Genomic DNA, 44951 nt, shown 5'->3' with positions numbered 1-44951 from the left:
GCCGGAGCAGCCGGTTCGGGCTCGGCGGCAGGCTTGTCGACCCGCGGGCCGGGCTTGGGTGCGGTCGCACCGGTCTCCGGCGCAGCCGTGGTCTCGGGGGCGGGGGCGTCGACGGCCTGGGCCTCCGCCGCCGGGGCTGCCGGCTCGGGCTTCGCCGCCGCCGACTTCGCGGGGGCCTTCTTGGCCGCCTTCTTCTCACCCTGGGCACGCAACGCGTCCCCGTGCTCCTCCTTGAGGCGACGCACCACGGGTGCCTCGACGGTGGAGGACGCGGACTTCACGTACTCCCCCATGTCCTTCAACGTGGACAGGATGGTCTTGCTCTCGACGCCGAGCTCGCGGGCGAGCTCGTGGACTCTGACAGCCACTGTTCTCCTTCAGGGGGTCCACTCCCGGAAGGGGGCGAACCGCTAGTTGACGTGCAGGCTCATTGCGAAGTACTCATCGAGTTCCCATGAGCGAGTGCTCCGATTCGTGTCGGGAACGCAGGTGCGTTCCGGCGGTCATCTGTGCTGGTTCGTGCTGTTCTGACTGGTGCTGCTCCCCGTGCTGCCGGCCTGTCCGGCGATCCAGGCGGTGAGGCGCCCGAGGTCGAGCGGTCCCTCCACCCGGAGGGCCCGACCCAGCGCCTTGCGCCGGACCGCGAGGTCCAGGCACCGGGCCTCGGGGTGCAGGTGCGCCCCTCGTCCCGGCAGCGAGCGACGGGGATCCGGGACGGCGACCCACTGCTGGGTCCCCTGCTCGGCGACGACTCGCACCAACGAGGTGGCCTCCGCGCGCTGCCGACATCCGACGCACGTGCGAACGACCACCGGCAGTCTACCCCGTGCAACGGCCTCGGACGACCGTGGCCCGTCCGACCCCGACGCCTCAGTCACCGGTGTCGGAGCGGATGTCGATGCGCCATCCGGTGAGCTTGGCCGCCAGGCGGGCGTTCTGGCCCTCCTTGCCGATCGCCAACGACAGCTGGAAGTCCGGCACCACGACCCGGGCCGACCGGGTCGCCTCGTCGACGACCGTGACGCTGGTCACCCGGGACGGCGACAGGGCGTAGCCGATGAACTCGGCGGGGTCGTCACTGTGGTCGACGATGTCGATCTTCTCGCCGTGCAGCTCGTGCATGACGTTGCGCACCCGCGCCCCCAGAGGCCCGATGCAGGCGCCCTTCGCGTTGACCCCGGGGACCCGCGCCCGCACCGCGATCTTGGTGCGGTGACCGGCCTCACGGGCCACGGCCACGATCTCGACCGAGTGGTCGGCGATCTCCGGCACCTCCAGCGCGAAGAGCAGGCGGACCAGGTTCGGATGGGTCCGCGAGACCTTGACGCGCGGACCGCGCAGCCCCTTCTCGACCTCGTACACGTAGGCCTTGATGCGCTCGCCGTGGGCGTACTTCTCCTCGGCCACCCGCTCGGCCGAGGGCAGGATCGCCTCGACCCGGCCGAGGTCGATCATGACGTCGCCCGGCGAACGGCCCTGCTGGATCACGCCGGACACGATGTCGCCGACCCGTCCGGAGAACTCGCCGTACTTCTGCTCGTCCTCGGCCTCACGGAGACGCTGCATGATGACCTGGCGGGCGATGGCCGCCGCGAAGCGTCCGAAGTCCTCCGGGGTGTCGTCGAACTCCTCGGACCAGGCGGCAGGAGGGTGTGGCTGCTCCTCGGTCGGCTCGACGGGCAGCCGCTCGGCCGCCCACACCACCACGTGGCCGTTCTTGCGGTCGAGCTCGACCCGCGCGTGGCCGTGGGCGTCGGGCGTCTTGTGGTAGGCCGAGAGCAGCGCCTGCTCGATGGCCTCCACGACGACGTCGAAGGACAGGTCCTTCTCGCGCTCCAGGGCCCGCAGGGCGTTCATGTCGATGTCCATGTCACGCGTCCTTCCTGTTCAGCTCGACCTGCACGAGTGCACGGGCCACCTCGGGATAGGCGATCTCTCGGATGTCCGTCGGTGCGCCACGGCGCTCCTGCTGGGCGAGGGTGGCGTGGGTGTCGGTGCTGCTGGTGATCCGGCCGGTCTCCACGGCGCCGTCGGTCAGCTCGACCTTGACGAGACGACCGTGGTTGCGCCGCCAGTGGCGGGGGCTGGTGAGGGGGCTCGAGACCCCGCGCGATGTGACCTCGAGGGTGTACGGCGTGCCGCCGAGGGCGGCCACCGCCGCCGGGTCGTCGTCGAGCACGGCGTTGAGCGCACGGGTGACGGCGGTGATCTGGTCGATGCCGACACCGTCGTCGGAGTCCAGGGCGACACGGAGCACCCGCTTGCGGCCCGCCGCGCTGATCGTGAGGTCGTCGAGCTCGAGCCCCTCGGGCTCGACGCACGACCGCACGAGAGCGGTGAATCGTTCGTCCATGGCGCCTCCCGGTCGTCGGTGGGTCCAGCTCGGGCGCCGTGTGAAGTTGTCGCCACCTGGGGCTGGTGTCGTCGCCACCCTACCCAATCGTGGTCGGCTAGCCTGCCACCGTGACCTCCCGCCGCACCTTCGTCCTGGGTGGGCTCGCCACGGTGGTCGCCGTCGGCGGCGCCGCCGGCCTCGTGACCACCGGTGTCGCCGGTGATCTCGCCGGCCGGGTCGGGGTCGATCCGGTCGCACTGCCCGACGCCGGCGACGAACGGATCCTGGCCGACGCCCGGGCCGAGCACCAACAGCTGCTCATCCTCGCCGGAGGCTCCCCCGAACCCGTCCGGCGCGCTCTCGACGACCAGCTCAGAGCGCTGGGCGGCGTGCCGGTCGGCAGCGCCGGGACCGGCGGTCAGCCGCTCGACGTCGCCACCGAGCTGACGGCGGCCGCGGTCCGGCGCGCCGACCAGGCAGTCGCAGCGGTGTCCCCCGCCCTCGTCCGCACCTTGCTGTCGGTCTCCGCCGGTCTGTCGGTGCTGGCCGCCGAGGCCGCAGCATGAGCACCGACACGCCGGCACCGGACCTCATGACCGCCTTGGGCCTCGAGCACGAGGCGGTGTGGCTGCACAGCCAGATCGCGGGCCGCTTCCCCGACCTGCGGGAGCGGGCCGAGGCATCGTTCCGAGCCCATCGTGCGCGGCGCGACGAGCTGGTGGCCGAGATCGGCGACCGAGCGACCGGCCCTCAGGTGTCGTACGGCCCGGCCGTCGTGGCCGACCCCGTCGACGCGGCGGCGCGGGCCCAGGACCTCGAGCACCGCATCGCCGCGGTCTGGCTCGAGCTGGCGACCCGCGCGGACGGCGACGCCCGGCGGACGTCGCTCGCCCAGGTGGTGGTCGCTGCGCGGGCGCGCCTCACGTGGGGGGCGGCAGTGGTCGCCCTTCCCGGACTGACGCGCTGAGCAGCTCGACCAGATCGTCCACCGGCACGTCGCTGCGGTCACCCGTGGCGCGGTCCTTGACCTCCACCACGCCGTCCGCGAAGCCCTTGCCGACGACCACGATCGTGGGCATGCCGAGCAGCTCGGCGTCCTTGAACTTGACCCCCAGCGAGATTTTCCCGGGCCTGTCGTCGAACAGCACGTCCAGACCGGCCGCGCGCAGCTCGTCGTAGAGGCGGGCCGCGCCGAGGTGGACCGCCTCGTCCTTGCCCGCCGCGATCAGGTGGACGTCGTACGGCGCGAGGGCACGGGGCCAGACGATGCCGAGGTCGTCGTGCGAGGACTCCACGACCGCGGCCACGGCGCGCGAGACTCCGACGCCGTAGGACCCCATCGTGACCGTGACGAGCTTGCCGTTCTCGTCCAGCACCTTCAGGTCCAGCACCTCGGCGTACTTGCGACCGAGCTGGAAGATGTGTCCCATCTCGATCCCGCGGGCCAGCTCCAGCGGGCCCGACCCGTCCGGCGCCGGGTCTCCCGCGCGGACCTCTGCAGCCTCGATCGTGCCGTCGGCGGTGAAGTCGCGACCGGCGACCAGGTCGATCACGTGGGACCCGGCGACGTTCGCACCGGTGACCCAGCGGGTGCCGTCGACGACGCGCGGGTCGACGAGGTAGCGGATGCCGGTCGGGCCGTCCTCCCCGAGGACCGCCGGCCCGATGTAGCCCTTGACGAGATCGGGGTGAGCGGCGAAGTCGGCCTCGCCGAACGGCTCGACCTCCGCCGGCGACACCTGGGTCTCCAGCCGCTTGGGGTCGACCTCCCGGTCACCGGGGACGCCGACCGCGAGCGGCGAGCGGCTGCCGTCGGGGTGGCGGAGCATCACGAGCACGTTCTTGAGGGTGTCGGCCGCCGTCCAGGCCCGGTCGTCGCGCGGGAAGCGTTCCTGCAGGTGCGCCACCAGGGTGTCGATCGTGGGGGTGTCGGGCGTCTGCTCGGCGTGCGCCGCCGGCAGGCCGTCGAACGGCACCGGGTCCGGTGCCACCGTGGTGACCGCCTCGACGTTCGCGGCGTAGCCCCCCGGCGACCGGACGAAGGTGTCCTCGCCGGTGTCCGACACGGCGAGGAACTCCTCGCTCGCGGAGCCACCCATGGCACCGGAGTCGGCGTGGACGACGACGTACTCGAAGCCCAGCCGGTCGAAGATCCGGACGTACGCGGCGCGGTGCGCCTGGTACGACGCCTCCAGGCCCGCGTCGTCGACGTCGAAGCTGTAGGAGTCCTTCATGATGAACTCGCGGCCGCGCAGGATGCCCGCCCGCGGGCGCGCCTCGTCGCGGTACTTGGTCTGGATCTGGTAGATCGACAGCGGCAGGTCCTTGTACGAGCCGTACAGGTCCTTGACCAGCAGGGTGAACAGCTCCTCGTGGGTCGGCCCCAGGAGCAGGTCCGCGCCCTTGCGGTCGGTGAGACGGAACAGGTTCGGGCCGTACTCGGTCCACCGGTTGCTCGCCTCGTACGGCTCACGCGGCAGCAGGGCCGGGAAGCGGACCTCCTGCGCGCCGATCGCCTCCATCTCCTCGCGGACGATCGCCTCCACCCGGGCCAGGACCTTCAGCCCGAGCGGCAACCACGAGTAGATGCCGGGAGCCACCCGGCGCACGTAGCCGGCGCGCACGAGCAACCGGTGGCTGGGCACCTCCGCGTCGGCGGGGTCGTCACGGAGCGTGCGGAGGAACAACCGGGACATGCGCATGACCCGACCCTATCGACGCCGCGTCAGCCCTTGCTGCGTGCGGCCCTCGCGGCGATCCGGATGAGCGGCAGCTGCAGCGGCAGCCGCAGCACGGTCCCGGCCGTGAACCACCACGGCGCCTTCGAGCTCTGCATCGCCGAGATCGTCATCTGGACATTGGCGGGGAACACCGCGACCAGCAGGAGGGTCGCGAGGCGACCACCCAGCGGGCGGGTGGCGGGCCGCATCAGCATCGCTGCCGACGCGACCTCGACGACACCGGAGGCGTAGACCAGCTCGCGCTTGTAGGGCAGCGGCTTGGGCACGATCTGCTCGTACGGTCCGGGCTTGACGAAGTGCAGCACGCCCGCCGCTCCCAGGATGCCCGCGAGCACCTTCACCTCACGCGTCATTGCGGACCTCTGTTCACTTGCCGGCGCTCGCTCATGGCGCCACCCTAGCCAGCACCGGCCACGGCGTCAGAGCAGGATCGACGCGAACGTGCCGTGGTCGCGGAACCCGGCCCTGGCGTAGGTCCGCCGGGCCGGGAGGTTGTGGTCGTTGACGTACAGGGTGACCGCCGCGGCGATGTCGCGGCGGACGAGCCGCACGACCGACGCGAGGGCGCCTGCGGCGACGCCCGTGCCCCGCAGGTCCGGCCGGACCCAGACCCCCTGCAGCTGGCACGCCGCGGTCGAGGCGGCCCCGACCTCGGCCTTGAACAGCACCTCGTCGTCCTCGATGATCGCGAACGCCCACCCCTGGGTGACCAGCTGGGCCACCCGCGCCCGGTACATGTGGCCGTGGCTGGCCTCCGGGTCGACACCCACCTCCTCGGCGAACATCTGGACGCACGCGGGGTACAGGACGTCGAGCTCGTCCATCACGACCCGCCGCACCCGCGGATCGGGCGTCAGGGGGCTCTCGTGGTCGATGACCAGGAACGGCTGCGCGAGCCGGGGCGACCGGGCCGGACCCCACACGGGCCCGAGCCGTTCCCACATGGTGAGCACCGCGTCACGGGGTCCTGCGATCGACGACGGGCGGACGCCGCTGCGGACGAGACGGTCGGCGAAGGCCTCGGCGGCCGTCCGGTCGGCCTCGCCCGGCACCACGTTCGCCCCGCAGTGGCACACCGAGGTGAGCACTCCGTCGGTGAACCGGCCGAGCATCTGGCCGCCCATCCATCGCGGCTCCAGGCGGGTCGTGTCGGCGCGGTACTGCAGGAAGACGTTGGTCAGCGGGTCCCGGGCGAGCAGCTCACGGAACGCCGGGAGGTCTGCCGGCGAGAGCGCCCGGACGCCGGTGCGGGTGTCGAGCACGTCCCCTCCAGACCGGGGTCGCTCCGCGGACCCACGGTGACAGCCTAGCGAGACACCGGATCGCGGCGGCACGGTCGACCCGGTGCCGCGTAGGCTCCGACCATGTCCTCCGACCCGTTGATCCTCGTCGGCCACGACGGCTCCACCTTCGCCGACGAGGCGCTGCGCTGGGCGCTCGTCCAGGCCGCCCGCACGTCCGGCCGGGTGCGGGTCCTGCGTGCCTGGTCGATCACCACCGCTCCGCGCCCCGACTCCGCGGAGGCCGGGTACGTGCCGCCGCTGGACGACTTCGCTGCGGCCGTGCTCACCCGGCTGGAGTCCGACACCGCCGCCACGAGGGCTGAGCACCCGACCGTCGACGTCGACCTCGAGACCGTCCACGGACCGGCCGCGCCCGCCCTGATCGAGGCCTCCGGGGATGCGGATCTGCTGGTCGTCGGGCCCCGCGGCCTGGGCGGCTTCCGCGGCCTGGTGCTCGGCTCGGTCAGTGAGCAGTGCGTGCGGCACGCCCACTGCCCGGTGGTCGTGATCCGGGCCTGACCTACTCGATCAGGAGACGGTGACCTCGGCGCCGCCGCCGTCGACCGCCTCCATGCCCTCGGCGATCCGCAGGGCCTCCTCGATGAGGGTCTCGACGATCTTGGACTCCGGCACGGTCTTGATGACCTCGCCCTTGACGAAGATCTGGCCCTTGCCGTTGCCGGACGCGACCCCGAGGTCGGCCTCGCGGGCCTCGCCCGGGCCGTTGACGACGCACCCCATGACCGCGACCCGCAACGGCACCTCGAGGCCCTCCAGCCCGGCCGTGACCTGCTCGGCGAGCGTGTACACGTCGACCTGGGCGCGCCCGCACGACGGACACGACACGATCTCGAGCTTGCGCTCGCGCAGGTTGAGCGACTGCAGGATCTGCAGGCCGACCTTGACCTCCTCGACCGGGGGCGCCGACAGCGAGACCCGGATGGTGTCACCGATGCCCCGGCTGAGCAGGGCACCGAAGGCCGTGGCGCTCTTGATCGTGCCCTGGAAGGCCGGACCGGCCTCGGTGACGCCGAGGTGCAGGGGCCAGTCGCCCCGCTCGGAGAGCATCTCGTACGCCTGCACCATGATCACCGGGTCGTTGTGCTTCACCGAGATCTTGAAGTCGTGGAAGTCGTGCTCCTCGAACAGCGAGGCCTCCCAGACGGCCGACTCGACCAGCGCCTCCGGCGTGGCGCGGCCGTACTTCTCCATCAACCGCTTGTCGAGCGAACCGGCGTTGACGCCGATCCGGATCGACACGCCCGCGTCCTTCGCCGCCTTGGCGATGGCGCCCACCTGGTCGTCGAACTGACGGATGTTGCCGGGGTTGACGCGCACGGCCGCGCAGCCGGCGTCGATCGCGGCGTAGACGTACTTGGGCTGGAAGTGGATGTCGGCGATGACCGGGATCTGGCTCTTGCGCGCGATGTCGGGCAGCGCGTCGGCGTCGTCCTGGCTGGGACACGCGACCCGCACGATGTCGCAACCGGCCGCGGTCAGCTCGGCGATCTGCTGCAGGGTCGAGTTGACGTCGGAGGTCAGGGTCGTCGTCATCGACTGGACCGAGATCGGTGCGTCACCCCCGACGTCGACCGTGCCGACCTTGATCTTGCGGGTCGGCCGCCGTGGCGCGAGGACGGGGACGGGCGGGGCCGGCATGCCCAGGTCGATGCTCATGCGGGTCCCTCCGTCGAGAAGCAAGAGTGCGGACGTGCGTGCATGCCGATCTCCTTGGTCACTCGCTGGCGCTCGCTCATGCGAACACGGCTCCGTTCGTCGGGGTCACGTGATGCTGATCGGGTTCACGATGTCGGCGTAGATCAGGATCACGCTCATCACGATCAGGGTAAGGCCCACCGCATAGGCGACCGGCAGCATGCGGGCCACGTCGACCGGGCCCGGCTCCGGCCGGCCGCGCAGACGCGCCCACGCGTTGCGGATCCCCTCCCACAGCGCCCCGGCGATGTGTCCTCCGTCGAGCGGCAGCAGGGGGACGAAGTTGAACAGCGCGAGGAACAGGTTGAGGCTGGCCAGGAGGCTCAGCAGCCGCTGGGCGCGCTCGGCCCACGTGGGCTCGTCGAGCGTGACCAGCTCACCGGCGACCCGGCTGGCTCCCACCACACTGATCGGGCCGTCGTTCTCCCGCTCGCCGCCTACGGCGGCCTTCACCACCCCGACCATCCGCTCGGGGAGCCGCAGGATCGCCTCGACGGTGGCCTGGCTGGTCTCCCACATGACCTCGCCGACGACCAGCGGACCCTGTCGCTCGTTGGCGAAGGTCGGGGAGACCCCGAGGAAGCCGACGTCCTCGACGCGGTCGGGGTCGTCGACGGCGATGCGCTCGATCACCGAGGTCTGCACCGTGACGGTCTGCGGGGCGCCCCCGCGATCGAAGCCGATCGCGGCGGCCCGGTCGCCGTTCGCCCGGATCGAGCGGGTGAGCTCCTCCCACCCGTCGACGGGGTCGCCGTTGAACGAGGTGATGACGTCGCCGGGGAGCAGACCGGCCTCCCGGGCCGGGGTCGGCGGGTCGGCGTCGGTGCACGCCCGGCCGGCCTCGGCGTCGCTGATGGCGCAGTCCGACACCGACTGGACCGTGGTGGTCGGCACCTGTGCGCCGAACCCGATCAGCACCACCGCGAACAGCACCGCCGCGATCGCCACGTTGACCAGCGGCCCGCCCGCCATCACGATGACCTTCTTCCACCACGGCAGGCGGTAGAACAACCGGTCCATGTCCTCGTCGGCCACCAGCTCGTACTCGGCGGCGCGGGCGTCGGACACCAGCTGCGTGAACAGGCCGGTGTTGCTCTGCCGGACCAGGTGAGGATCGGTGTCCTTCGCCGGTGGCAGCATCCCGACGAGCTTGACGTAGCCGCCGAGCGGGACGGCCTTGAAGCCGTACTCGGTCTCACCGCGACGCGTCGACCACACCGTGCGTCCGAAGCCGACGAAGAACTGGGTCACCTTGACCCCGAACCGACGCGCCGGGACCATGTGGCCGCACTCGTGCAGGGCGATCGAGACGACGACGCCGACGATGAAGACCAGCACCCCCAGGGTGTAGATCACGGCGTTCATCGGGACTCCAGGTGGGTGGTGACGCGGCGGCGCGCCCAGGCATCGGCCTCGAGCACGCCGTCGAGCGTCAGCTCGGCGGTGGCGGCATCGCGATCCGCCAGGTGCTCGTCCACGACAGCGGCCACGGTGTCCACGATGCCGAGGAAGTCCAAATCACCGGCCACGAAGGCGTCGACACAGACCTCGTTGGCCGCGTTGTACACCGCCGGTGCGGTGCGGCCGAACGCGCCGGCACGGCGGGCCACGGCCACGGCCGGGAACACCTGCTCGTCGAGCGGGGCGAACTCCCACGTCGCCGCCGTGTCCCACGTGCACGGCCGCGCCACCCCCGGCAGGCGCTCCGGCCAGGCCAGACCCAGGGCGATCGGCAGTCTCATGTCGGGCGGCGAGGCCTGGGCGATGGTGGACCCGTCGACGAACTCCACCATCGAGTGCACCACCGAACCGGGGTGCACCACCACGTCGATGCGGTCGTAGCCGATGCCGAACAGCAGATGGGCCTCGATCACCTCCAGGCCCTTGTTCACGAGGGTGGCGGAGTTGATCGTGATGACCGGGCCCATGTCCCACGTCGGGTGGGCGCTGGCCTGCTCCGGGGTGACGTCGGCCAGGTCTGCGCGGCTGCGACCCCGGAACGGACCGCCGCTGGCGGTCACGACGAGTCGGGCGACGTCCTCGATCCGCTCCCCCCGCAGGGCCTGGGCGAGCGCGGAGTGCTCGGAGTCGACCGGGACCAGCTGACCCGGCCCGGCGGCGGAGGTGACCAGCTCGCCCCCGATGATGAGCGACTCCTTGTTGGCGAGCGCCAGGGTCGCGCCGGACTCCAGCGCGGCGAGTGTCGGCAGCAGTCCGACCGCGCCGGTCATGCCGTTGAGCACGACGTCGGCCGGCTCTGCCGCGACCCGGGTGGCCGCGTCCGGGCCGGCGAGGATCCGCGGGATCCGGTGGTCGCCCTCCGACCAGCCCCGACGTTGCGCCTCGGCGTACAGCGCCAGCTGGACGTCCTGGACGGCGCTGGCCCGGGCCACCGCCACCAGCGGGACGTCGAGGTCGATCGCCTGCCGGGCCAGCAGTCCCGGGTCCGATCCCCCGGCGGCCAGCGCCGTGACACAGAACCGGTCACGGTGCTCGGAGACCACCTCGATCGCCTGGGTCCCGATGGACCCGGTGGACCCGAGAATGGCGACACGCGTACGCATGTCGCCATTCTCGCCCACTGGCGGATCGGCGCCGACCGGACCCGCTCGCCGGACCGCGGCTACTTGACCTCGGACCGCAGGACGGCCATGACGCCCAGCGTGAGCGGGACGACCAGCCAGATCAGGCCCGAGACCCCGAGCTGCGCCCACTCCTCACCGCTGATGGACGTCTCGAACAGCGGCACCTGGGCGTCGCCGAAGTCGATCCACGGCTGGATGCGGTCGAACCAGTCCTGGAAGAACGCGAGGATGCCGAAGATGGTCGGCACGACGAACGCGTAGGCGAAGTAGCCGACGATCGCTCCCGCGGAGTTGCGGATGACCACGCCCAGCATGAATCCGATGAGCAGACCGAGGACGTTGCCGAGCGTGATCAGCAGCATGTCGGTGACGGTCACGTTCCACACCGTGTCGACGCCGTTGACGGCCGCGCCCACCACGTTGCCGAGCGCTCCGACGCCGAAGGAGAACAGCATCGACGCCACCGCCACGATGACGGCAGCGATGCCCTTGGCCGCCACCACCTGGCCCCGGTGCGGCACCAGCGTGAACGTGATCAGTCCGGTGCGCTGGCTCCACTCGCTGGTGACCGAGAGGATCGCCACCACGGGCAGGATGACGCCGAACGGCACCCCGATCGCACTGCCGAAGCTGTTGTAGGTGATGACGCTGTCGGGCGCGAACAGGATGACGCTCGCCGTGGCCAGCAGCGCCGTGATGGCGATGCTCATCATCAGCCAGAAGCCTGACCGGGTGTTGAACATCTTGCGGAGCTCGACCCGGACGATACGACTCAGCGGGACGCCGGGTCGGTCGGTGTGGACGGTGACCGGTGCGTGGGTGGTGCTCATGCGGAGGCTCCTTCGGGGGTCGTGGCTTCGCGCTGGTTCTCGGCCGTCAGCTCGAGGAACATCTCCTCGAGACCGGCGCCGTCGGCGGGGCGGAGCTCGACCAGCGCCACCCCGGCGGCGGCCGCCACTCGCCCGACCTCCTCGGGGGTCGACTCGGTCCGCAGACCGCCGTCGCCCGACGGGCCCGCGGTGATGCCGGCCGCGGTGAGCGCGTGGGCCAGGGCCGACGGGTCCGCGGCCTTGACGAAGGTGCCCGCGGTCTGCAGGAGCTGCTCCTTGGTGCCCTGCGCGACGATCCGGCCGTTGCCGATGACGATGATCTCGTCGGCGATGACCTCGATCTCGTGGAGCAGGTGCGACGACAGCAGCACGGTGCCGCCCCGGTTGGCGTACTCGCGCAGCAGGCTGCGCATCCAGTGGATGCCGGCCGGGTCGAGCCCGTTGGCCGGCTCGTCGAGGATCAGGATCTTGGGGTCACCCAGCAGGGCGTTGGCGATGCCGAGCCGCTGACGCATGCCCAGGGAGTAGTTCTTGACGCGCCGCTTGGACTCCGAGGGCGTCAGGCTCACCAGCTTGAGCATCTCGTCGACCCGGCTGGTCGGCAGGCCCATGGTGGCCGCGCTCAGCGCGAGGATCTCGCGACCGGTCCGGCCGGCGTGCTGCGCGGACGCGTCCAGCAGGACCCCGATCTGCGTACCGGGGTTCGGGATGTCCTGGTAGCGGACGCCGCCGACCCTGGCGTCGCCCGACGTCGCCGGGGTCAGGCCGGCCATGATCCGCATGGTCGTGGACTTGCCGGCGCCGTTGGGCCCCAGGAAGCCGGTGACGGCTCCCGGTCGGCAGGAGAAGGTGACGTCGTCGACGGCGCGGAACCCGCCGTACGTCTTCGTGAGGTGTTCGACAGTGATCATGACCCCACTCTCCCCCATGGCTCCCCCGCCGCGCATCGGCCGTGGGGCGCGTCGAACCTCGCCGAAAGGCGGAGAAGGTCCGGCCGCACGACCGACGCCGGGGCGCCGGACGCCGCCGTAGGCTGAGCGTCGTGAACGCCGTCGCCCCACCCCCGCCGGTCTCGCGGTGGGGCATGGCGTGGCGGATCGGCCTCAGCGTCCTGATCTCGGCTCTCGCCTGGTTCGAGGTGGGCCGGTGGCAGTGGGAGAACGCCCGGTGGTGGTTCTGGCTCGACCTCGCGATCGGCGTGGTGAGCTTCGCGGCCTGCCGTTGGCGCCGTCGCTACCCCTTCGCTGTCGCCATGGGGACGAACGTGGCCTCGGTGGTGTCGATGACCAGCGGTGGTCCGGCCACGTGGGCGTTGTTCTCGATGGCGACCCGCCGGCGCTGGGTCGAGATCCTGCCGGTCGGCGTCACCACGGCGGCCGCCGCGCTGGTGTTCGCCGCCATCGATCCCGCCGAGGTGCAGGACGGCTTCCTGGTCACGGCTCCGATCGTCCTGACGATCGTCGCGGTGACGATCGGCTGGGGCATGTTCATCGGGTCCCGGCGTGAGCTGCTGGCGACCCTGCGCGAGCGGGCCGAGACCTCCGAGGCGGAGCAGGCGGCCCGGGTCGCCCAGGCTCGGGTCGCCGAGCGCAACCGCATCGCCCGTGAGATGCACGACGTGCTCGCGCACCGGATCTCGATGGTCACCATGCACGCCGGGGTGCTCACCTACCGCGACGACCTCACCCCCGAGCAGGTGCGCACGTCGGCGGAGATCATCCAGACCAGCTCCCACCAGGCGCTGGTGGAGCTGCGAGAGGTGCTGGGTGTGCTGCGGGAGGGCCCCGGGGACGCCGGCCCCGAGCGGCCGCAACCGGCTGCCGACGACGTCACCGCGCTGGTCGACGAAGCCCGTGCCGCCGGGACCCGCCTGGTCGCCGTCCTCGACATCGACCTCTCGGCCGTGCCCACCGCCATCGGCCGCACGCTGTACCGGGCGGTGCAGGAGGCGCTCACCAACGCCCGCAAGCACGCCCCGGACACCCGGGTGGTCCTGCACCTGCGCGGCGCCGCGGGCACGGGGATCCATCTCGACGTCTCCAACCCGTACCCGATCGGCTCCGGCGGCGAGTCCCTGCCGAGCTCGGGGCTCGGGCTGGTCGGCCTGTCCGAGCGGATCGCCCTCGCGGGCGGCACGATCCACCGACGCGAGGGCGAGCAGGACTTCGGCCTGCGGGTCTGGCTACCGTGGCCCGCATGAGCGTCCGCGTGCTCGTCGTCGACGACGACGCCCTGGTCCGGGCGGGGCTGACCCTGATCCTCGGCGGTGCAGCCGACCTCGAGGTGGTGGGTGAGTGCCCGGACGGCCGCGAGGCCGTGGCCGCGGTGCGGTCCGGGGGCGTCGACCTGGTCCTCATGGACATCCGGATGCCGGTGCTGGACGGCATCTCGGCCACCGGGCAGATCCGTGGCCTGACCGATCCGCCGCACGTGATCGTCCTCACCACCTTCGACGCCGACGACCTCGTCGTGCGAGCGCTCGCCGCCGGCGCCTCGGGGTTCCTGCTCAAGGACACGCCACCCGCCGAGATCATCTCGGCGATCCACCGTGTCGTCGACGGCGAACCGGCACTCTCGCCGACGGTCACGGCGCAGCTGATCCGCCAGGTCACCGACGCCGCCCCCACCGAGGACAGCACCGCCGCACGGGCCCGGATCGACCTGCTGACCGAGCGGGAGATCGAGGTGGCGGTCGCGATCGGACGGGGTCGGTCGAACGCCGAGATCGCGGCTGACCTGCACATGAGTCTGGCCACGGCGAAGGCCCACATCTCGCACATCTTCAGCAAGCTCGACGTGACCAACCGGGTGCAGGTGGCGATCGCGATGCACGAGGCCGACCTGCTGTGAGGGCCGGGCCCGCCTACCGTGGTGCCATGACCTCATCGACCGGCCCGGTCACCGCAGCGCTCGACACGGCGCTCGACAAGTCCCTCGTCCTCGGCTACTCCCGCATCGGCATGGCGTTGCGCCGCCGGTGGTGGCCGGCCGACCCCGAGCCCGGGTCGCTCGCCGGGCGGCACGTGGTCGTGACCGGTGGCAGCGGCGGGCTGGGGCGGGCCACCGCCACGGGTCTCGCGGCGCTCGGCGCGACCGTCCACCTGGTGGGTCGCTCCGGGCCGCGCCTGGCCGAGTCAGCCGAGGCCATCCGCCGCGAGGTGCCTGCTGCGGACCTGGTGGAGGACGTGTGCGACGTCAGCGACCTGGATGCGGTGCGCAGCTACGCGGCCGACCTCACCGGCCGCCTCGACGGGTTGCACGCGCTGGTCCACAACGCCGGGGTGATGCCCCCGGAACGCACCGTGTCCGCCCAGGGCCACGAGTCGACGCTCGCGACGCATGTCCTCGGCCCGGTGCTGATGACCGAGCTGCTGCGTCCGTTGCTCGTCGCCGAGGAGTCGCCGCGCGTCGTGGTGGTCTCGTCCGGCGGCATGTACTCGGCCCCGTTGGACACCTCGATCAGCGACGACCTGGAGTTCCGCCGCGGGACCTACGAGGGCATCCGTGCCTACGCGCGCACCAAGCGGTTGCAGGTCACCATGGCCGAGGAGCTCGCCGCCCGGTACGACGCTGACGGCATCGCGGTGCACAGCATGCACCCGGGGTGGGCCGACACCCCCGGTGTGAGCGAGTCGATGCCGCGCTTCGCCCGGGTGGCCGGGCCGATCCTGCGCACGGCCGAGCAGGGCGCCGACACCATCGTGTGGTTGGCGGCGTCGGAGCGAGCGACCGACACCACCGGCCAGTTCTGGTGCGACCGCCGGGCCCGCCCGACGTACTACCTGCCCTGGCAGTCCGACGACCCGCAGGCCCGCCGCTCGGCCTGGTCCCAGGTGCTCGACCTCACGACCGACTGACTCCCACCCCAGCGGAATCCCCAGCCCTCGCTGGGCGTGACGATTCTGCCCCGGATCGACCGGATTCAGGGCCGAATCGTCACGCTCAGCGGGGAAGGGAGACGGGGCGGCCGGCCAGCAGGGGTTCGACCAGGTCCGCGTGCTGCTCGGCGACCCGGGCTGCGTAGCCCGGCGGGTCGGTGGGCGCGGCCTCCGCCGGGTCGCCACGTCCGGCCTTCAGCAGGACCGCCCACGACTCGGCGGCGTCGCCGAGCACCACCTGCGCCGGATCGCCCTCGACGACGGCATGCGGCGACACGGCGTCGTCCTCGACGTGCGCACCGAGGCGGATGCACGCGAGCACCGTGACGACACGCACCTGCACCGACGGCGACCGGAGCACCAGGACGTCCTCCGGGCCCAGGCCCATCATCCTCAGGCCTCCCGCCAGGCTGGCCGACTCGTGCAGGAGCTCGGCGAACGACCGGGTGAGGTCGGGGTGCTGCACGGCCCGGTCGTCGGCCCGCCCGTGGATCACGTGGACGTCGAGCAGCCGGAACGCGAGGCTGGGTTCGGCGGACGGCATCAGCGGCCGGTGAAGGTCGGACGGCGCTTCTCGGCCCGGGCAGCGGCGCCCTCACGGACGTCCTCGCTGGCCCACACGGCCGTGAAGGACGCGGCGATCGCGTCGTCGTCGGCAGCGGACCCGTTCAGCACGAGCTTGTTGTGCGCGAGGCTCAGGGGAGCCAGGGTGGCGATGTCGCGGGCCCAGTCGATGGCGACGTCGAGGGTGCCCGAGCGGTCCGCGAGGCCGTGGCCGAGCGCCGCGTCGCGGTCCAGCGACTCCGCGGCCAGCATCAGTCGGCGAGCCGGCCCGGAGCCGGCGAGCTGGGCGAGCGTGCGGATCGTCCAGGCGTCGACCGCCATGCCGTTGCGGCCGGTGGGCACGGCGAACACCGCGCTCTCGTCGGCGACCCGCAGGTCGCACGCCATGGCCAGCTGGGTGCCGGCGCCGATCGCGGGACCGTTGACCGCCGCGACGATCGGCACCGGAACCTTCGCGAGGTGGTGCAGCATCCCGTAGAGCGCGTCGAGGAACTCGTCGCCGTACACCCCCCCGAGATCGGCGCCGGAGCAGAACGCGGTGCCCTCTCCGGTGACGACGAGGACGCGGGCCCCGGCCTCGACCGCCTCGTCGACCGCGGCGTGGATCGCCCGGCACAGCTCGGTGTTGAGCGCGTTGCGGCGCTCGGGGCGGCGCAGGGTCAGCAGGACGACGTCGCCGTCGCGCTCGGACGACAGCACGGGGGCATCGGGCATGAACCCCACGCTACCGAGCGGCCGGCCGGCGTCACCCGCCGGAGTCCACGCACTCCCGGATCACCGCTGCGAGGCGGTCGGGCGCCTCGAGGCTCGGCCAGTGGCCGACGTCCGGCCAGGACACGACCGTGGTGGCGGGACGGAGCTCGCCCAGGCGGTCGACCATGGCGGGGATCGCGATCGGGTCCCGCAGGCCCCACGCGGCGGTCACCGGTCCGGGAAAGTCGACCAGGCCCGCGGTCCAACGCGCCTGGTGGCGACGGCGCTCCTCGAGGTACACGAGCTGCCGGAGCAGCACACGACGACCCCCGCCCCGGCCGATCAGACCGAGCAGGTCCGCGAGATCCTCGGCGCCCACGTCGGTCCCCGGCGCGATGCTCTCCCGCAGGCTGCGGCGGACGAAGGCCCCGGGAAGCGCGACGGCGGGGAGCCACGAGCGGAGGCGCAGGCCGGCGCGTTGCCCCCGCGTCAGTCGGGCCAGGTCGATGAAGATCGACCCGTTGGTGAGGACGACCTGGTCCACGTCGAAGGACAGGCGGCCCTCGTGGTGGCGTGCCAGCAGCTCGGCCGCGACCGTCGTGCCCATGTCGTGGGCCACCAGGACGCATCGCTGCACCCCGACCTCCCGCGCCACCTGTTCCACCAGATCGGCCTGCTCGAACAGCGAGTAGGTGGCGCGGGTCGGCTTGTCCGAGAACCCGTAGCCGAGGAGGTCCGGTGCCACGACCGGCGCCGACAGCCGTCCGACGACCTCCGCGAAGTCGTGGCTCGACCCCGGGTAGCCGTGCAGCACCAGCACCGTGGTGCCGTCACCTGGCTGTTCATGGACGAAGATGCGGTGCCCGCCCAGCTCGAGGTACCGACCGGCATCCCGCCAGGCGGTCACGCGGTCGGACAGTCCGTCACGACCCACAGGGCTCACTCCGCCGCGGCCAGCTGACCGCAGGCCCCGTCGATGTCGCTGCCTCGGGTGTCGCGGACCGTGGTCGAGATGCCCTTGGCCTCGAGCCGGCGCACGAACTCCCGCTCGTCCTCGCGCCGTGAGGCGGTCCACTTCGATCCGGGCGTGGGGTTCAGCGGGATCAGGTTCACGTGCACCCAGCCGATCCCGCCCCGGGCCGTCAGGACGTCGCCCAGCAGGTCCGCACGCCACGCCTGGTCGTTGATGTCACGCATCATCGCGTACTCGATCGAGACCCGACGGCCGGTCGCGTCGAAGTACGCACGCGCGGCGTCGACGACCTCGTCGACCTTCCACCGGGTGTTGATCGGCACCAGGGTGTCGCGCAGCTCGTCGTCCGGGGCGTGCAGCGACACCGCCAGGGTGACCGGGATGCCCTCCTCGGTCAGCTGGCGGATGCGGGGCACCAGGCCCACGGTGCTGAGGGTGATGTTGCGGGCCGAGAGGCCCAGGCCGTCCGGCGCCGGTGCGACCATGCGCCGGATCGCGCCGACGACGGCCCGGTAGTTGGCCATCGGCTCCCCCATGCCCATGAAGACCACGTTCGAGAGGCGGCCCGGGCCGCCGGCGACCTCACCGCGCGCCATGCGGCCGGCGGCGTCGACGACCTGGTCGACGATCTCGGCCGTGCTCATGTTGCGTTGCAGGCCGCCCTGCCCGGTGGCGCAGAACGGACACGCCATGCCGCAGCCGGCCTGGCTCGAGACACAGATGGTCGCCCGGCCCGGACCGTCGGCGGACAGGTACCGCATGAGGACCGACTCGACCAGGGCGCCGTCGAACAGCCGCCAGAGGTTCTTGACCGTGGTGCCGCGGTCGGCCTCCATCGTCCGGACGGGGTCGAGCAGGGTCGGCAGCAGTGCTGCGGCGATGCGGTCCCGGTTCGCCGCGGGCAGATCGGTCATCGCGGCGGGGTCACGCTCGAGCCGGGCGTAGTAGTGGTGGGCGACCTGCTTGACCCGGAAGGCGGGCTCCCCCAGCTCGGCGGCCGCGGCCGTCCGTTCCTCGGTCGAGAGGTCGGCGAGGTGTCGTGGAGGCTTGCCCCGACCACGGGGCGCCTCGAACACCAGCGGGAGCGGCTTGCGCGGTTCATCGGTCACCGGACCATCCTCCCATCGGCGCAATCCTGGTCACGAGTGGCGCAGTTCGGGGCGACACGCCGTCTCGAAACAGCCGATCTGCGCCACTCGCGGAAGGGGGGGGGTGGGGTGGGGTCAGGTGCGGAGGGAGGCGACGAACTCCAGCTTGTCGAGCACCGGCGGCGGGATGACGAACGGGTAGAGGTCGAGCGCACCCATGCTGCGGTTGATCTGGTTCAGTGCCGTCGACAGCGGCACCCAGACGCCCGTGACCAGGTCACGGAACGAGCTGAAGGCCGACGGGTCGATCGCCAGCAGTCCGTAGGAGGCGGCCGTGTCGACGGTGTCGGTGATGTGCAGCACGTGGGCGAACGTCTCGGCGAAGTCCTCGAAGGGGTGCATCGTGGCGTAGGTGCTGATGTACGAGTCCTCCCAGTTCTCCGGAGGACCCTGCTCGTAGTGTCGCTCGATCGCCTCGGGATAGCTGGCCTCCTCGTTGCCGAACAGCTCCCGGGCGGCCGCGATCCGGTCGCCCCGCACGTGCAGGAACTCCATGTAGTGGCCGACCTCGTGCCGCAGGTGGCCCAGCATCGTGCGGTACGGCTCGGCCAGCTCGACCCGCACCTTCACGCGGTGGGCGTCGTCGCCCTCGGCGAGGTCGATCGTGATGACCCCGTCCTCGTGGCCGATGACCACGTTCTCCTCGACGCTGGACAGCATGTCGAAGCACAGCCCGAACTCCGGGTCGTCGTCGCGCGAGACGTACGAGAGCCCCTGCGTGTCCAGCTCGACCAACAGGTGTCGCTTGGCCGCCTCGGCCACCGGGAACTGCGACAGTCCGGTCAGGTCGTCGTCGGAGGGCCGGGTGCGGGTGAGGTCGCACGCGGAGCACGCCCCGCCCTCCAGTGGTGCCAACCAGGTGCAGCCGGACAGGTTGAGGTTGTCGCACACGTGCCAGACCAGGCCGTCGGGATCGATCCACCGTCCGCCCTCGTCGACCGGCACGATCTCGCGACGGTCCCGCGAGAATCCGAGGTTGGTGCCGCACGACACGCACACCGAGTTCTCGAAGTAGAGGGGGCTGTCGCAGATCCCGCAGGTGAAGGCACGCATGTCCCCATTGTGCGGCCCGCGACGGTCACCGTTCGCCACGTGGATCAGCAGGGGGCGACGTCGACCTCCACCGCCAGGTTCGAGGTCTTCGCCTCGGTGAAGATGACCCCCTTCACGGGCGGTACGTCGGCGTAGTCGCGCCCCCAGGCCACGGTGACGTAGCGGTCCCCCACCGGCTGGTCGTTGGTCGGGTCCAGCGCCAGCCAGCCGTCACCGGGCAGCCAGACGGCCGCCCACGCGTGGGACGCGTCGGCGCCGACGATCCGCTCCTTGCCGGGTGGCGGATCGGTGGCGAGGTAGCCGCTGACGTACCGGACGGCCAGCCCGTGCGACCGGAGACAGGCCATCGACAGGTGGGCGAAGTCCTGACACACCCCCGCGCGGGCACCGAACACGTCGTCGATCGTGCTGGAGACGGTCGTGGCGCCCTGCTCGTACTCGAAGTCGGTGTGGATGCGGTGCATGAGCTCGGTCGCCGCCTCCCCGATCGGCCGCCCCGGCAGGAGGGAGCGCGCCGCGTAGGCGAAGGCCTCGTCGGTGTGGTCGACCAGGGGTGAACGCAGCGCGAAGTCGCCGGCCGACCAGGCGTCGAGGACGTCGGGACGCGCAGACGGGCGCGCCTGCTCCCACGGTGCGCCGAGAACGGCCCGGTCGTGCTGCTCGGCGACCACCTCGACCGTGCTGTCAGCCTCGATGCGCAGCCGGGTGTGCGGCTCGTCGACCTGGAAGTAGGTGGCGGTGTTGCCGTAGTAGTCGGTGTCGCTGCCGGTGTCGGCGGGCCGGGGGTCGACCACGACCGCGTGCTGGGTCACCTGCTGCCAGGGCAGCTGACGCGGTGCGAGATAGGCCACCCCGTAGCTGTCGGTCACGTCGTCGTCGTAGGTGTAGGTCGTGGTGTGCCGCACGCGGTACCTCATCGGCCACCCCCGCCACCGAGCAGTCCGAACGAGCGCGGCGCGGGCGCCGACGCCAGGTGCAGGTCGGCGACCGAGTCGGCGAAACGGGACAGCTGCAGCACGACGGCGTCGAGGAAGGCCTCCAGGTTCGGTCGGCGCTCTCCCTCGATCGCCACCAACGCCGCCACCTCGACCCGGGCGACCTCGTCGGCCAGGTCGGCGACGAGACGCTCGGGACGGGTGGACCCCGTCGACGCAGGCAGGTGGGCGAGGTGGACGCCGACCTCCTCGAGGTTGAACGACAGGGACCGCGGGTTGTCGGGGTCGCAGACCAGCAGGTCGAGCACGCTGGCGAGCCGGACGTACCCCCGGTAGCGGCGGCGGTGGGTGACGGCGCTCTCGGCGACGGTCAGCACCGCCTGGTGCACGTCCCGGTCGACGTCGATGCCACGACGCGTCGTCACGGTGGCGCGCAGCAACCGGCTCAGCTGCAGGCTCCGTTCGACGGCCCGACCGACGCCGATCATCCGCCAGCCCTCGTCCCGCACCATGTTGGCCGTGACGCCGTGCAACGCCGAGGCGGCCGTCAGCATCCGGCCGGCGCTCTCGCTGACCTGGTAGCCGTACGGGACCTCCTGCAGCGACCGCGCCGAACGGTCGATCGACCCGAACACGCGCCAGACGTCGGGCGAGAGCTGGTCGCGCACCGCCTGCGCGGTGTCGCGCAGGGCACTCACCGACTGCGCGACCGACGCCGGGCGGTGAGGGTCCAGCAGCAACGACCGGAAGTTCTCGTCCAGCACACCGTCGTCGAACGGGGAGGCGCTCAGCTGCTCGAGCGCCCCGATGAGGACCCGCAACGCCGCGGCGCCCGAGGAGTGGGGGCGCGACCGGAAGTCGTCGGCGGCCCCGTGGGCCGCCAGGACGAGCCGCAGGGTGTCCTCGGCCCGCTCGGCGTACCGACCGAACCAGAACATGTCCTCCAGCACCCGCGGCACCATCGCGGCCGGTGCCCGGACGTTGGTCATCGGCAGGACCTCGGTGAGCCGCTGGTCCGGCTCGTCGGGTCGCTCCTTCAGGACCCAGACGTCCTTGCTCGAGGCGAACCGACTGCCGTCGACGACCGAACCCAACCCTCCCATGAGCGGGCGGTAGGACGACCCGTAGCGGATCGTGAACGTCCGCACCTGGACCGGGCCCGGCACGATCCCGGCTCCGGTCGCGCCCAGCACGGGGGCCTGCGAGAGCACCGGCGCCTCGGTCGCGACGTACCGGTGGGGCTCCCGCTCGACCCTCGCCAGCAGCTCGCTCGGGCCCAGGTCGTGCAGCCCGGGGGTGCGGTCGATGGTGCGGATCGTCACGTCGGCCAGGTGGTCACGCACCCAGGCCAGGTGCTCGGGCTCACCGAGCCAGCGGGTGGGAACCGACGGCAGACGCAACGGCTCGTCGAGCAGCGCCTCGCACATCGAGGCCATGAACGGCAACAGGGCGGGGTTCTCCAGCACTCCCGCCCCCAGGCCGTTGACGACCCGCACGGTGCCTCGACGCACCGCCTCCACGAGCCCGGCGACGCCCAGCTGGGAGTCGCCCCGCAGCTCCAGCGGATCACTCCAGGCGGCGTCGACCCGCCGGAGCACCACGTGGACCCGTTCGAGCCGGCCGTACACCCGCAGCCACACCGCGCCGTCACGCACGACCAGGTCGCTGCCCTGCACCAGCGGGAATCCCAGGCTCGAGGCCACGAACGCCTGGTCGTAGGCGGTCTCGGACTGGCTGCCCGGTGTCAGCACCACGACCCGCGGATCGGGGACGTCACCGGGTGCGGAGTCCATCAGGGTGGACCGGAGAGCCTGGAAGTACGGTGCCATGCGGTGCAGACCCGCGTCTCGGTACAGCTCGGGCACCACCCGCGAGATGACCCGCCGGTTCTCCATCGCGTACCCGATGCCGGAGGGCGCCTGGGCACGGTCGGCCAGCACCTGCCACCCACCCGTGGCGGTGCGCGCCACGTCGGTGGCGGTGACGAGCAGGGGGTGCGACTCAGCGGCCGAAACTCGGGCCATCACCCGGAGGAAGCCGCTGTGCCCGAAGACGACGGCCGGGGGCACGACGCCCGACGTCAGCAGTCGCTGGGGACCGTAGAGGTCGACCAGGACGGCGTTCAACAGCTCGGCCCGTTGGGCCAGGCCGACCTCCAGCGGAGCCCACTCCTCGGCGGTGACGACGAGCGGGAGCGGGTCGAGCAGCCACGGCGAGGACGGCTCACCCGGCCGGGAGTAGCGCACACCGTCGTCGCCGAGGAAGCGGTCGATGTCGCGGCCGACGCGGCGCAGCTCGGTCTCGGTGAGGTCGATGGCGCTGGCAGCGAGCCCTCGCCAGGCCGGTCGCAGGGCACCGTCGGGCGCGACCACCTCGTCGTACCGCGCCGGTTCGTCGGCGAGCGTGGGTTGGGTGACGGCCGCCGTGTAGTCCCGCAGGACCGTCACGGGCGGGGGCCCGCCGGCGGGACGCGCCGCAGGTCCAGGGTGCGCGGGTACTCCGTCGACGACGCCTGGCGCGCCGACTCCAGCATGGCGGCGACGTCGAGGCGTCCCGGCGTGTGGCCGCGGGTCTCGAAGCGCGACGAGCGGCGCGCCTCGGCCGAGGCGGCGTTCACCGGCGGGTGGTCGTAGGACCGGCCGCCGGGATGCACCACGTGGTAGGTGCAGCCGCCGAGGGACACGCCGGCCGCCCGGTCGACGACGTCGAACCGCAACGGGGACTGCACCTCGATCGAGGGGTGCAGCGCCGACCAGGGCTGCCACGCCCGGTACCGGACGCCCGCGTAGTACTCGCCGGGCACGCCGGTCGGGGTCAGCGGGACCGGCACCCCGTTGCACGCGACCAGGTGGGTCGCGAGGTCGATGCCGCCGACGGCGACCTGGAGCCGCTCGACGGACGAGTCGACGTAGCGGGCCGTGCCGCCGGAGGCGGACTCCTCACCCAGCACGTGCCACGGCTCGATGCCCGCGCGCAGCTCCAGGTCGACCGGTCCGGAGGCGGTGTCGACGTGGACCTGGCCGAGCCGAGGGAACCGGAACTCCACGAACGGGTCGAGCCAGGACTGTTCGAAGTCGATGCCGTGGGCCTGCAGGTCGGCCACGACCGCGGCGATGTCGCGCGCGACGCCGCGGGGCAGCAGGAAGTCCTCGTGCAGTCCGGTCCCCCACCGCACCAGCGGGGCGACGAGCGGCTTCTCCCAGAACATCGCGACGAGGGCACGGACCAGCAGCGCCTGCACCATCGCCATCTGCGGGTGCGGGGGCATCTCGAACCCGCGCAGCTCCAGCAGTCCGAGCCGGCCGCGCGAGGAGTCCGGGCTGTACATCTTGTCGATGCAGAACTCGGCGCGGTGGGTGTTGCCGGTGAGGTCGGTCAGCAGGTGCCGCAGGGCGCGGTCGACCAGCCACGGGCGTGGTGACGGAGCAGGCTCGCCCGGCCCATCCTGTCTTGGATGACCCCCCGACCCCTGCGAAAGTCGCCGAATCTCTTGAAACGCAATCTCCATCTCGTAGGTGGCCTCCGGACGACCCTCGTCGAACCGCGGTGCCTGGCTGGTGGGCCCGATGAAGCGTCCCGAGAACAGGTAGGACAGGGACGGGTGGCGTTGCCAGTACGTGAGCAGGCTGACGAGCAGGTCCGGACGACGCAGCAGCGGGGACTGGGCCGGCTCGATGCCGCCGAGGGTGATGTGGTTGCCGCCACCGGTACCGGTGTGCGACCCGTCGAGGTCGAACTTCTCGGTCCCGAGGCGGGTCCGACGAGCGGCGTCGTAGAGCGTGTCGGTCAACGCCCGCATCTCCGCCCACGAGCGGGTCGGCTGCACGTTGACCTCGATGACGCCGGGGTCGGGGGTCACGATCAGCTGCGTCAGGCGGGGGTCCGGCGGCGGGCCGTAGCCCTCCAGAACGACCGGCGTGGAATGCTCGACCGCCGCCGCGCCGACCAGCGCCAGCAGCTCGGCATAGTCCTCCAGTCGTTCGGTCGGCGGGAGGAAGACGTGCACGAAACCGTCCCGTGCCTCGAACGCCAGCGCGGTGGTCGGTTCGTCCTCCGGGTCGACGACCTCCGCCCGGGGCGCACGCACGGTGACGGGGCCCTCCGGCGCCAGGTACGACGGGTCGCCGCTGGGGCGGGGATCGGTCCACGTGATCGAGTCCAGGGGCAGACGCAGTCCCACCGCGGAGTCCCCCGGGGTCAGCACGAGGCGTCCGCGCCGCAGCGACCACGCCGGGCTGCGCCACTGTTCCCCCGTGGCCAGGGGCAGGACCCATCCGGACGGCCCGGTCTCCGCCGCGTCGAGTGCCTCCACCAGGTCACGCCCCGGGTGCATCGGGTCGGTGTCGGGACGATCCCCCTCGGGCCGGCGCACCTCGGCCGCGAGGACCGCCAGCGGGTCCTCCCAGGCTGCGAGCAGCCACTCGTCCGGCACCCCCACCGCTGCGGTCACGGCGCGCGCGAGGCGTTCGGCGCGGTCGGAGGCGTCGGGCAGGGCTGCGGACGGGTCCCACGGATCGGCCAGCAGGTCCGGGTCGGGCCACAGCGGCTCGCCGTCGGTCCGCCACTGCAAGGCGATCTGCCAGCGCGGCAGCGGCTCACCCGGGTACCACTTGCCCTGGCCCCGGTGCACGGCACCGCCGGCCGCGTAGACCGTCCTCAGCCGTTCGGCGAGCTCCCCGGCCAGCCGGCGCTTGTCCTCACCGTCGGCATCGGTCGTCCACTGCTCGGACGTCATGTCGTCGACGGACACGAACGTGGGCTCACCACCCATCGTCAGCCGGACGTCTCCGCTCACGAGGCGGTCGTCGACCGACCGGCCCACGTCGTCGATGCGCTCCCACTGCTGGTCGGTGTAGGGCAGCGTGACCCGCGGGTCCTCGTGGACGCGGCGCACCTCGTTGTGGAACGCGAACGACACCTCGACCGGCTCGGTCACGCCCTCGATGGGGGCGGCCGACGCAGGGTGCGGCGTCGCCGACAGCGGGATGTGGCCCTCCCCGGCGAAGAGGGCGGAGGTCGGGTCGAGGCCGATCCAGCCGGCCCCGGGCACGTACACCTCGGCCCAGGCGTGCAGGTCGGTGAAGTCCTCGGTCGCGCCCGTCGGTCCGTCGAGCGCCTGGGCGGCCACCAGCGGGTCGGTGGCGAGCTGCACGAGGTAGCCGGAGACGAAGCGTGCGGCCAGACCGTACTGGCGCAGGACCGACACGAGCAGCCAGGCGCTGTCGCGGCACGACCCGATCCGCCGGGTCAGCGTCTCGTCGGGCGACTGGACCCCGGCCTCCATCCGGACGGAGTAGGCGACATCGCGGTGGACCGCCTCGTTGACCTGCACGAGGAAGGGGACCATCTCCAGCCCCTCGTCCCCCACCTCCGGCAGTCCGGCGAGCCACGACGTGACCACCGGGCCCGGGCCGTCGGTGCCCGCCTCGGTGACCGGTCGCAGGTACGGAGCGAGGTCGGCCGCCAGCTGGGGCTCGTAGGCGAACGGGAAGCGCTCGGCGTACTCCTCGATGAAGAAGTCGAACGGGTTGATGACCATCAGGTCGGCCACCAGCCCGACCGTGATGTCCAGCGTCGACACCGGCTCGGGGAAGACCAACCGGGCCATCCAGTTGCCGAACGGGTCCTGCTGCCAGTTGAGGAAGTGGTCGGCCGGCTGCACGTCGAGCGAGTACGCCTCGATCGGGGTCCGGGCATGGGGCGCGGGGCGCAGCCGCACGACGTGCGGGCCCAGTCGGACGGGGCGGTCGAAGCGGTAGGTCGTCCGGTGTTCGAGGCTGACCTTGATCGACATGCACCAAGCCTGCCTCACCCGTGTCAGGTCGACGTCACGGGGACCAGGTAGTGCAGGATCAGCCACGCGGCGGGCGCGACCGCGATCAGCGAGTCGAGGCGGTCCATGAGTCCGCCGTGACCGGGCAGGATCGAGCCCATGTCCTTGATGCCGAGGTCGCGCTTGATGAGCGACTCCGACAGGTCGCCCAGCGTGGCGAGGACCACCCCGGCGACCCCGAGCAGCAACCCGACCCACCAGCGGCCGTCGAGAGCCAGTGTCACGGTGAGCACGCCGGCACCGATGCCGGCGACCAGCGACCCGGCGAAACCCTCCCAGGACTTCTTGGGACTGATGGTCGGAGCCATCGGATGCTTGCCGAACAGGACGCCGGCCACGTAGCCGCCGATGTCGGAGGCGACGGTGGCCACGATGAAGGCGACGATCCGGAACGGTCCGTCGTCCTCGGTGAGCATCAGGAGCACGAAGGCGCCCATGAGGAAGAGGTAGGCGAGGCAGAAGATGCCCGCGCTCGCGTCCCGCACGAAACCGTCGGCCCCGTCGGACAACCGCCAGACCAGCGTGCCGATGACGGTGAGGGCCATCGCGACGGCGGCGGTCTCCATGTCGGCGTAGAAGGCCGACACGAGCATCACGGTGCCGCCGACGCCGATGGGGACGATCGGGATCCGGATCTGCGCCGAGCCGAACGCCCGGGACAGCTCCCACAGCCCGACCAGCAGGGCTGCCAGGACGACCAGCAGGAACAGGTCCTTCAGCAGGAAGAGCGAGGCGACGATCGTGACCCCCAGGGTCAGACCGACGCCGATCGCGGCGGGCAGGTCACGGCCCGCGCGACCGTGCGACGGGGCCGGATCGGGACCGGCCGCCGTTCCGGAGCTGTGCGACATCGCCTCAGACCTCGGTGAGCTCGGCCTCTTTGCCCTTGAGCACCTCGTCGATCAGGTCGACGTACTTCTTGGTGAGGGCGTCCAGACGCTTCTCCGCGCCGGTGTTGTCATCCTTGCTGATCTCGGACTCCTTCTCGGCCCGGTCCAGCGCCTGCTTGGCATTGCGCCGCAGGTTGCGGACGGCGATCTTGCCGTCCTCGGCCTTGGTGCGCGCGAGCTTGACGTACTCCTTGCGCCGCTCCTCGGTGAGCTCGGGCAGGCTGACCCGCAGGACCTTGCCGTCGTCGGTGGGATTGACGCCGAGGTCGGAGTCTCGGATGGCGCGCTCGATCGCGCTCTTGGCGCCCGCGTCATAGGGGCTGATGATGACCGTGCGCGGCTCGGGGACCTGGAACCCGGCGAGCTGCTGCAGGGGGGTCGGCGTGCCGTAGTAGTCGGCGGTGATCTGGGCGAACATCGCCGGGTGGGCGCGTCCGGTCCGGATCGCCGCGAACTCCTCACGGGTGTGCTCGACCGCCTTGGCCATCTTGGTGTCGGCCTCGCGCAGTGTCTCGTCGATCACGGTGTGTCCTCCTTGGAGCCGGCACTCACCAGCGTTCCGATCCTCTCACCTCGCAGGGCGCGGGTGATGTTGCCCTCACCCTGCATCGCGAAGACGACCATCGGGAGGTCGTTCTCCATGCAGAGCGCGAAGGCGGCCGCGTCGGCGACCTTGAGTCCGCGGGCCAGCACCTCGGCGAAGCCGATCTCGTCGTACCGGACCGCGTCCGGGTCGGTGCGCGGGTCCGCGCTGTACACGCCGTCGACGCCGTTCTTGCTCATCAGCACCGCGTCGGCCTTGATCTCCAGGGCCCGCTGGGCCGACACGGTGTCGGTCGAGAAGTACGGCATGCCGGCGCCGGCGCCGAAGATCACGACGCGCCCCTTCTCGAGGTGGCGGATGGCTCGGCGCGGGATGTAGGGCTCCGCGACCTGGCCCATCGTGATGGCCGACTGCACGCGGGTGTCGAGGCCCTGCTTCTCGCAGAAGTCCTGCAGGGCCAGACAGTTCATGACGGTGCCGAGCATCCCGATGTAGTCGGCCCGCGACCGCTCCATGCCGCGCTGACTGAGCTCGGCGCCACGGAAGAAGTTGCCACCGCCCACGACGATGGCCACCTGGACGCCCTCGCTGACCGCGGCAGCGATCTCGCGGGCGATGGCGGCCACGACGTCGGGGTCGATCCCGATGCTGCCGCCACCGAAGACCTCGCCGGACAGCTTCAGGAGCACGCGACGCGGCCGCGCCGGGGCGTGCGGGTCACCCACGAACGACGGGAAGGCCGAGGCCCGGGGAGTCGGTGGTGCATCCATGGGCTTCGGCCTTCCGTCGGTTCGAACGTGCGGTGGGTCAGGCGCCGATCTCGATGTGGGCGAAGCCGGTGAGCGTGACACCGGCAGCATCCAGCATGGCCTTGACGGTCTTCTTGTTGTCCTGCACCGACGCCTGCTCGAGCAGCACGGCCTCCTTGAAGAAGCCGTTGAGACGTCCCTCGGTGATCTTCGCGATCGCCTGCTCCGGCTTGCCCTCCTCGCGGGCGGTGGCCTCGGCGATCTCGCGCTCCTTGGCGACGAGCTCGGCGGGGACCTCCTCGCGCGTGAGGAAGCGCGGACGCATGGCGGCGATCTGCATGGCGGCACCGCGGGCGGCGTCGACGTCGTCGCCGGTGAACTCGACCAGCACACCGACCGCGGGCGGCAGGTCGCTGGCACGACGGTGCAGGTACGTGGCGACCTGGCCGTGGAAGCTGGCGACACGGCCGAGCTCGATCTTCTCGCCGATCACCGCGGCCAGACCGCTGACCGTGTCGGCCACGGTGCGGCCGTCGGCCAGGGTCACCTGGGCGAACTCCGCGGCGTCGGCCGGCTTCGCGGCGTCGGCGGCAGCGGCGAGCTGGTCGGCCAGCTCGATGAACTGCTCGTTCTTGGCGACGAAGTCGGTCTCGGAGTTGAGCTCGACCAGCGCCGCGCCGGAGCTCGCGACGAGGCCGGCGGAGGCCTCGCGCTCGGCACCGCGCTTGGCGGCCTTGGCCGCCCCGGTGATGCGCAGGATCTCGACGGCCTTGTCGAAATCACCCTCGGCCTCGGTGAGCGCCTTCTTGGCGTCCATCATCCCGGCGCCCGTGGCATCACGGAGCTTCTTGACGTCAACAGCGGCGATGGCCATGACTACCCTTCTGTTCTGCGTGGTGGGGTGAACGGTGACGCGTCGTCACTCGGCGGGAGCGGCGGCCTTCTCGGCCGGCTCGGCCTCGGCGGCGGGGGCCTCGTCGGCCGGGGCCTCGTCGGTGACGGCCGGGCTGGCCGGCACCTCGGTGGGCTCGGCCTCGGGAGCGGCGGCCTCGGGGGCAGCAGCCTCGGCGGGCGCGGCAGCCTCGGGCGCAGCAGCCTCGGCCTCGGCGGCCTTGCTGGCCAGCAGCTCGGCCTCCCACTCGGCGAGCGGCTCGCCGCCGCCGAGCTCCTCGCCCGCGACCTCGTCGCCGGTCTTGGCGCCACCGCGGGCGATCAGGCCCTCGGCGACGGCGTCGGCGATGACGCGCGTCAGCAGGCTGACCGACCGGATGGCGTCGTCGTTGCCCGGGATCGGGAAGTCGACGTCGTCGGGGTCGCAGTTGGTGTCGAGGATCGCGATGATCGGGATGCCGAGCTTCTTGGCCTCGTCGACCGCCAGGTGCTCCTTCTTGGTGTCGACGATCCACACCGCGGACGGGGTGCGGCCCATCTCACGGATGCCGCCGAGCGTGCGCGAGAGCTTCGCGTACTCGCGACGCATCTGCAGCAGCTCCTTCTTGGTGCGGTTGGAGCCGGCGACGTCGTCGAAGTCGACGGTCTCGAGCTCCTTCATGCGCTGCAGGCGCTGGTGCATCGTCTGGAAGTTGGTGAGCATGCCGCCGAGCCAGCGCTGGTTGACGTACGGCATGCCGACCCGCTTGGCCTGCTCCTCGATCGGCTCCTGCGCCTGGCGCTTGGTGCCGACGAACAGGATCGTGCCGCCGCGGGCGACGGTGGTCTTGACGAACTCGTACCCGGCGTCGATGTAGGCCAGCGACTGCTGCAGGTCGATGATGTAGATGCCGTTGCGCTCAGTGAAGATGAATCGCTTCATCTTGGGGTTCCAGCGACGGGTCTGGTGCCCGAAGTGGACGCCGCTCTCGAGCAGCTGGCGCATGGTGACGACGGCCATGTCGTATCTCCTTGTGGGCACAGGTGTGCCCGGTCCTGGTTGACGCCCCACCGGTCGGTGGAGCCCTGTCGCCCCTGACACGAACCGCCGACTGACGTCGGACCAGGATCGTGACCCGTATTCGGTGCAAGCACGTCATGCGGACCCGGGCGCGCGAATTTCACTTCCGTGGAAGTGATGGCCCCATCGTAGGGCACGCAGCCGCCTGAGGAGAAATCCACAGGCGGGGCCGGTCCGCGCGGTGTCCACCGCCGGCACCGCGGCGGTACCGGCCGAGGCTGCGCACGGGTTCGCTGATGACATGCGCCGCGTGCTCCTGCTGGTCCCCGTCCTGTTCCTGCTGACCAACCCCCTGCCGGCGCCGGCGTCGGAGGCGCCATGGGTGTGGCCGCTCGGCGACCTCCGGGTGGACCGTGACTTCGATCCTCCGGACTCCGACTACGGCCCGGGGCACCGCGGCGTGGATCTTGCGGGGCACCCCGGCGCCACCGTACGGTCCGTGGCCGCGGGCACGGTCAGCTTCGTCGGCCAGGTGGGTGGCACCGACGTCCTCACGATCAGTCACGGTGCCGAGAGGTCCACCTACCAGCCGGTGCGGGCCGACGTCGAGGTGGGCGACGCCGTCGAACCCGGTACGCCCGTCGGGCGACTTCTCGGTGGCCACACGGGGTGCGGCGCCGCGGCGTGCCTGCACCTGGGTCGGGTGCGCGGGGAGGACTACCTCGACCCGTTGGAGCTGTTGAGGACGTCCCGGTTCCGCCTGATCGACCCGGACGGGCCCGTCCCGGCACCTCCGGCGCTCGGCAGCGGCACCGGCGAGTTCCGGCCACCGGTGGACGGCCCGGTGAGCTCCGGTTTCGGCCAGCGGGTCCACCCGATCACCGGCGTGCGCACGCTGCACGACGGCATCGACATCGCGGCGCCCTGCGGCACCCCGGTGGTGGCGGCGGCGGACGGCACCGTCACCGACTCCGCCGTCGCGGGCGCCTACGGTCTGCGGGTCGTGGTCGCTCACCCCGGCTCGACCTCGACCTCGTACAGCCATCTCGGCCGGACCGGCGCACGGCCCGGGAGCTCGGTCACCACCGGCGAGGTCATCGGTCACGTCGGCTCCACCGGCCTCTCGTCCGGGTGCCATCTGCACTTCTCGGTGCATCGGGACGGCTCGCCCGTGGACCCCGCGCCCCTCCTCTGACCTCCCTCCCCGCGGGGCGGGCGGGGTCAGGCGCGGGGGTGGGCCTGTCGGAAGGCCGCCCGGAGCCGCTCGTTGCTGACGTGGGTGTAGATCTGGGTCGTGCCCAACGAGGCGTGACCGAGCACCTCCTGCACCGAGCGAAGATCCGCCCCGCCCTCGAGCAGGTGGGTCGCAGCGGTGTGGCGCAGGCCGTGGGGACCGAGGTCGGCCACCCCGTCGACCGCGCCGAGCCGGTCGTGCACCACCTGCCGGACCGTCCGGGGATCGATCCGACCGCCGCGCACGCCCAGCAGTACCGCGTGTCCGCTGATCGGTGTCGCGACGGCCGGACGTCCCACGGCGAGCCAGGCGTCGAGGGCGTCCTGTGCCGGGAGGCCGAACGGCACCGTGCGCTCCTTGCGCCCCTTGCCGAGCACCCGCACGACCCGCCGCGACCGGTCCACGTCGTCGAGATCCAGTCCGACCAGCTCACCGACCCGCACCCCCGTGGCGTAGAGCAGCTCCAGGATGGCCAGGTCGCGGGTGCCGGTGACCGGGTCGCCGTCGATCATCGCCGTTGCGGCGTCGAGCACCTCCCGCATGTCGGCGGCACTGAGGGTCGCCGGCAACGTGCGCCGCGCGGCCGGACTCGCGAGGAGCGCACCGACGTCCAGGTCGGCCCGCCCGGACCGCTGCAGCCAGGCGGTGAAGACCCGCAGGGCCGTCGCCCGGCGCGAGAGCGTGGCGCGGGCACGGCCGAGCGACTTGAGCGTCGCGAGGTGGCTCCGGAGCGTGCGGATCGTCATGGCCGCCGGATCATGGATGCCCAGCCGTGTCGCGTGCTCGGCCAGGCCCCGCACGTCCACGAGGTACGAGCGGACCGTGTGGGGCGAGAGGTCGCGCTCGCGGGTCAGGTGGTGCTCGTAGTCGGCCAGGATCTGCGCCCAGGCCTCACCGAGATCACCCATGGCCACCACTGTGCCGCACCCGGGACGACCCGGCCGGGCGCCACGCGGCCCCGGGCGGCCGGCATCAGGCGTCGACCCTCCACCCCACCGCGCCGAGCTCGTGCTCGATGTCGTCGACGTCCGTCACCAGCACCCCTTGGCCCTCCCGGATCGCCGCGTGGGTGCCCAGCGACTGCTGCGACACGACCGGTCCCGGCACCGCCATGCTGGTGCGGCCGAGACGGTCCGACCATCGCAAGGTGTTGAGCGAGCCGCTGCGGCGCGCGGCCTCCACCACCACGGTGCCCTGCGACAACGCCGCGATCAACCGGTTCCGGGCCAGGAAGCGGTGTGCCTGGGGTGTGCTCCGCGGCGGCTGCTCGCTGACCACCAGACCCGTCTCGGCGATGCGGCCCAGCAGGACGGCGTGCGCCCGTGGATAGTCCACGTCGGCACCGCCGGCGAGCACGGCGACCGTGGGGCGACCCAGGGCGAGTGCTCCCCGGTGGGCACAGGCGTCGATCCCGAACGCCGCCCCGCTGACGACCGTCCATCCCCGGTCGGCGAGGTCGGCGCCGAGCTCGGCGGCGACCTCGGCCCCGTAGGTCGTGCACTCGCGGGCACCGACCACCGCGACACTGCGCCGGCAGAGCTCGGCCAGCGATCCGCTGCCCCGCACCCACAGGCCCCAGGGCGCACCTCCGGTCAGCCCCGGCTCGTCGACCTGGTCGAGGTCGTCGAGCTGCGCCGGCCACTCGGGGTGACCCGGCGAGATCCACCGCAGGCCCAGCGTGTCCGCCTGGGCCAGCACAGAGGCCTCGTCGACGGCGCGCGCCGCCCGCACCGCGGCAGCCACCGTCGCGAGACCGCGGTCCGCGACCCGTGCCCGTTGGCCGCGGTCACCCGGCTCGGCGGCCAGCGAGAGGACCAGGCGATCGAGGGCGTCGCGCCTCACGACGCCTCCACCAGGCCGCGCAGCGCCGCGTCGAGCGGCTGGCCGCGCCGCAGGGCGATCGCCATCGCCGCGTCGTCGGCATCCGGGCGGACATGGGCGTGCAGGTCGGCGACGCTCCACGCCAGCCGCAGGACCCGGTCGGCCGTCCGTGGGTTGAGGCGATCGGCGCGGAGGTGGTGGTCGACCACCGCGCGGGCCCCGTCGTCGACCGGCCATCGCTTGCGCAGCTCCGCTCCCGGCACGGCAGCGTTCACACGCCACGGGGTGCCGGCGTAGCGGTGCAGCTGCCGGGCCCGTGCGGCCTCCACCAGCGGTGCGAGCTCCTGGGTCGATCGTGCCGACGACATCGCGTGGGCCAGCTCGGGCCGGGTCAACCCCGTGAGCTGTCGCTGGACGTCGATCCGGTCGCGGATCGGCCCGGACAGCTTGTCGCCGTACCGGCGCCGCATCTGCGGGGTGCACCGGCACTGTCCCGACACCGACCCTCCCTGACCGCACGGACAGGGGTTGGCGGCGAGCACGAGCTGGAACCTCGCCGGGTACACGGCGGTCAGCGCTGCTCGCGACACCACCACGTGGCCGCTCTCGAGGGGCTGTCGCAGCGCCTCGATGACGTTGACGGCGAACTCCGGCGCCTCGTCGAGGAACAACACGCCGTGGTGCGCCAGGCTGAGTGCACCGGGCCTGATCACCCGGCTGCCGCCGCCGACCACCGACACCGCGCTCGCGGTGTGGTGCGGGTCGACGAACGGCGGCCGCAGCATCAGCGGGGCGTCACCGGGCAGAACCCCCGCGACGGAGTGCACCGCGCTGACCTCCAGCGCCGCCTGGTGGTCGAGGTCGGGCAGCAGGCCCGGCAGACGCTGGGCCAGCATCGTCTTGCCGATCCCCGGCGGTCCGGTCATGAGCAGGTGGTGACCACCGGCCGCGGCGACCAGCACGGCGAGTCGTGCGTCCTCCTGACCCGCCACGTCGGCGAGATCCAGGTGGGCCACCCGGTCGCCGGAGGTCCAGGCGGCTGCGTCCCCGCCGTCGGCCAGCGGGGGCACCGGCGGATCCTCGGGTTCCTCGGCACCGGTGAGCAGCGCCACGGTCTGGCGCAACGACCTGACGCCGACGACCGTGACGCCGCTGACCAGCTCGGCCTCGGGCACGTTGACCTCCGGGACGAACACCCGCGTGAAGCCGGCCTCCGCCGCGGCGAGCGTGGCCGGCAGGACCCCGCGGATCGCCCGCAACCGGCCGTCGAGCGCGAGCTCGCCGAGGAAGGCGGTGTCCTGCAGTGCGGCGGCCGGCACGAGGGACTTGGCGGCGAAGACCGCCAGCGCGATCGCGAGGTCGTAGTGCGAACCGGACTTGGGCACGCCCGAGGGCGCCAGGTTGATCGTCACCCGTTGATCGGGCCACGAGGTGCCGGAGTTCGACACCGCGGCACGGCACCGGTCGCGCGCCTCGTTGACCGTGGCGTCGGGCAAGCCCACGAGCACCGTGGTGGGGAGGCCGCCGGAGATGTCCACCTCGATCTCGATCGGTCGGCCCGTCAGGCCGTCCAGGGTCACCGACCTGGTCGACGCGGCCATCAGGCCACCCCGGCGATCCGGACGACCTCGGGCGCTCCACGACGTGGGACCACCACCGACACGACGTCGATGCGCAGACTCGGCGGATCGACGTCGTGGGCCTGCAGCCACGCCGCGGCCAGTCGGCGCAGACGGGCCGCCTTGGCACCGGTGACCGCCTCGAAGGGGCCGCCGTAGCGGGTGCTCGTGCGGGTCTTGACCTCGCAGATCACCAGGGTCTGCCCGTCGCGGGCCACCAGGTCGATCTCGCCGTGCCGACAGGTCCAGTTGCGGTCCAGCACCACCATGCCGATCGAGATCAGGTGGGTGGCCGCCACCTGTTCGCCGTAGCGCCCCAGGGCCTGGTTGCGTGCGTAGGTCATGCCCCCAGCGTCGACGCCGGCTCGCCCGACGGACAGGTCGTCGCCGCGGTTGTGGACCGGCAGCGCCCTGTGGACGACGACCAGGTCCGGTCGTCAGGACTCGGTCGGCAGCTTGACCTCGGAGTCCTGCAGCTCCTCGACGTTGACGTCCTTGAAGGTCAGCACCTTGACGTTCTTGGCGAACCGCGCCGGGCGGTAGATGTCCCAGACCCACGCGTCGGTCAGGCTCACCTCGAAGTACGCGTCGCCGGTCTCCGAGCGCACCTTCACGTCGACGGCGTTGCACAGGTAGAACCGGCGATCGGTCTCGACGACGTACTTGAAGATCTTCACGACGTCGCGGTACTCCCGGTACAGCGACAGCTCGGCCTCCGACTCGTAGCGCTCGAGGTCCTCGGCACTCACGCGGTCACCCGCTGGACCATCCTCATGCGTCCTCCTGGATCGGTTCGCGTGCGGCCACGGCCGCGCGCACGTTGGCGTAGGTCGAACGGTGTTCGGCACACGGACCGTGCCGGCGCAGCGCCGCTTCGTGCGCTGCTGTGGCGTAGCCCTTGTGCGTGCCGAAATCGTACGCCGGGAACTGCTCGTGCAGCTCGACCATCAGTCGGTCGCGCGTCACCTTGGCCACGACCGACGCCGCCGCGATCGACGCCGCCACCCGGTCGCCCTTCCACATCGCGAGGCCGGGCGTGCCCAGACCGTCGACGGGAAACCCGTCGGTCAGGACGTACCCGGGCCGCCGCGTGAGGCGGGCCAGGGCTCGCCTGAGGGCTTCGATGTTGGCCCGGTGCAGGCCGAGCCGGTCGCAGTCGGCCGCGCTGACGACCACCACCGACACGTCGACCGCCCGCGTGAGGATCTCGTCGTGGCACGCCTCTCGGCGGGCCGGTGTCAGCAGCTTGGAGTCGGCGAGTCCGGGGACCGGCCGGTCGAGTATGACGGCTGCGGCGACCAACGGTCCGGCGCACGCTCCTCGTCCGGCCTCGTCGACCCCGGCCACAGGGTGAAGTCCACGGCGCTGCAACGCTCGCTCGTACCCGTACAGTCCGGCGTCGCGCCGGACGGTGGAGCCTCGGTCGAACCGGGTCACGGCACGGAGGCGAAGGCGTCCGTGCCGTCCAGGAACCCGGCCCGGCCCAGCGGCCAGACCCGCAACCAGGCCTTGCCCACGACGCTGTCGACGCGGATGAAGCCGCCGCCGGGATCACCCAGGTGAGCGACGGAGTCGGCCGAGTTCGCCCGGTTGTCGCCCATCACCCAGAGGTGGTCGTCGGGCACGATCACGTCGAACTCCCGCTCACGGATGACGGTGGGGTCCAAGACGTACGGTTCGTCGACGGCGACACCGTTGACGGTCAGGCGGCCCGATCCGTCACAGCAGACGACCCGGTCACCCCCCACCCCGACGACCCGCTTGATGAGGTGACCGCCGGTGGGGAACAGACCGATGGCCTCCAGGCCCTTCTGCAACGGGTTGCTCGCCGTCGGGGTCTCCGCCGGACCGAGCCAGCCTCCCGGGTCGTCGAACACCACGATGTCGCCCCGGTCGGGATCGCCCGCCCACAACGACACCTTCTGGACGAGCAGCTTGTCGTCGACCAGCATGGTCGGCTGCATCGACTCCGAGGGGATGTAGAACGCCTGGAGGAAGAACGTCTTGACCACGACAGCCATCACGACCGCGATGACCACCAGCAGGATCGACTCCTGCCAGACCGGTAGTCCACGCTTGGTGTTCTGGCTCTCGGAGGTCACCACGAGAGCCTAGCCCGACCGCACCAGCGTCGCGTGGCAGGCGCGTCAGGCGTCGCGCTTCTCCTTGATCTTGGCTGCCTTGCCGCGCAGGTTGCGCAGGTAGTACAGCTTGGCCCGGCGGACGTCGCCGCGGGTCGCGATCTCGATCTTGTCGATGATCGGGGTGTGCAGCGGGAAGGTGCGCTCGACACCGACGCCGAAGCTGACCTTGCGGACGGTGAACGTGCGCCCGATGCCGGAGCCCTGGACCTTGATGCAGACGCCCTTGAACACCTGGATCCGCGAGCGGCTGCCCTCGATGACCCGGACGTGCACCTCGAGGGTGTCACCGGCGCGGAACTCGGGGAGGTCGTCGCGCTTGGCGGCGTTGGCGATCTGGTCGACGATGTTCGTCATGGTGCGCTCCTCGTCGGTGCCACAGGTCACCGGACGGATGGTGGGGGTGTGTGAGGTTCGTGTCGGCGCACGATGTCGCGTCCCCTGTGGCAGAGGCGTACTGCGCCAAGGGGACATTCTGCCACAGCCGGACGGCGTGTCGTGAATCGGCCGGACGTGCGGGACCCCCGCCGGAGCGTGTCCGACGGGGGTCCCTGGTCCGAGCTGCTGATCAGTCGAGCGCGTAGCCCTCGCCGTGCAGCACGGAGTCGATACCGGCGATCTCGTCCTCCTCGGTGGCGCGGAAGCCGATCGTCTTCTCGATCGCCAGGCCGATGATGTAGGCGACCACGAACGAGAAGGCGATGATCGTGAGCGACGAGAGGATCTGCGCGAACAGCAGGTCGGTCTCGCCACCGAAGATCAGGCTGCCACCGGTGAGGGTCTCCGAGCCGAAGAAGCCGATGTAGACACAGCCGATGAAGCCGGCGACCAGGTGGATGCCGACGACGTCGAGCGTGTCGTCGTAGCCGAGCTTGTACTTCAGGTCGACCGCGAGGGCGCAGACGACGCCCGCGAGGACGCCGAGCACGAGGGCCCAGACCGGCGTGAGGAACGCGCAGGCCGGCGTGATGGCGACCAGGCCGGTGACGACACCCGACGCGGCACCGACCGCGGTGGCCTTGCCGTCGCGGAAGGTCTCGACGACGATCCAGCCGATGAGCGCGGCGGCCGGGGTGATCAGCGTGTTGAAGAAGATCAGCGAGGTCTGACCCTCGTCAGCACCGTAGACGCCGGTGTTGAAGCCGAACCAGCCGAACCACAGGATCGCCGCGCCGATGAGCACCAGCGGCACGTTGTGCGGAACTGCGTCCTCCTTGCTGAAGCCGACCTTGCGCTTGCCGAGCACCAGGGCCAGGGCCAGGGCAGCAGCACCCGCGGACTGGTGGATGATCGTGCCGCCGGCCCAGTCGAGCGCAGCACCGAAGCCGTAGACGTCGTTGGCGAGCCAGCCGTAGAAGTTGCCGTCGGCGTCGACACCGAAGAGCCACCGGAAGGTCGGGAACACGACGAACGTCGCGAACAGACCCGCGAAGAGCATCCAGGGCCAGAAGCGGGCACGGTCGGCGACGGCGCCCGAGACCAGGGCGACCGTGATGATGCAGAACGCGACGAGGAAGGCGTGGCCACCGAAGAGGTTGCCCGCGTCGCCGCTGCCCGCGGTCGTCACGAGATCGGTCATGCCGAAGTCCTCGAACGGATTGCCGAAGTACTCGCTGCCTCCGCTCGTGCCGTTGCCGGCGATGCCGGTTCCGCCGTAGAGGACGTAGAGGACGGTCACGATGGCGATCGAGCCGAAGCTCAGCATCATCATCGACACGACGGACTTGGCCTTGACCAGGCCGCCGTAGAAGAACGCGAGACCTGGTGTCATGAACAGCACGAGCGCCGTGCAGATCAGCAGCCAGGAAAGATCGACTGACATTTCAACCTCATTTGTCTGTTGGGGGCGAGACAGGTCCGGACAGCGTCGTTGCTGCGCCGAATGCGTCGTCAGTCTGGCGACACGAGATTCCCTCAGGCTTGCCTCAGGATCACAGCAGCGTTACGAAATCTCCGGTGGTGTGAACAGGAGGTAAAACGGCCCGGTCCGCGGTCAGGGGAGCAGGTCGGGCCGGCGCTCCGCGGTACGGGCGACGGACTGTTCGCGTCGCCAGGCGGCGATCCGCTCGTGGTGGCCGGAGAGCAGCACCTCCGGGACCTCCCGGCCCCGCCAGGTGGCCGGCTTGGTGTACACCGGGTACTCCAGCAGCCCGTCGACGCCGTGGGACTCCTCGGCGAGCGACGCGGGATTGCCCATGAAACCGGGCACGAGGCGCACCACGGCCTCGATCATCGCCAGGGCGGCGACCTCTCCCCCGTTCAGCACGAAGTCGCCGAGCGACAGCTCGCGCACCGGCCACCGGTCGGCGGCGTCGTCGACCACCCTCTGGTCGATGCCCTCGTACCGACCACACGCGAACACGAGGTGGCCACAGGTCGCGAGCTCGGCCGCGACCGCCTGGGTGAAGACCTCGCCGGCCGGTGTCGGCACGATCACGACGCACTCGGCCGACGTGACGGCGTCGAGCGCGTCACCCCAGGGACCGGGCCGCATGACCATGCCGGCGCCCCCGCCGTACGGGGTGTCGTCGACGCTGCGGTGGCGGTCGGTGGTCCAGTCCCGCAGGTCGTGGGTCACGACCTCGACGAGCCCGGACTCCTGGGCCCTGCCGGCCAGCGAGAGATCGAGCGGCGCGAGGTACTCGGGGAAGATCGTGACGACGTCGATGCGCATCAGTCGGCCCCGTCCTCCGCGGCCCCGTCGTCCACGGCGACGTCCGCCGCGTCGGGGTCGAGCAGACCCGGCACGTCCGCGACGACGAGGTGTCCGGCCCCGAGATCGACCTCGGGCACCAGCTCGACCACGAAGGGCACGAGGACCTCGGCTCCGTCGACGTCGAGCACGAGGGTGTCCTGCGCGGGCAGGTGCAGCAGTCCGGTGACGCGGCCCACCTCGGCACCGCCCTGCCGGACGACGAGGCCGACCAGCTGGTGGTCGTAGTAGGACTCGTCGTCGTCGGGCAGGACGTCGGGGTCGACCTCGGCCTCGACGACCTGACCGTGGAACTGCTCGGCCGCGGTGCGGTCGGTGATCTCGGCGAACGCGACGACGAGCCGGCCACCGTGCGACCGTGCGGTGCGGACGGTGAGGGTGCGCCCGCCGCAGACGACCGACGAGCCCGGCGCAAACCTGCGCTCGGGCTCGTCGGTGCGGGGGTCGACGTTCAGCTCACCGCGGATGCCGTGGGCGCGACCCACCCGTCCGACGACGACCAGCACGACTCAGCTCCGACGGTCGACGTCCACGAAGTCGATCCGGGCACCGCCGGTCCCGGCGACGGCCGCAGCGACCTTGCGGATGGCCGTGGCCGTGCGGCCCTGCCGGCCGATGACCTTGCCCAGGTCGCTGGGGTTGACCCGGACCTCGAACAGGTCGCCACCGCGCGTCTGCTTGGTGCGGACGCTGACGTCGTCGGGATGCTCGACGATACCGGCGACGAGGTGCTCGATGACCTCCTGGGTGGGAGCACCCATGGTCAGGCCTCGGCGCCTTCGGCCGGGGCCTCCGCCTTCGGCTCCTCGGCGACAGGCTCGTCGACCTTCGGCTCCTCGGCCTTGGTCTCCTCGACCTTCGGCTCCTCGGCCTCGTCGGCCTTCTTCTCAGCCTTCTTCGACGCGGCCTTCTTGGTGGTGGCCTCCGCCTTGGGCTCGGCGTGCAGCTCCTTCAGCGCGGCGTCGAACGCGATCGACTTGTCCCGCTTCGGCTCGGGCTGACGCAGGGTGTTGTTGCCCCCGATGTCACCGGTGAGCTTGAGGATCGCGGCGACGGCCTCGGTCGGCTGCGCGCCGACGCCGAGCCAGTACTGGACGCGATCGGAGTCGACCTTGATGGTCGACGGCTCGGTCTTGGGGTTGTACGTCCCGATCTCCTCGATCACGCGACCGTCGCGCTTGGTGCGCGAGTCGGCGATGACGATGCGGTAGAAGGGGGTGCGGATCTTGCCCATCCGCTTGAGGCGAATCTTGACGGCCACGTTTGTGGTGTCTCCTTGGGTGTTCGGGGTGGTGACGGACCGGCGCGGGTGGGGACACGCGACGGCGGAGTCGAGAGCCGGGATCGGTGGGGCTGAGAGGGTCCCCACGTCGTCCGGACGCAAGGCGACATTCTGCCAGACGCCCCGGCGCCGACCAAACCCGGCAACGCACGGGAGCGTCGACGCCGGGCTCAGAAGCTCCCGTGCCGTCCGGCCCCGTCGACGAACCGGCGGGCGCCGTCGACGGCCTCGGCCAGGACGACCGGCACCCCTGCCGCACCTTCGGCCCGCAGGGCGTCCGCCAGCGGGAGGTCCCACTGCGACCGGGCCGAGGCGAGGTCGGCGCGCAAGCACTGCTGCGGGAAGCGGGCCAGCTGCGACGCGAGGTCGTGGGCGACGGTGAGCGCCTGGCCGTGCGGCACGACCCGGTTGGCCAGCCCCATCTGGAGCGCCTCGTCTGCAGCCACGGGCCGTCCGGTGAGGATGAGGTCGAGGGCGCGTCCCTGACCCACGACCCGTGGCAGGCGCACGGTGCCGCCGTCGATCAGCGGCACGCCCCAGCGGCGGCAGAACACCCCGAACACGGCGTCCTCCTCCACGACCCGGAGATCGGCCAGCAACGCCAGCTCCAGCCCGCCGGCCACGGCGTGCCCGGACACCGCCGCGACGAGCGGCTTGGACAGCACCAGCCGGGTCGGCCCCATCGGCCCGGTGCCGTCCGGGTCCAGGTCGTGGCGGCGGTCGGGATCGGCGACCGCGGAGAGATCGGCGCCCGCGCAGAACGTGCCGCCGGCACCGGTCAGGACGGCCACGGCGAGGGAGTCGTCGGCCTCGAACCGCTCGAACGCCTCGCGCAGGAGCAGCGCGGTGGGCCCGTCGACGGCGTTGCGCACCTCGGGTCGGTCGATCGTGATCGTGCAGACGTCGTCGTCGACGTCGAACCGGACGGTCATGGTCCTGCCCTTCCTCTGCGGCGCCGGCCACCTATGCTCGGGCCATGGCTGACGTGACGATCTTCCACCACACCGGCTGCTCGACCTCCCGACACGCCGTCGAGGCAGCGGCCGCGGCCGGGACCGACGTCGAGGTCGCCCCGTACCTCAAGACCCCGCTCGACCGTGACCAGCTGCTGGCGCTGCTGGCGAAGCTGGAGGACGAGCCGGCCGCGCTGGTGCGCAAGGACTCGTTCTTCCGCGACCAGGGACTGGTCGCGGAGGACTTCGTGAGCCCCGAGGAGGTCGCCGACCTGCTCGTGCAGCATCCGCGCCTGATGGAACGCCCCGTCCTCGTGCGCGGCGACCGCGCGATCATCGGCCGCCCCAAGGACCGGGTCGCTCCGTTCCTCGCCGGCTGACCCACCCAGAAGTGCTCCCCTTCCCGCTGGGAGTGACGTTTCTGCCCCGTTTCGGACGATTCGAGGGCAGAATCGTCACTCCCAGCGCGAAGGTGAGGCGGGTAGCGGGGGCCGGAGTCAGCGCAGGGTGATCACGTCGCCGTCGCGACCCGGGCGCGCGCCGCAGCCGGCCAGACGTCGGACCAGCTCGGACTCCGGCGGGTTGTGGTGACTGAGGTGCACCGCGACCACCTCGGTCGCATCGTGCACCGCACCACACTCCCGCAGCGCGGCCACGGTCTCGGCGAACGAGCCCAGGTGCAGGTGCCCCGCCCCGAGGTGGTGGGCGTCGCCGAACGTCTCCTCCAGCAGGACCACGTCGAACCGGGCGCCGGCGACCCGGTCGAACCAGTCCGGCGGCAACGGTCCGGTGTCGCAGCCCCACAGCAGCCGGTGCCCCGACGGCGACGTGACGTCGTAGAGCACGGCGTCGCCGTCGAGGAACACCCGGTGCGCCGCGGGCAGGACCCGGACCGCGTGGCCGCCGAGGTCCAGCTCGTCCCCCGCGACCACCGGCCGGAACCGCACGGCGGCGTCGGGAGCCACCCAGTCGCGGCACGCGTCGACCACGGCCGCCGGGCCGACCACGTCGAGCGGGGCGTCGGCGACCCACGAGCGGAACAGCAGCTGCTCCGGCGCCAGGTGGTCGGCGTGCGCGTGGGTCACCAGCACGTGCCTCAGCCCGGCCAGGGATCGACCGAGCCGGACGGCCGCGTCGCCCACCCCGGGACCGAGGTCCAGCAGCACGGTGCCGTCGACCATCGCCGAGGACTGCCCCCGCACGATCCCCGAGACACGTGCCGTCGTGCAGGCGTCGCACCGGCAGAACGCGTTCGGCCAACCGTCGGCCGACCCGGTGCCGAGCAGGACGACCTCCACTAGAGGAGGTCCTTGAGCTCCTTCGGCAGCTCGAAGCCCTCGGCATCGGGCTTGCCGAATCCGAAGGCGTCGGCGCCGCTCGACGCCGGCGGGGCGCCCTTGGCCTCCGCCGCGCGCTTGGCCGGGTTGCCCGAGACCCGCTTGCCCTTCTTCTTCTGCTGGGGCTTCTGCTTGGCCCCGGCACGCTTGCCGGCCCCGGGCAGGCCCGGCATACCGGGCATGCCGGGCACGCCGCCGCCCTTGGCCATCTGCTGCATCATCTTGCTGGCCTCGAAGAACCGGTCGACCATCTGGTTGACGTCCTTGACCTCCGTGCCCGAGCCCTTGCTGATGCGCGCACGACGGGAGCCGTCGATCATCTTGGGGTTGTCGCGCTCGGCCGGGGTCATCGAGTAGATGATCGCCTTGATCTTGTCGATCTCGCGCTCGTCGAAGTTGGCCAGCTGCTCCTTGTACTGACCCATGCCCGGCATCATGCCCAGGAGCTTGGTCATCGAGCCCATCTTGGCGATGGCCTCCATCTGCGCCAGGAAGTCGGTGAGCGTGAACTTGCCGCCCATCAGCTTCTCGGCCGCAGCGGTGGCCTCCTCGGCGTCCATCGCCTTCTCGGCCTGCTCGATCAGGGTGAGCATGTCGCCCATGTCGAGGATCCGCGACGCCATCCGGTCCGGGTGGAAGACGTCGAAGTCCGTGAGCTTCTCACCGGTCGAGGCGAACATGATCGGCCGGCCCGTGACCTGACGCACCGACAGGGCCGCACCACCGCGGGCGTCACCGTCGAGCTTGGTCAGCACCACACCGGTGAAGTCGACGCCGTCGGCGAAGGCCTGGGCGGTCTGCACCGCGTCCTGGCCGATCATCGCGTCGATCACGAACAGGACCTCGTCGGGATCGACCGCGGCCCGGATGTCGGCCGCCTGACGCATCAGCTCGGCGTCGATGCCCAGGCGTCCGGCGGTGTCGACCACCACCACGTCGTGCAGGGTGCGGCGGGCCTCCTCCATCGCGCGGCGGGCCACCTGGACGGGGTCACCGGTGCCGTTGCCCGGCTCCGGGGCGAACACCGTGACGCCGGCCTGCTGACCGACCACCTGCAGCTGGGTGACCGCGTTGGGGCGCTGCAGGTCCGCAGCGACGAGCATCGGGCTCTTGCCCTGCTCCTTCAGCCACAGGCCGAGCTTGCCGGCGAGCGTCGTCTTGCCCGCGCCCTGGAGCCCGGCGAGCATGATGACCGTCGGGCCGTTCTTGG

49 protein-coding genes (1 of these 49 running past the window's edge) are annotated in these 44951 nt (G+C 71.7%); 8 read left to right on the top strand and 41 right to left on the bottom strand.

Going from position 1 to position 44951, the window contains the following annotated elements; genetic code table 11:
* From HMPREF0063_RS17070 to rimP, 4 genes are all read right to left on the bottom strand, one after another.
* Positions 1-368 (bottom strand): translation initiation factor IF-2 N-terminal domain-containing protein (locus HMPREF0063_RS17070; protein WP_007077487.1); only part of this gene is annotated, 368 nt, incomplete at its 3' end.
* 135 nt (positions 369-503) lie between these two features.
* Positions 504-812, bottom strand: a complete 309-nt coding sequence (locus tag HMPREF0063_RS04590; protein ID WP_007077486.1) for a YlxR family protein — start codon at positions 810-812, stop codon at positions 504-506.
* A gap of 58 nt (positions 813-870) precedes the next feature.
* A complete protein-coding gene (gene nusA, locus HMPREF0063_RS04585; protein ID WP_007077485.1) occupies positions 871-1869 on the bottom strand; it encodes a transcription termination factor NusA in 999 nt (332 codons plus the stop codon).
* Position 1870: 1 nt separating this feature from the next.
* On the bottom strand, positions 1871-2353 hold the full coding sequence (gene rimP / locus HMPREF0063_RS04580) for a ribosome maturation factor RimP (RefSeq protein WP_007077484.1): 483 nt from the start codon (positions 2351-2353) through the stop codon (positions 1871-1873).
* A 110-nt stretch (positions 2354-2463) separates the two neighbouring features.
* Here rimP and HMPREF0063_RS04575 point away from each other — a divergent pair, with 110 nt between their 5' ends.
* Positions 2464-2901 carry a hypothetical protein gene (locus tag HMPREF0063_RS04575; RefSeq protein WP_040320096.1) on the top strand — a complete coding sequence of 146 codons (438 nt, stop codon included), beginning with the start codon at positions 2464-2466 and terminating at the stop codon, positions 2899-2901.
* Positions 2898-3302, top strand: a complete 405-nt coding sequence (locus tag HMPREF0063_RS15655; protein ID WP_007077483.1) for a DUF4439 domain-containing protein — start codon at positions 2898-2900, stop codon at positions 3300-3302. The genes HMPREF0063_RS04575 and HMPREF0063_RS15655 overlap by 4 nt, the downstream gene beginning before the upstream one ends.
* Here the strand turns inward: HMPREF0063_RS15655 and HMPREF0063_RS04565 are convergent.
* The 3 genes from HMPREF0063_RS04565 to HMPREF0063_RS04555 all read right to left on the bottom strand — a co-directional run bounded on the left by HMPREF0063_RS04565 (position 3256) and on the right by HMPREF0063_RS04555 (position 6338).
* Positions 3256-5031 carry a proline--tRNA ligase gene (locus HMPREF0063_RS04565; protein ID WP_156794181.1) on the bottom strand — a complete coding sequence of 592 codons (1776 nt, stop codon included), beginning with the start codon at positions 5029-5031 and terminating at the stop codon, positions 3256-3258. The genes HMPREF0063_RS15655 and HMPREF0063_RS04565 overlap by 47 nt on opposite strands.
* Positions 5032-5060: 29 nt before the next feature.
* The gene (locus HMPREF0063_RS04560) at positions 5061-5429 is read right to left on the bottom strand and encodes a DoxX family protein (protein ID WP_007077481.1); all 369 of its coding nucleotides are present in this window, start codon (positions 5427-5429) and stop codon (positions 5061-5063) included.
* 66 nt (positions 5430-5495) lie between these two features.
* Positions 5496-6338: a GNAT family N-acetyltransferase gene (locus tag HMPREF0063_RS04555; protein ID WP_007077480.1), complete on the bottom strand. Its 843-nt coding sequence runs from the start codon at positions 6336-6338 to the stop codon at positions 5496-5498.
* Between the two features lie 102 nt (positions 6339-6440).
* Here HMPREF0063_RS04555 and HMPREF0063_RS04550 point away from each other — a divergent pair, with 102 nt between their 5' ends.
* Entirely contained in the window at positions 6441-6878 is a 438-nt protein-coding gene (locus HMPREF0063_RS04550; protein ID WP_007077479.1) for a universal stress protein, read from the top strand.
* Between the two features lie 9 nt (positions 6879-6887).
* Here the strand turns inward: HMPREF0063_RS04550 and ispG are convergent, their stop codons facing one another.
* The 5 genes from ispG to HMPREF0063_RS04525 all read right to left on the bottom strand — a co-directional run bounded on the left by ispG (position 6888) and on the right by HMPREF0063_RS04525 (position 12401).
* Entirely contained in the window at positions 6888-8036 is a 1149-nt protein-coding gene (ispG, locus tag HMPREF0063_RS04545; protein ID WP_007077478.1) for a flavodoxin-dependent (E)-4-hydroxy-3-methylbut-2-enyl-diphosphate synthase, read from the bottom strand.
* Positions 8037-8141: 105 nt separating this feature from the next.
* Complete coding sequence (locus HMPREF0063_RS04540; protein WP_007077477.1) at positions 8142-9440, bottom strand: M50 family metallopeptidase; 1299 nt, start codon at positions 9438-9440, stop codon at positions 8142-8144.
* Positions 9437-10639, bottom strand: coding sequence for a 1-deoxy-D-xylulose-5-phosphate reductoisomerase (gene dxr, locus HMPREF0063_RS04535; RefSeq protein ID WP_040320095.1), 1203 nt, complete (start codon positions 10637-10639; stop codon positions 9437-9439). The genes HMPREF0063_RS04540 and dxr overlap by 4 nt, the downstream gene beginning before the upstream one ends.
* A gap of 59 nt (positions 10640-10698) precedes the next feature.
* A complete protein-coding gene (locus HMPREF0063_RS04530; RefSeq protein ID WP_007077475.1) occupies positions 10699-11490 on the bottom strand; it encodes an ABC transporter permease in 792 nt (263 codons plus the stop codon).
* The gene (locus HMPREF0063_RS04525; protein ID WP_040320094.1) at positions 11487-12401 is read right to left on the bottom strand and encodes an ABC transporter ATP-binding protein; all 915 of its coding nucleotides are present in this window, start codon (positions 12399-12401) and stop codon (positions 11487-11489) included. Before HMPREF0063_RS04525 ends, HMPREF0063_RS04530 begins: the two co-directional genes overlap by 4 nt.
* A 131-nt stretch (positions 12402-12532) precedes the next feature.
* Here HMPREF0063_RS04525 and HMPREF0063_RS04520 point away from each other — a divergent pair, with 131 nt between their 5' ends.
* The 3 genes from HMPREF0063_RS04520 to HMPREF0063_RS04510 are packed head-to-tail and all read left to right on the top strand — an operon-like array spanning position 12533 to position 15347.
* Complete coding sequence (locus HMPREF0063_RS04520; RefSeq protein WP_007077473.1) at positions 12533-13690, top strand: sensor histidine kinase; 1158 nt, start codon at positions 12533-12535, stop codon at positions 13688-13690.
* Positions 13687-14340, top strand: a complete 654-nt coding sequence (locus tag HMPREF0063_RS04515) for a response regulator transcription factor (RefSeq protein WP_007077472.1) — start codon at positions 13687-13689, stop codon at positions 14338-14340. The genes HMPREF0063_RS04520 and HMPREF0063_RS04515 overlap by 4 nt, the downstream gene beginning before the upstream one ends.
* A gap of 26 nt (positions 14341-14366) precedes the next feature.
* Complete coding sequence (locus tag HMPREF0063_RS04510; RefSeq protein WP_007077471.1) at positions 14367-15347, top strand: SDR family NAD(P)-dependent oxidoreductase; 981 nt, start codon at positions 14367-14369, stop codon at positions 15345-15347.
* Between the two features lie 85 nt (positions 15348-15432).
* Here HMPREF0063_RS04510 and HMPREF0063_RS04505 read toward each other — a convergent pair whose 3' ends face one another.
* The 13 genes from HMPREF0063_RS04505 to rpsB all read right to left on the bottom strand — a co-directional run bounded on the left by HMPREF0063_RS04505 (position 15433) and on the right by rpsB (position 30641).
* Positions 15433-15912, bottom strand: coding sequence for an AMP-binding protein (locus HMPREF0063_RS04505; RefSeq protein ID WP_007077470.1), 480 nt, complete (start codon positions 15910-15912; stop codon positions 15433-15435).
* On the bottom strand, positions 15912-16646 hold the full coding sequence (locus tag HMPREF0063_RS04500; protein WP_007077469.1) for an enoyl-CoA hydratase: 735 nt from the start codon (positions 16644-16646) through the stop codon (positions 15912-15914). The genes HMPREF0063_RS04505 and HMPREF0063_RS04500 overlap by 1 nt, the downstream gene beginning before the upstream one ends.
* Before the next feature lie 31 nt (positions 16647-16677).
* Positions 16678-17532 (bottom strand): alpha/beta fold hydrolase, encoded by an 855-nt coding sequence (locus tag HMPREF0063_RS04495; RefSeq protein WP_169309968.1) that lies wholly within the window; start codon positions 17530-17532, stop codon positions 16678-16680.
* A gap of 32 nt (positions 17533-17564) precedes the next feature.
* Complete coding sequence (gene rlmN / locus HMPREF0063_RS04490; protein ID WP_007077467.1) at positions 17565-18707, bottom strand: dual-specificity RNA methyltransferase RlmN; 1143 nt, start codon at positions 18705-18707, stop codon at positions 17565-17567.
* Between the two features lie 114 nt (positions 18708-18821).
* The gene (locus HMPREF0063_RS04485; protein ID WP_007077466.1) at positions 18822-19799 is read right to left on the bottom strand and encodes a zinc-binding metallopeptidase family protein; all 978 of its coding nucleotides are present in this window, start codon (positions 19797-19799) and stop codon (positions 18822-18824) included.
* A gap of 44 nt (positions 19800-19843) precedes the next feature.
* Positions 19844-20716: a transglutaminase family protein gene (locus HMPREF0063_RS04480; RefSeq protein WP_007077465.1), complete on the bottom strand. Its 873-nt coding sequence runs from the start codon at positions 20714-20716 to the stop codon at positions 19844-19846.
* A complete protein-coding gene (locus tag HMPREF0063_RS04475; protein ID WP_007077464.1) occupies positions 20713-23181 on the bottom strand; it encodes a circularly permuted type 2 ATP-grasp protein in 2469 nt (822 codons plus the stop codon). Before HMPREF0063_RS04475 ends, HMPREF0063_RS04480 begins: the two co-directional genes overlap by 4 nt.
* Positions 23178-26528: a transglutaminase family protein gene (locus HMPREF0063_RS04470; protein WP_007077463.1), complete on the bottom strand. Its 3351-nt coding sequence runs from the start codon at positions 26526-26528 to the stop codon at positions 23178-23180. Before HMPREF0063_RS04470 ends, HMPREF0063_RS04475 begins: the two co-directional genes overlap by 4 nt.
* A gap of 23 nt (positions 26529-26551) precedes the next feature.
* Entirely contained in the window at positions 26552-27418 is an 867-nt protein-coding gene (locus HMPREF0063_RS04465) for a phosphatidate cytidylyltransferase (RefSeq protein WP_007077462.1), read from the bottom strand.
* Positions 27419-27422: 4 nt separating this feature from the next.
* Positions 27423-27977, bottom strand: coding sequence for a ribosome recycling factor (frr, locus tag HMPREF0063_RS04460; RefSeq protein ID WP_211208788.1), 555 nt, complete (start codon positions 27975-27977; stop codon positions 27423-27425).
* On the bottom strand, positions 27977-28771 hold the full coding sequence (gene pyrH / locus HMPREF0063_RS04455) for a UMP kinase (RefSeq protein ID WP_007077460.1): 795 nt from the start codon (positions 28769-28771) through the stop codon (positions 27977-27979). The genes frr and pyrH overlap by 1 nt, the downstream gene beginning before the upstream one ends.
* Before the next feature lie 37 nt (positions 28772-28808).
* Complete coding sequence (gene tsf, locus HMPREF0063_RS04450; protein ID WP_007077459.1) at positions 28809-29624, bottom strand: translation elongation factor Ts; 816 nt, start codon at positions 29622-29624, stop codon at positions 28809-28811.
* Between the two features lie 45 nt (positions 29625-29669).
* Complete coding sequence (rpsB, locus tag HMPREF0063_RS04445; protein WP_007077458.1) at positions 29670-30641, bottom strand: 30S ribosomal protein S2; 972 nt, start codon at positions 30639-30641, stop codon at positions 29670-29672.
* 301 nt (positions 30642-30942) lie between these two features.
* Between rpsB and HMPREF0063_RS16180 the strand changes: the two genes are divergently transcribed.
* Positions 30943-31836, top strand: a complete 894-nt coding sequence (locus tag HMPREF0063_RS16180; protein WP_156794037.1) for a peptidoglycan DD-metalloendopeptidase family protein — start codon at positions 30943-30945, stop codon at positions 31834-31836.
* A 26-nt stretch (positions 31837-31862) separates the two neighbouring features.
* Here the strand turns inward: HMPREF0063_RS16180 and HMPREF0063_RS04430 are convergent, their stop codons facing one another.
* From HMPREF0063_RS04430 to HMPREF0063_RS04365, 14 genes are all read right to left on the bottom strand, one after another.
* Positions 31863-32783, bottom strand: coding sequence for a tyrosine recombinase XerC (locus HMPREF0063_RS04430; protein ID WP_007077456.1), 921 nt, complete (start codon positions 32781-32783; stop codon positions 31863-31865).
* 64 nt (positions 32784-32847) lie between these two features.
* Positions 32848-33717 (bottom strand): DNA-processing protein DprA, encoded by an 870-nt coding sequence (gene dprA / locus HMPREF0063_RS04425; RefSeq protein ID WP_007077455.1) that lies wholly within the window; start codon positions 33715-33717, stop codon positions 32848-32850.
* The gene (locus tag HMPREF0063_RS04420) at positions 33714-35297 is read right to left on the bottom strand and encodes a YifB family Mg chelatase-like AAA ATPase (RefSeq protein WP_007077454.1); all 1584 of its coding nucleotides are present in this window, start codon (positions 35295-35297) and stop codon (positions 33714-33716) included. The genes dprA and HMPREF0063_RS04420 overlap by 4 nt, the downstream gene beginning before the upstream one ends.
* The gene (locus HMPREF0063_RS04415; protein WP_007077453.1) at positions 35297-35659 is read right to left on the bottom strand and encodes a YraN family protein; all 363 of its coding nucleotides are present in this window, start codon (positions 35657-35659) and stop codon (positions 35297-35299) included. Before HMPREF0063_RS04415 ends, HMPREF0063_RS04420 begins: the two co-directional genes overlap by 1 nt.
* A 93-nt stretch (positions 35660-35752) precedes the next feature.
* Entirely contained in the window at positions 35753-36064 is a 312-nt protein-coding gene (locus HMPREF0063_RS04410; RefSeq protein ID WP_007077452.1) for a DUF2469 domain-containing protein, read from the bottom strand.
* Positions 36065-36086: 22 nt separating this feature from the next.
* Complete coding sequence (locus HMPREF0063_RS04405; protein ID WP_083788848.1) at positions 36087-36752, bottom strand: ribonuclease HII; 666 nt, start codon at positions 36750-36752, stop codon at positions 36087-36089.
* Complete coding sequence (lepB, locus tag HMPREF0063_RS04400) at positions 36749-37417, bottom strand: signal peptidase I (RefSeq protein WP_040320093.1); 669 nt, start codon at positions 37415-37417, stop codon at positions 36749-36751. Before lepB ends, HMPREF0063_RS04405 begins: the two co-directional genes overlap by 4 nt.
* 45 nt (positions 37418-37462) lie before the next feature.
* Positions 37463-37813, bottom strand: coding sequence for a 50S ribosomal protein L19 (rplS, locus tag HMPREF0063_RS04395; protein ID WP_040320527.1), 351 nt, complete (start codon positions 37811-37813; stop codon positions 37463-37465).
* Between the two features lie 211 nt (positions 37814-38024).
* Positions 38025-39278 carry an ammonium transporter gene (locus HMPREF0063_RS04390; RefSeq protein WP_007077448.1) on the bottom strand — a complete coding sequence of 418 codons (1254 nt, stop codon included), beginning with the start codon at positions 39276-39278 and terminating at the stop codon, positions 38025-38027.
* Positions 39279-39449: 171 nt separating this feature from the next.
* Entirely contained in the window at positions 39450-40130 is a 681-nt protein-coding gene (gene trmD / locus HMPREF0063_RS04385; protein WP_007077447.1) for a tRNA (guanosine(37)-N1)-methyltransferase TrmD, read from the bottom strand.
* Positions 40130-40675 (bottom strand): ribosome maturation factor RimM, encoded by a 546-nt coding sequence (rimM, locus tag HMPREF0063_RS04380; RefSeq protein WP_007077446.1) that lies wholly within the window; start codon positions 40673-40675, stop codon positions 40130-40132. The genes trmD and rimM overlap by 1 nt, the downstream gene beginning before the upstream one ends.
* A gap of 3 nt (positions 40676-40678) precedes the next feature.
* On the bottom strand, positions 40679-40930 hold the full coding sequence (locus tag HMPREF0063_RS04375; RefSeq protein WP_007077445.1) for an RNA-binding protein: 252 nt from the start codon (positions 40928-40930) through the stop codon (positions 40679-40681).
* Between the two features lie 2 nt (positions 40931-40932).
* Positions 40933-41430, bottom strand: coding sequence for a 30S ribosomal protein S16 (rpsP, locus tag HMPREF0063_RS04370; RefSeq protein WP_040320092.1), 498 nt, complete (start codon positions 41428-41430; stop codon positions 40933-40935).
* Between the two features lie 191 nt (positions 41431-41621).
* A complete protein-coding gene (locus tag HMPREF0063_RS04365; RefSeq protein ID WP_007077443.1) occupies positions 41622-42383 on the bottom strand; it encodes a crotonase/enoyl-CoA hydratase family protein in 762 nt (253 codons plus the stop codon).
* A 44-nt stretch (positions 42384-42427) separates the two neighbouring features.
* Here HMPREF0063_RS04365 and HMPREF0063_RS04360 point away from each other — a divergent pair, with 44 nt between their 5' ends.
* Positions 42428-42784, top strand: a complete 357-nt coding sequence (locus HMPREF0063_RS04360) for an arsenate reductase family protein (RefSeq protein WP_007077442.1) — start codon at positions 42428-42430, stop codon at positions 42782-42784.
* Between the two features lie 117 nt (positions 42785-42901).
* Here the strand turns inward: HMPREF0063_RS04360 and HMPREF0063_RS04355 are convergent, their stop codons facing one another.
* Both HMPREF0063_RS04355 and ffh read right to left on the bottom strand, forming a co-directional pair.
* Positions 42902-43702 (bottom strand): MBL fold metallo-hydrolase, encoded by an 801-nt coding sequence (locus HMPREF0063_RS04355; RefSeq protein WP_007077441.1) that lies wholly within the window; start codon positions 43700-43702, stop codon positions 42902-42904.
* A protein-coding gene (gene ffh / locus HMPREF0063_RS04350) for a signal recognition particle protein (RefSeq protein ID WP_007077440.1) crosses the window boundary here: on the bottom strand, positions 43702-44951 show its 3' portion. 286 nt of this gene lie beyond the right edge of the window; 1250 of the gene's 1536 nt are visible here — the last part of the coding sequence; the start codon falls outside the window, past its right edge — the gene reads right to left on this strand; its stop codon occupies positions 43702-43704. The genes HMPREF0063_RS04355 and ffh overlap by 1 nt, the downstream gene beginning before the upstream one ends.

This window comes from Aeromicrobium marinum DSM 15272 (assembly GCF_000160775.2).
Lineage (GTDB): Bacteria > Actinomycetota > Actinomycetes > Propionibacteriales > Nocardioidaceae > Aeromicrobium > Aeromicrobium marinum.
This window is presented reverse-complemented; position numbering and strand designations above follow the sequence as displayed.

Bases quoted from the DNA above. Each gene is read 5' to 3' on its own strand.
- HMPREF0063_RS04550 (WP_007077479.1), top strand. From the start codon at position 6,441: ATGTCCTCCGACCCGTTGATCCTCGTCGGCCACGACGGCTCCACCTTC.
- HMPREF0063_RS15655 (WP_007077483.1), top strand. From the start codon at position 2,898: ATGAGCACCGACACGCCGGCACCGGACCTCATGACCGCCTTGGGCCTC.
- rplS (WP_040320527.1), bottom strand. From the start codon at position 37,813: ATGACGAACATCGTCGACCAGATCGCCAACGCCGCCAAGCGCGACGAC.
- HMPREF0063_RS04485 (WP_007077466.1), bottom strand. From the start codon at position 19,799: ATGCGTGCCTTCACCTGCGGGATCTGCGACAGCCCCCTCTACTTCGAG.
- ispG (WP_007077478.1), bottom strand. From the start codon at position 8,036: ATGAGCATCGACCTGGGCATGCCGGCCCCGCCCGTCCCCGTCCTCGCG.
- HMPREF0063_RS04375 (WP_007077445.1), bottom strand. From the start codon at position 40,930: ATGGGTGCTCCCACCCAGGAGGTCATCGAGCACCTCGTCGCCGGTATC.
- HMPREF0063_RS04390 (WP_007077448.1), bottom strand. From the start codon at position 39,278: ATGTCAGTCGATCTTTCCTGGCTGCTGATCTGCACGGCGCTCGTGCTG.
- HMPREF0063_RS04415 (WP_007077453.1), bottom strand. From the start codon at position 35,659: ATGACCTACGCACGCAACCAGGCCCTGGGGCGCTACGGCGAACAGGTG.
- trmD (WP_007077447.1), bottom strand. From the start codon at position 40,130: ATGCGCATCGACGTCGTCACGATCTTCCCCGAGTACCTCGCGCCGCTC.
- dxr (WP_040320095.1), bottom strand. From the start codon at position 10,639: ATGCGTACGCGTGTCGCCATTCTCGGGTCCACCGGGTCCATCGGGACC.
- HMPREF0063_RS04530 (WP_007077475.1), bottom strand. From the start codon at position 11,490: ATGAGCACCACCCACGCACCGGTCACCGTCCACACCGACCGACCCGGC.
- HMPREF0063_RS04515 (WP_007077472.1), top strand. From the start codon at position 13,687: ATGAGCGTCCGCGTGCTCGTCGTCGACGACGACGCCCTGGTCCGGGCG.
- HMPREF0063_RS04470 (WP_007077463.1), bottom strand. From the start codon at position 26,528: ATGTCGATCAAGGTCAGCCTCGAACACCGGACGACCTACCGCTTCGAC.
- HMPREF0063_RS04505 (WP_007077470.1), bottom strand. From the start codon at position 15,912: ATGCCGTCCGCCGAACCCAGCCTCGCGTTCCGGCTGCTCGACGTCCAC.
- rimP (WP_007077484.1), bottom strand. From the start codon at position 2,353: ATGGACGAACGATTCACCGCTCTCGTGCGGTCGTGCGTCGAGCCCGAG.
- HMPREF0063_RS16180 (WP_156794037.1), top strand. From the start codon at position 30,943: ATGCGCCGCGTGCTCCTGCTGGTCCCCGTCCTGTTCCTGCTGACCAAC.
- tsf (WP_007077459.1), bottom strand. From the start codon at position 29,624: ATGGCCATCGCCGCTGTTGACGTCAAGAAGCTCCGTGATGCCACGGGC.
- HMPREF0063_RS04560 (WP_007077481.1), bottom strand. From the start codon at position 5,429: ATGACGCGTGAGGTGAAGGTGCTCGCGGGCATCCTGGGAGCGGCGGGC.
- HMPREF0063_RS04430 (WP_007077456.1), bottom strand. From the start codon at position 32,783: ATGGGTGATCTCGGTGAGGCCTGGGCGCAGATCCTGGCCGACTACGAG.
- HMPREF0063_RS04365 (WP_007077443.1), bottom strand. From the start codon at position 42,383: ATGACCGTCCGGTTCGACGTCGACGACGACGTCTGCACGATCACGATC.
- nusA (WP_007077485.1), bottom strand. From the start codon at position 1,869: ATGGACATCGACATGAACGCCCTGCGGGCCCTGGAGCGCGAGAAGGAC.
- HMPREF0063_RS04510 (WP_007077471.1), top strand. From the start codon at position 14,367: ATGACCTCATCGACCGGCCCGGTCACCGCAGCGCTCGACACGGCGCTC.
- HMPREF0063_RS04500 (WP_007077469.1), bottom strand. From the start codon at position 16,646: ATGCCCGATGCCCCCGTGCTGTCGTCCGAGCGCGACGGCGACGTCGTC.
- rpsB (WP_007077458.1), bottom strand. From the start codon at position 30,641: ATGGCCGTCGTCACCATGCGCCAGCTGCTCGAGAGCGGCGTCCACTTC.
- HMPREF0063_RS04565 (WP_156794181.1), bottom strand. From the start codon at position 5,031: ATGTCCCGGTTGTTCCTCCGCACGCTCCGTGACGACCCCGCCGACGCG.
- HMPREF0063_RS04465 (WP_007077462.1), bottom strand. From the start codon at position 27,418: ATGTCGCACAGCTCCGGAACGGCGGCCGGTCCCGATCCGGCCCCGTCG.
- HMPREF0063_RS04420 (WP_007077454.1), bottom strand. From the start codon at position 35,297: ATGGCCGCGTCGACCAGGTCGGTGACCCTGGACGGCCTGACGGGCCGA.
- HMPREF0063_RS04480 (WP_007077465.1), bottom strand. From the start codon at position 20,716: ATGAGGTACCGCGTGCGGCACACCACGACCTACACCTACGACGACGAC.
- HMPREF0063_RS04540 (WP_007077477.1), bottom strand. From the start codon at position 9,440: ATGAACGCCGTGATCTACACCCTGGGGGTGCTGGTCTTCATCGTCGGC.
- HMPREF0063_RS04525 (WP_040320094.1), bottom strand. From the start codon at position 12,401: ATGATCACTGTCGAACACCTCACGAAGACGTACGGCGGGTTCCGCGCC.
- HMPREF0063_RS04360 (WP_007077442.1), top strand. From the start codon at position 42,428: ATGGCTGACGTGACGATCTTCCACCACACCGGCTGCTCGACCTCCCGA.
- pyrH (WP_007077460.1), bottom strand. From the start codon at position 28,771: ATGGATGCACCACCGACTCCCCGGGCCTCGGCCTTCCCGTCGTTCGTG.